Origin of the sequence: Lactobacillus taiwanensis DSM 21401 (genome assembly GCF_001436695.1) — a bacterium.
GTDB classification, from domain to species: domain Bacteria; phylum Bacillota; class Bacilli; order Lactobacillales; family Lactobacillaceae; genus Lactobacillus; species Lactobacillus taiwanensis.
In genome coordinates this window covers 24,211-81,881 of the sequence record NZ_AYZG01000051.1, presented here as the reverse complement: position 1 = coordinate 81,881, position 57,671 = coordinate 24,211, and the positions used below count along the sequence as shown (strand labels likewise).

Below are 57,671 nucleotides of genomic sequence, written 5' to 3'. Positions count from 1 at the left end.
TCCAAAGCATTTCATGATTATGCTTTAAAGCTTTTTGAGTAAGGTTCATTGATCCATTAAAGATAATAAAATCAGTTTTGTTTTCAACAATAAAGTATTTACTATGAAATAATTCATCTTTAGTAAATTTTAATTGCAAAGTTTGATTCTCAATTCGATCCAAAAAGTCAGCACTTACAGAAAGAAGTTCTTTAACTTTATTTGATACATTAAAAAGCTGATCTAAATTTTTACCAGTTTTTTGGTCTTCCATTCCTAAAATTAGATCAATTTGCTTAAAGCGTGGCATTAACTCTTTTTCAATTATCTTAAAACTACCAACAAAACTAACACCCTTAAAAGAGTCAAAGCCTTCAACCAGATTAAAAAAATCAGGTTGATTTAGCATTACCTTGTTCTTTAAATCATAAATAGTTAACATTTGTCCCTCCAATCGCACTATCGTACATATGTTCGTAATATTTTGATAAAATTATATCATAAACAAATTAAAAAAATAAGCTACAGAAAAATTTTTCTTAGCTTATTAATGCTATTTAAATTAAATGATTTTCTTTATACCATCGAATAAAATCTGAAAAGAAAGGTAGCGTAAAACTTACATATCCACGCTCTGGAGCATAGATTAATTGATCATCTAATAAACGTGCTCGATATACAGAAATATAATTTTTACTTTTCTTTAGCTCATCAACAATATAAGAAATTGGCACTATTGAACTCGGATATTGCGCCATTATATCTAGAAACTTTCGATCAGTACTTGAAATCTCAGTATATAATTTTTCATATGCATTTTGATACAAATCGGATTTAGATAAATCAATTACTTCGTTAGCAACTTGATTATTAATATCATCTTTACTTTCCTCCCAAGCATAATAACCTATTGTCTGAAATGCATAAGCATATCCTTTTACACCCTCAATTAGTCTTTTCATAACTAACGGAGAAATTGTCTTGTTTCCTCTCTTAAATGCCATTGTAAAATTATCTTCAACTGACATTTTATCAAGTGGCTTTAAATATATACGATTACTTCTCAGTAAAAAAGTTAATGTCTTTTCATGCTGTAAATCGGAAATTCTACTGGGAAGACCAGTCATAATTAATGAAATATCTAAATCATCCCCAATTAAAGTTTGATAAACTGAGGCAAAAGCTCTAACATCATCGCTTACTTCAATTTCGTCAATACCAACTAAAATAGAAATTCCTCTTTTTTTCAGCTTTACTAAAATATGTTTTAGAACGTCGCTATAATTTATTATTCCAATGTCTTCAACGGATTTAAAACTCATTCCATTACCAAATAAATTTATCCCTTGAATTGATTTTAAAACTTCTTTCCAATCAATACCTGAAATTTGTTGCAAACTGCTCAATAATTGAAAAAGCAGATTTCCTTGACCCAAGTTTAACCGAACAAAATAATGATTTTTCTCTTTTTCATAATTTCTTTGGACATTTAAAAGAAAAACTGTCTTTCCACTACCTCTAACTCCATAAACTAATGATGTCTGATACTTTGCATCACCTAGATTTAAATGAAAAATATAATTATTCATAATCGTCTGTTGATCTAGGACCATTGGCGGAATTCTTCCAAAACTTGGCATAAATGGATTTTTTAAAACTTCATTTTCTTGAACCATCAATCTCACCTCAGTCAATTAATAAGTATAAAATACAGATTTTATACTTATTTTATACTTATTTTATACTTAAGCAAATGATTTTATGCTTTTTTTATACTAGTTTTATACTTTACGGCAAATAAAAAAAGCAGGTTCATACAAGAATCTGCTTTAGTCTTACTAATTACTTATCAAACTTATCCAATCTAGTTTGACTTTGTGCGAATTTTCTTTCTTTTTCAATCCTAGTTAATAAATCTATTCGCTGATCTAATTCATCTTGCTCATAATCAGCCACTAATTCAATAAATGACTCATAATTATCCTCAATTTGTGCTTGTTTTAAAGCTTCCATATAAGCATTCGACTAATCTTATCTGGTTGAATATTAATTATCAAATAACCATGCTTTACTAATTCAAAATTCATTAAAAGTCGTGCAGTTCGACCATTTCCATCTCTAAAGGGATGAATAGTAACAAACTTTAAATGAAGCATAGCAGCTACTTTCACTGGGTGCTCTTTTCCTTCTACTTCTTGATACCACTGAATTAGCTTTTGCATGTCATTAGGAATATCACTTGGATCCGCATAATGTACTTCTGGTGCGCCATTAGGCCATACCTTAATTTGACGATACTGACCAGCCTCTGCTCGTTTAGTAGGATTATCAGAATAAGTTACAAGGCGATTAATATCACGAATAGTAATTTCGTCAAGAGGCAATTTTCCAATCGCTAATTCTTGAACATAATCGTAAGCTCTACTCAAATCAAGTGCTGCCAAATGATCTGCAAGCGGTTTTCCATGTGCTGTTAAACCAGTTTCTAATAAAGCAGCAGTTTCATACTTGGATAAAGAACTTCCTTTTATCACGAAGATCAGTTAATTTAGTATAAATTTGCATTCTATCACCTTAACTCTAAATTAATTGATAATATCTAACATAATTAATAATAAAACAAAACCTAGAAAAAATGATGATACATTATCCTTTTTCAGTAAATAAAATCATCAATTATTCTTGCCTAAAACTTTTGATTCTATAGCATCATCTTTCCAAATAAAGTTCGCGTAATTTATTTTCTAATTCAGGAGTCACATTTAGAACATCCCTTAAATAAGTTTCGAGATCTCCATATTCTTTTTCAATAGTTAAAAGAATTGTATCAAAAAGTGAATCAGATGCTGAACTTAAAATTCTCATGTTAGCTCTAAAAGTTAAACTTTTACCAGCTTCTTGAAATTTCTTATCTCTGACTGCGCGATATTCAGTCAAAATCTCATTTGACGCCAGATAATCCTGTCGTATTAATTCTAAGTCAACGCCTAAAATATATAAAACAAATAAGGCAACAAATCCGGTCCGATCTTTTCCCTCGGTGCAATGAAAAATAACTGCTCCTTCGTCAGTTTCAGACAATATTTTCAATACTTGACGAACAGTTTCTTGATCATGTATTTCAATAACATGATCTCTATAATGATCACACATCATTTTAAATGCAGCATACGGATTCTCATTATATAATTTTGCTTCTTGTTTTAAGTTGTTTTCTCCTCCTAATGTCCCTTCTTCACTAGAAAGTGGTAGAGAAATATTTTGAACGCCGTCAATTTGAGGATCAGGATGAGAAATGCTTTCTGCTTTTGAACGTAGGTCAATAATTTTAACCACACCGTAATCTTTTAGAAATTGCCTGTCTTCTGGCGACATTTTACTAAGATCGCCAGTTCTAAGTAAACGATGCATCTGGATTTTACGATTACTAAAACCAGTTAATCTCCCTAGTTCACGCGGATTAATGGCTGTTGTGATTGGTAATAGATTTGAGTACATATTGTTCCTCTGCTATTTGTTATGCTTTAAAACTGCTAGCCAAATTAAATAGCCTATTAAAATGATTAAACCAAATACTCCCCAGATAATTAAAGTAATATTTCTCATTTCAGGTGTTTGTACTACACCTGCACCGTCAATTTTTCTAACACAAAGAAATATACTAATCACTATAAATAAGATCAATACAATACTGCCACTAATTTTCCATGCTTTCATTTAGCATTACCTCTCAGAAATTCTAACAAAATATCAAAATTGCCATTAATAATCCCGATAATAAAAATATACCCAAAGTAACAGGCACACTTAATTTCTTCGAAAAAGCGTGATAAGCCAATATTAATAATAATGATTCTAAAATAAGTCGAATGATACTAGCATGTATTTTTAAAGGAAAAACTATAACTACAATTGGAATAATAACTGCTGCGGATAAATACCATTCTTTTGGAATTTTCTTAAACCAATCTTGGAATAAAAAATATACGACAGCTGCTAAATAAGGGAAAAATGCATTTACATCTACTTCCATAAAAATCTTCTCCTTAAAAATAAACTTTATAATCTATATATGTCTCTTAAAAGACTCAAAAGCCTGCAAAGCCAACTTTAATCGTGGAATATACCCCAGCCAGTCATAATCATTTCTACCTTTGTTATATTGAAAATTAAATGGCAGAAATGAAACTTCATTATAATTAACTATTATTTGGCTGTCTTTACAAATTAATGGCCATTCTGTATCCGTTAATATTTCTGTAGAATTTTCGGCGATTACTTTTCCAACGTTACTATCAAACGCGCAGCAACCTGCTAATAAATCAACATTATCAATTTTGAAAATTGTTGCAGCAACTTTATTAGTAATTCTTTCTGTTTCAATCCAAGTATCAGGATATGATTCAATATCTTGACTATTTCTTCCTATAATTCGATATTCATTCTTTAAATTTAATGTTGAAATAAAATTTTTAAATTCAGAATTTCGATTTAATAGTGCAACAATTACTTTATCAAAATCACAATAAAAATAATTATCTTTTTCACTAACGTTTTTTAATGCAAATTTCAAAACTTTTCTTCTAGCATCTGCTGCTCCATTTGGGAAAATTGTAAGATAATGAAAAGACTTCTTACTAAGGCTACCTTGGATTTTGGATGATGTTACATTACTTATTGTTAAGTAAACCTCATCAAAAATTGTTTGCACTTTATCACAAACATATTCTAAATTTTTTAAAGACACATCAGGATGGTGAACTGTTGATAATAAAATCTTTTTCATTTAGCATTACGCATCACTTTCAATTACCTTCTCAACAGCCGGTGCAATCAAATCTTCTTCCAATTCCATATCAACTGGCTTATACTCCATATCGATACATTCGTCCCAATATTCAATATGTTTCTTATCAATATAGCTTTCTGATTCTTCAACAGCATTTCCGCCTTCGCCTTGAACTGAATACCAGTAAAAATATGTATATCCATCTGGATTTTTTTCTTTGAACACACTCTCAATATACATCTTTTCCCCAGCCATTGTGGCTACAGTATCAGCATGATGTTCATTCAAAAAGTCCATCCACTCTTGAGCTTTAGCTTCTTTCCCTTTTTTAATTCTAAAACGAGTAAGTTCTATCTTAGTCATCAGTACTTATCTTCTTTCCATGCACATATTTTCGTTTTGCATTAATCGCCATTTTCTTAACAATGTCTTCACCAAGATCATTCCCAAGCATTTCAGAAATTCCTAATAGAAAAATGGCCACATCAGCAAGCTCTTCATTGATATTTTCTTGGTCCTCTTTAAGCCAAGCTTGAAACAGTTCATTTACTTCGCCGTACAACAAAAGAAGTTCAAATTTAACATCATTAGTATTAAAATTATGTTTTTTCTTATTTTCAATAACGGCTTTTTGTAATTGTTTAGTATCAATAATCATTTTAATTTACTTCATCTCCATCGTATCCTGTGAAAATTCTATTGGATACTCATTAGACCACTTTTCAACCACAGTTTTTACTACTTTAAAACCATATTTTTCATACAATATTTTGGCTGCCAAGTTATCAGTAAACACGTCTAATTTTATTGGTCTTTCTAATTGCTTTAAAGCAAACTCCATTAGCTTCTTTCCGACTCCATGCTTTTGAAAAGTTGGATCTACATATAAAAACGATAGTTCATGTGGTCGCAACCCAACGAATCCGACTATTTTTTCTTCTTTAGTGGCCACATAAATTTTGCATTTTAACAAATATCCTAAATATGGGGCATTCCCCAATTGGATAAACACTTGCTCCATATTAGCTGTCTTTAATTCCTGCAGTCGTGCCCTATCCATCACATGACACAATTGATCGAAATCAGAATTTTCATACTTTCTAATACACATTAGATATTAAAAGTCACTCCTAGCAAAATAAGCAGTACAATTGCCCACACGAATCCTACAATCAAACCCAAAATCCAAGCCAGCCACTTTTTCATCTTTTGACTAAATAACATTGTGGCCAAAACAAACACTGCACTTTCAGAGATAATTACTGGATAAGTAACCCAAGATTTTAAATTAAAAATTGGCAAAAGGAAACTAATAATTGTTGAAATAATAACTATAATGATCGGTACTCTTATAGAAGTATTTTCATTAAGTGAAACTACAAAGCCAATAATAATTGCAATAAATAAAGGTGAGGTATTAATAAACGATATTACATTTTCTTGCATTTACACTTCCTCCAAATTCTTTTATTAAAATAATATCTAATACTATTTTAATTTTCAACAAAATATGCTATATTATTTTCATCAAAGAAGAAACGACTAAATGAGTCACTTTGATGGGGTCTAGAAAGGTATATTTATGTCATTAAAGTTTGCTAACAAAAAGAAGCTAGCACTTTATGCCCTTTTGGCCTGCATAAGTGCTTGTGGTAATGTCGTCATCGCTTATGTCACGAAGATAATGCTTAACAGTGCTCAATATCATCGTGGCTCCTTAAGTCAATTAATTCTTATTGCTGCGTTAGGAGCAATTTCACTAATCATTATTATGTTTCTCAATTTTGCTTATAGATATTTACGCTCTGATATTACGCGAGATATCAACTTGAAGTTAAAAGAGAAAACTATCACTTATTTAATTGCTCAGCAAAATGATTCACAAAAAGACGGTCTAAATTTAATGACTAATGACCTTAAGCAAATCGAATCACTGAAAATTACGAATGAATTAATGATTATTTCTGAGATTGCTGCCTTTGTAATTTCGATTTTTGTTGGTCTAATCAATTCTTGGCTTCTAACTATCATTTTCGTTATTGCTACAATTATTCCTAGTTTTATTCAAAAATTTTTCATTAAGGATATTCAAAATAAATCTGCTATCTGGGAAAAGCAAAACGCCGAATATACTCAAGCCACAGTTGATGCAATTAATGGATCAAAAACAGCCATGCTGTATGACGCACAGATTCCTGTTATTTCTTATGTCATTAAGCAGGCGAAACAAATGGAAAATGCATTAAGAGCCTTAAACTACACTCAAGGAGCAATTTCTACGCTAATTATTACTATTGCTGATATCTTTAGCTTTATTATTCCATTCTTAGTTGGAGCAATGCTAATGTTTAACGGTCAAATTGGAGCTGGTACTTTAGTTATGATTGTTCAACTATCGAATGATTTCATTAATCCAATTACAATGATTTTTGACCAGCTTAATCAAATTTGTTCGACTAAACCGATTTGGGATAAAGTTAAACAGGCAATGAATTTCAAAGAATCTAATGCCACTTCTAAACCATCTCTCACGTTCAATGAATTAGAAGTTAAAGATTTAACCTACTCAATAAACAATAAAAAAGTTCTAAATAATGTTAACTTCAAAGTTAAGGCTGGAGAAAAAGTCCTATTAATGGCTCCCAGCGGCTTTGGTAAAACTACTCTCTTAAAACTTTTAGCAGGCCAGCTGACGCCGAGTGCTGGTTCCATTGTTATCGATCAAAATAATTTAACAGGCAATTGGCTAAAGTCTCATGATTACTTTGGCTATATTAATCAAAAGCCGTTCATGTTTGATCGCAGTCTTTTATTTAATTTAACCCTAGGTAAAAAATATTCAGAAGCTGAATTACAAAATGCAATTAAATTAGCTGGCTTGTACGAACTTGTTAATGAAAAAGGTCTCAATTACCAAATTGGTCAAAATGGTAATAATCTTTCTGGTGGTCAAATTCAAAGAGTCGAAATTGCTCGCGCTATTTTAGCTAGACGTCAAATTTTATTAGCGGATGAAGCAACGAGCGCTTTGGACATTGACTTATCATTACAGATTCATCAAACTCTACTGAAAAATCCTGATTTTGCAGTAATTGAAGTTGCTCACAAAATCTCTGATCAAGAAAAAGCAATGTTTGATCGAATTATTAAATTTAATAACTAATATATACAAAAGGACGTTGACTAAATTCAAGTCAATGCCCTTTTTGTCTTATTAGATGTTACCTAATAACAGCTCAGCTAAATTTTGATTATTTGATTAAACAGACCTTTATTTTCTTGATGCAATTGATGACTTACGAAAATAACCGTAGCATCTTTTAATTCATCTGGAATATCAGCTGCTTTTGTTAAATAGACATTCAAAACTAGGTCAATTTGCAGCTGATAATACTTCTTTTGTCTCGAATTCGGTAATTGATCGATATCCCTTTTGATTGTCAAAAGTTTTTGCTTATCTTTCTTTTCATACGCATCCCCTATTTCTTTCATAAAATCTCTCTTTTCCTGAGAACTAGAAAAATGAGCAAAGAAAGTTGAGCTATCAATATGATGTTTATTCCGAATAGCAATCAATTCATCTGCACTTATTTTGATGAATGTTTCGTTCAAACTTTGAATAATAAGAAGTTGAAACAATGCCAGCTGCCATCTCTGTTTGCGTTAAACCAAGTGATTGTCTTGTTTGTTTTAACAACTCGCCAATAGTCATTCCATACCCACCTTGTCTTCTATTTTTCTACAATTATAATCGATTTTTATCCACTTCAATAATTTCTATCTGAAAAATATTTAAAAAAACTATTTCATTTTACTAAAAATATTGGGATAATATAAGTCAAAATTAATGAAAGGAGTTAAAGTATCATGTTAATGCGAATTTTACTAATTGTTTTAGTGATTTTACTTTTTGTTCTATTGGCTTTAAGTTTTCATATTGTTCCGCAAAATTACGAGGGCTTAGTTAAAACTCTAGGTAAGTACTCACGCACTGTAAAGGCAGGCTTTGTGATGATTTTCCCTGGAGTTCAGAGAATTAGAAAAGTGTCGTTAGCTCTGCAGCCTTTAGAAATTTCTAAATACCGAATTATTACTAAAGATAACGCGGAAATTACTACCAGCTTAACTTTAAACTATCTTGTTACAGATTCTTACAAATACTCCTACAACAACACGGATTCTGTTGAATCAATGGTGCAATTAATTCGCGGTCACCTTCGTGACATTATTGGTCGAATGGAATTAAATGAAACTTTAGGTTCAACTAGTCAGATTAACGCGCAACTTGCGGAAGCAATTGGCGATTTGACTGATATTTACGGCATTCGCGTTGTTCGTGTCAATGTTGATGAATTGCTTCCTAGTCCAGAAATTCAAAAGGCAATGGATAAGCAATTAACGGCCGACCGTGAAAAGACTGCTGCTATTGCACGTGCTGAAGGTGAAGCTAGAAATATCGAATTAACGACTAAGGCAAAAAATGATGCCTTAGTTGCTACAGCCAAGGCAAATGCGGAAGCAATTAAAACTCAAGCTGATGCGGATGCCTACCGAATTAAGAAATTACAAGAATCACTTGATAACGCTGGCGAAGGCTACTTTAGAAATCAAAGTCTTGATAGCTTCAACCAACTTGCTCAAGGTCCCAACAATTTGATTGTTGTTGACAAAGATGAAATTAGTGATCTAGGAAAAATTCCGACCGCTAAAAAATCTGGGATCAAAGCAAAAATAAAGATTGAAAAATCAAAGACTTCTAACTTTTTAAGCTAGGAGCCTTTTGCTTTTCTAAGAAAGGATCAACTAATGGAAATCAACCGCAAAGAATTAAGAAAAACTGCTCGCAAACAGCTAAAAGGCAACTGGCTGTGGGTAATTGGATTATTAATTATTCCTGGTATTATTAACTTACTTCTCGAATACGTAACTAACTATATTTGGACTGGTAGTTTTAATACTGATAATCTTTTTCTTGTCTCATGGTGGCGAGGCTTAGGATGGAGCATATTTACTATCATTACCGGTTTAATTGCTACGATGATTGCTTGGGGAGTTCAGTATGCAACATTAGCTTTTAGAGATACAGGTGAAAAGCCCAATATTTTTAAAGCAATGTTTTCTAGTTTTACTAATGGCTATTTTTCTAAAACATTTCTTACCAGCTTGCTAACTACCCTATTTACTTTTTTCTGGGGTCTTTTATTAATAATTCCTGGTATCATTAAAAGATTTTCTTACGCAATGGCACCTTACATTATGAAGGATATGATTGATTCAAAATACGAAATGACTGCAACAGAAGCGATAAGTGAATCACGCAAGGTTATGAAAGGCAATAAAACTACCTTATTCATCATTTGGTTAACTTTTAATATTTGGTATTTTATTACTGGTTTAGCGGGAATAATTATCGCTTTTCTTTCTCTAAAACCATTTAGTAAACCTATGTTAGCTGATATTGCTTTTCAAGCATTGTTTGCATTTTTAATTGCAATCATTCTAATCGCTATCATCAACTTTTTACTCTCTCTTTACCTTCAACCATACTATCGTCAAACTGTTGCTAACTTTTATCGCACCTTAGTAGGCGATAAATATCTTAAGAAAGAGGAAAACTAAATAAGATATCAGAAAAATACGATCTAAGACTCACTGCCCTAGATCGTATTTTTAGGAATACGGATAATAATGCTCTGATTTTGATTGAAATTCTTTTACACTCTTAATTTTATTTTGATTATCAAACTCAACAAGTGATACTCCATCGAATTCACTTATTTTATCATGATAATTGCATTTAAAATACCATTCTACAATTGCTGCATTTCTTATAATTAATATTTTTTTGATTGGCCATTTAAGAACTTTTTCCTCTTTATTCCAATCACGAAACCAAGTTAAAATTTCTCTTTTATTTCTATAAATTGGGCCATAGCACTCACTATACGTTGCATTCTCAGCAAATAAGTTCTTACATAAATTTATATCTTTTTTAAGCCCACTACAGAAATATTGCCCAATTACATCTTCTTTTGTCATTAAACAGCTGTCCATTTCTTATTGTGAAAATGAGTAAATAAATTCTTATTTTCTCTTAAAAGTTGCACAATCCCCTGCTTATCTATTAATTCTATTTGACTATCCTTTAAAAACTGTATAATTGTAGCAAGCTTTTGATAGTCGATATTCCCTAAAGACAATGTGTATTTCTGTCCATCTTTTGTATCAAGATATAAGTTAAGGTAATCTGGATTAAAGTCAACAGGACTTATTCTGATATTCTTTTTATAGATAATTTCTGCATTTTCAATATTAGGCAACTTTATCATTTGCTCGTCTTTTTTATGCAAACCCAACAGTTGCATCAATTTAATAGCATCATTATTGCTATAAGAAGTAATCTTTACTTCTTCCTTATTAATTCTCCAATAGGAATTAAAGCATGTCGGCAAAGTAATAAAAATTCCTAGTATCAAAACAATTAGAAATACCCACCAAGGCAAATAACCAAAGCCAGTAACAAATAATGAAAGTATAACAATTGTAGTTGCTCCGATTAAAACATGGCTAATTTTTACCGGTTTACCAATAATTATTTCATTTGCATTTTTCATCTCAATCGCCTTCTTCTGTCATCATCTATATTATAGAGCGCTTTCAAAAAATACTACTATAATAAATAATCAAGGAGTCCATTATGGAAAAAGTTAGTTTAACCCAATTTACAGAAAACTCGTTAAAAGAAGTTTGGCAACAAGGTTTTTCAGTCAATCAACCTGCATGGACCAAATTTAATGAACCGTACTTTAATGATTATCAAAAATTTACAGATTTTAAATCATTCAAAGAAAGTCCTATCGCTAAATTTTTATTAAGCGAAGAATGTCGCTGTATTACAGTAAACAATCAACCAATTGGTATGGTTTCAAAAGATTGGATTGATAAACAAACACGCTGGCTTGAAATCGGAATTGTGATCTATGACTCAAGCAAATGGAGTGGCGGATATGGCACAACTGCACTACAAATTTGGATTAATCACATTTTTCAAAATACTAATAAATTGGAACATATCGGATTAACAACCTGGTCTGGTAATCCTTCGATGATGCACGTTGCAGAAAAGCTTGGCTTTCAAAAGGAAGCTCAAATTAGAAAAGTACGATATTACAATGGAAAATATTATGATTCCATGAAATATGGAATATTAAGGGATGAGTGGAAAAATGTCTGTAAAAATTAAAAAGATTAAAAATAATCAATACATTGTTCGTTGCGATGAACAAGATATAGGCACTATTACTACCTACCATAACGAATTTCATAATAAGTATCTTTACCTAAAATTTAACCTGACTAAATATCCTCCTTACTTCCCGTTTAATGAAATTAAACAAGCCGAAGGTCAATCCCTTCAAGTAATGACTGATTCGACTAATGCAGATTTAGTCAATTTATTGCTTAGAAATGACTTTAAATGTAAACGTCATTGTTATACTCCAAAAGTAACTAAAAACGATTTGAGGATAAAACTAAACTCTACCTATTCTCTTTATCCCTTTGATATTAACAATAAAAACTATGGAAAACTTTGTCATTTACTATATAAATATTATCAAGCAACGCATCAAGCCGTCTCTCCGTTAACTGTTTCTGAGGATACTTTTGTTAAAGAAATTCCTACCAAAACTGGCTACTATAGTAGAAATGAAGAAGGTACAATTGAAAATTTCGTTTTTACTGAGAAAAACGAAATAGCTTATATCTGTTCGTTTAATGAAAAATTCTGTGATCCATTCATTCAAGCTAGTTTAAGCAAATTGTTCAATAAGTATTCCTCCATTTTCTTTGAAGCAGACGATACAGATTGGGTAGCAAGTAGAGTACTTAATTGTTTTAACGTTGATAAAGAAATTAGTTTTAATACTTATATTTATGAATAACTCACTATGCCAGAGTTTTGAACTTATAATAAAAATAATGTAACTTAAAAATTTTTGGAAAGAATTAAATATGAAACTCGGTCTTATTCAAGCTAGTTCTCAAAAAGAAAAGAACAAAACTTTAGAACATTATTTAAATGAAGCAATTAATTCAAACGATGAATTAATTAATTTCGGTATTTATCCAAATAGCAAGATTGAGTTATCCTATGTTTCAAGTTTCACTAGCAATTGCTTTATTAATTAACAGTCGTTCTTTAGACTGCGTCGTTACTGGCTGTATATCATGTCAAGGAATGATGCTAGACTGCAATCCTTTCCCTAATATCCAATGTGGCTATCTTCCTACCCCGCAAGATGCTTTTCTGTTTAGCCATATTAACAATGGCAATGTCACTTCTTTTCCCTACTGCATGGCCTTCAAAATAATCTAGTTTCTTGCCAATCAATTCTAAAAATCGATGATATTGAGCGTCAATTTCAGCTACTACTTCATCTAAGTTAGTAAAATCTGATTTGCCATTAGTAATATCAGTATGCATCCCGAAATCAATAATTGATGAGCAAATCCTTATCATAACCCTTAACCAGAATCACCATTACCGTATCATCAAGTTTATTCTGCTTAAGCACATTATCGTCAACTGAAATCAATTTTTCTCCTTGATGAACATAATCACCTTGATTTATACAAGAAGTAAACCTTTTCCTTTTAAGTCAACAGTATCAATCCCAATATGAATTAAAATTTCCTGTCCTTCCCTATTTCTCAATCCTATGGCATGTTTGGTAGTAAGCAATGACATGACTTTTGCATCAGCTGGTGCATAAACATCAAAAGTTGAGCTTTGCACATTTGGTACAAATACCAACCCATCACCCATCATTTTTTTAGCAAAAACTGGGTCTTTTACTTTCTCTAATTCAATTAACTTTCCAGAAATCGGAGCAACAACATTTATCTTCTCTTTTTTCTTAAACAAACTAAACATTTTTAACCTTTCTAGTTTGCTCAGCCACAAAAAAACTCCTTGAAGCATCACAAACAAACCTAGAAATATCTCTATTTCTATTTATCGTTTGCAGTAATGCCTCAAAGAGTTACAATCCACGTTACAATTTGATATACAATTTGCATTTTTATAATAAAATAATTTTTTCTTTTGTAAAGTGGTTTCAGTAAAAATATTCTCCCACTTTAATAGCTTTACTATAATCCACTTCTTTTAACTTCTTCCCCCAATTAGGTCGATTCGTATTCATATCCATTACTTCGCGTAATCCCGGTGTTAATACTTGACTTTCTTCTTCCTGAGCCGACATCTTTTTATAATCTTATCGTCTTCGCCAGCCACTACTTTTGCTGAGAAGCTAGCATCAATTATCTGAGCTTTTCCAGCAGTAACTAAATCAGTATAGTTCAATGCATCTTCTGCATCGGCTTGATTCATTACATTCCCTACAATAATTAATTTGGTATCTTGTCCCATTACTGGTCTAACTAATTGGGCAAATGTTTTATTCGAATCTTTTGGTTTAGACTTATAATCTGGCAATGATAAATGAATATAATCAAAATCAAATTTATTTGTTAACTCATCAATTAACTTAGTAGCCTCATGCCAAGTATAACCAACGTTATCTGGATTAATTTCTTCTGGACTAATTCGATAGCCAATAATGAAATTATCAAATACATACTTTTTAACTACCCCAAATACTGCGTTAGCAACTGCCATTGGAAAGGCATCTGCCTCTCCCCACTTATCTTTATGTTGAACCATACGGTTACTAATTACAGCACCATGTTTAAAAGTCACTTTATCTGATAATTTCTTCATTTTCTTGTCCATTTTTCTTACTTTTTATTAGTTTGAAATTTTAATTATAGTTCATCTTTTCACTAACGTAAAGTAAGAAAAATTAATTAAAACTTAAGTAAGCGAACTATGTTTTCCATTGTGCGACTTACATTAACAGGACCATCTTCCAAGGCCTCTTCAAGGCTGCAAGCACCGGGAAGAATACCGAATATTGCAGTAAAACCTTCACTATATAAACTATCAATTCCTTTACCAAGATAGCCAGCTAAAGAAATTACTGGTTTATGATATTTTTTACCTAATTTTGCTACACCATATGGAGTTTTTCCAAATTTTGTTTGAAAATCAGTCCCACCTTCTCCGGTAAAAACATAATCTGCAGTTTTAATCTTCTCATCTAATTGCGTTACTTGAATTGCAATCTCAACGCCTTGATGCATTTCACAAGTAGTAAAAGCCATTAATCCTGCACCCAAACCACCGGCAGCACCTGCTCCTGACTTTTGCGCAATATCTTTGTTTAAATCTCTTTTAATTATTTGTGCATACTTATTTAAATTACTTTCAAGTTGTTTAACCATTTCTGGACTAGCGCCCTTTTGCGGTCCAAAGACATTTGAGGCTCCTTCTGGACCGATCAATGGGTTAGTTACATCACTCGCTATAATAATTTTTACATTCTTTAAACGCGGATCTAAGTTAGAAACATCAATTTTTACTAACTTATCTAGATTTCCTCCGCCCCAAGGAATTTCTTGATTATTTTGATTTAATAAATGTGCACCAAGAGCCTGCGCCATGCCACTTCCACCATCATTAGTACTACTGCCGCCTAAACCAATGATAATTTCTTTAACTTGATTATCAAGTGCATCTTTAATTAATTCACCAGTCCCATAAGTAGTAGTAATTAATGGATTACGCTTGTCTTTAGGCACGATTTCTAAACCACTAGCTTTAGCCATTTCGATGACCGCAGTTTTTCCATCTCCTAATAAACCATAATAAGCCTTTACCTTGTTTCCTAATGGTCCAGTAACTTCTACGACAATCTTTTTTCCACTAGTTGCATCTACTAAGGAATCGACTGTTCCTTCACCGCCATCAGCCATTGGTACCTTAATTATTTCTGCATCTTCTTCTACTTTTCTAATTCCAATTTCCATGGCATCACATACTTCTTTAGCAGTCATACTTTCTTTAAAAGAATCCGGAGCTAATACATACTTAGTCATTTCTATTTCTTACCTATTTCAAAATAAATCCACATAAGATAGTTGCGACAATTGTCATTGTTAATCCTACAAGGAGAAAGTTAAAAAGTAAATATCATAACACAAGCATTCTAAAATTCAATCAATAATTTCAGAATGCTTTTTACCTATTCAAAATTTAAAACATCATCAACGGGATATCGAACTGATTTCAATTCTTCTACACTAGTGTCTGGCTTGCCAATTGCAATTCCCATCACCGGAACATATTGTTCTGGATCAAGTCCCATCACACTAGCAGCTTTTTTAGCATCGTAACCTGCCATGGCATTGGTTTCATAGCCATGTGCTCTAGCAACTAGCATCAATTGCATTGCAGCAAGTGAAGAATCAACCATGGCATCAGCAGTAAGCATTGTCTTATCAGCATGTTCATACAATGGTAAGAAAGTATTGTAAACTTCATCTAATTCTTCCTTAGAAATTCTTTTTTCTTCATACATATGGTCCCATAATGCACGATACTTTTTAAATGCTAAAGTATTGCCAAAAATTTGAATAATTGCACTTGAAGTATCAATTTTAGGATTATTGAATGGCATGTAAAATTCATGCAATTTCTTCTTTCCCTCATCAGTATCAACCACTACAAATTGCCAAGCTTGCAAATTACATGCAGATGGCGCAGTAATTGTTTCTTTAATCATTTCTCTAAGTTCTTCGCGAGGAATTTTTATATCCTTATGAAAGTGTCGAACTGAGTGGCGATTAAGCAATACATCCCCAAAATTATTATTTTCAAATTGAGTCATCAAATTTACCTCCTATATATTAGCGCTTACATATATTATCATAGACTAAAACTACGCGTGGTGCTAGTTAAATCTCTCTAGACAATGAGCTAAATTATATGCAAGTATGGCAATTTCTAGGCGAACTTAAAATCCTGTTAGACTACAAGCTCGATTATTTTCAGCATTATAATATGTTAAAAGTGAAAAATCACTTTCAACTGTTCTACGAATAGCCATTAATAGACGATTACTATGCTTCTTGGTCTCTGCCATATTCTTACGATAAGGCGTCCAAAGTATGTAGCCCATTTCTTTTAGCTGATTATGTAATCTTTTTATCTAAGTAGCCTTCATCTGCAAGGAGATAACGATTGCCTGGATGGGCGTCCTCATTAACTCAACTGTTTCTTTAGCATCATGCACGGAAGCTTTAGTAACTACATAATCAAGAATGTAATCATCGCCACTGACAATTGCGTGTACTTTGAAGCCATAATAGTAAATCTTCTTAGTAGCTTTATACCCAATTGAACTTTTTATAACTAAAACGATTTAACTAGCACTATGCGTACTAAAGTTACTGATCTCCTCATAAAATATGCAAACTTTGCCCTTCGCAAACAAAACTGTGAAGAAATTCAAGAACAAATCTACAGCCGTTCTGCTCAAATTGGAGAATATTTCAGCTTAAGTATGCAAGGGCTTAATGAAATCAGAGCTTTAATTAAGAAACTTCCAAGTCATAATTTTCTTAATCTGGATTAATTGTTACTGGTAGTCCAAACGATGCCATTGTTAATCCTGAAACCTACATTAACCTGCACAATCTTCAACTTGATCCGGATGAAAAAATTATCTTTCCTAGCTTTTATGAAATTGCTCCATCTGGAAACGTGGCTACTTTTTCGCGTGGTAGATCAGATATTACAGGGGTGATTTTAGCACGAGACTTCAATGCCGAATTGTACGAAAATTTTATCGATGTAGATGCTATCTTTTCAGCTAATCCAGCAATAGTTTCTAATCCAGATCAAATGCAGTGGATTGCTGATTATGCCATTACAATGGTAGTTGGTGAAGGAATGCAGGATAAGCTAACTCTTTGTGCAAGCATTCTTTACCCACTAGGTCAAAAGAACATTTCAATTCAAATGATTAACCAAGGTGCATTCCAGATTTCGATCATGATCGGAACTAAAAGACAAGATGCTGAAGAAGTAATTCGAACTATTTATCAAACATTTTTTAATTAAACTATAGTATCAAAAAAGAGCGATGATTCACTTCATCGCTCTTTTCATTAGGTCTCTTATTACCAAATAGTAATTCTGTCTTCTGGATCAAGCCACATACCATCTTCTGGAGTTACATTATAAGCTGCATAAAATTCATCTTGATTCTGTGCTGGAATATTAACTCTAGTTGGTTGCGGTGCATGTACATCGGATTGTACCTCAGCCTTAATTGATTCCGGACGTTGCTTCTGCATCCAGCTCTTAGCATAAGTTTCAAAGAGATCTTTCATCTCTCCGCCTTCTGCCTTATTAGCAGCAATTGCACAAGAAAGTCCACTTAAGTCAGCAATATTTTCAGAAACAACCTGCTTACCATTCAACTTAACTGGACCATATTGTAAGCCATCGAAGATATTAGCAACTGCCTTAGTACGCTTGTTAAATTCCGCAAAGTCTTTCTTCGTCCACCAATTTTTCATGTTACCTTTTTCATCGAATTGAGCACCGTTATTGTCAAAAGCATGAGAAACTTCATGACCAATTGTTGCACCAATTCCACCATAGTTAGCTGCCCGAGATTGTTTTGCATCATAAAATGGAGCTTGCAAGATTCCTGCTGGGAAGGTTAAGTCATTCTTATAAGGATCGTAGCAAGCGTTGTTCAAGTTGCCTGGCATTTCCCAAATACTTTTATCAGGCTTTTTGTTTAATCTTTGAAGAATATCTTTAATTCTTTCTTGATTAATCAAAACATGGTTTTCATATAAACTCTTATTTGGATCGACAACTAGATTATCAAATAGAGCTCTGTTCTTTTCAGGATAACCAACCTTTAACTTTAAAGCTTTTAATTTGATAATAGCTTGTTTCTTAGTATCTTCTGAAAGCCAAGAATTATTTTGAATTCTTTGTTCATAAACTTTAAGCATCTTTTTAATCATACTAATTACGTCAGCCTTGGCTTCATCTCCGAGATAGGTCTTACCATAGTAAATACCAATTACTTCATCAAAAGCCGCATTAGCTAGCCGATATGCATGCTTAGCTTGAAATGGTAATTCTGGGACACCATAAACTGCTTGTCTAAACGGAAAGGCAGCTTCTCTAAAATCTTGAGATAAGTAGGTTGCACTTTTATTGATAAATTTAATAATCATCCAGCTCTTAAATTCATCAAATTCGCTCTCACTCAAGAAATCATTAATATGATTAAAGTAACGTGGTTCTGCAACAATTACCTTTTCAGGCATTTCAGGCAAAAGCTGCTTTAAAAATGAATTGATATCAAACTGATCAAATTTTGCTCCAAAGTCAGACAAACTAGCTGGATTATACATTGCCACTTCATCAGCCCATTCTTCTGTTGACTTCAAAATCCTAGAAAGTTTTTTATCAAATTCAATACCATTCTTAGCCCAAGTTTTAGCTTGTTCTTCACTTATTCCAGCCATAGTAAGCAAGTTTATAGTTTGTTTTTCTAAGACAGAAAGTAACTTTTCAGCATCAGAGATTTGATAAGCGGTAGTATCTGGCAAGAAAAGCTGTGGACCAGTTGCATATAAGGCATTATGATCTGTATCTTTCATATCCTCAGATACATAGATATCAAATGGTAATTCGTAACCACTTGATATTAATTGAGCTGCTTTTTGATTAAATTCTTCAAAATCTTTCAAAGAAGTTAGTCTGTTTAGATCTTTCTTAATAGGCTCAGCTTGATCCTTATTTCTCTTATCAAAATCAGCTGCTAACTTGTAATAATTGATCGCTTTATCGAAGTTTGTTACATCAGGAAGAGACTTTTTGCCACTAGCAAAATCTTCAAAGTCCTTCATAAGCTTGTCTTCAATTCGCATGTCTAAAATTAAATTAATTCCAGTTGAAGTTCTGTCGGCTGGAATTTTTGCTTTTGAAAGCCATTCTGAATTAACTGCTAAATATAAATTATCTTGCGGTCTTGTATTAACATCTGGCTTAGTTAAATCACCTGCACCACCGCGAACGCTGAAGTATCTTCTCATAATTATTTACCCCATTTCTTTAATTAGGTAAATGATATCATTATTAAAGATATTAAGCTAATTTTTATTTTCTTGCTTCTAAGAGTTTTAAATCAAAAAAGTAACAAGAAAGAATCTTGCTACCGTTTATTTGTTTATAACTCATTTATTAAATTAACTTACCACTAACATCTCGTTTAAGGTGGGTAGTATATGTAGGATCTTTAAAATTAGCAGTTTCTTCTTGTACCCAAACTAAAATTTTTTTGGCAATCTCATCAGTCATTACAAAAGAGTCATCAATTTGTTCTTTAGAAATTCCATCAATATGAACTCCTGCGTTAATTACTAAGTTACCTGGCAATTTCTTCTCAATCTTTTCAGCTAAACGTTGAGCTAAAAAGATATCTTTATGTAATCTACCATCATGAGAAGCAAATTTAACCACGGTCTCTTCTTTCGTTTTTTGATCAAAGGTAACGACTCCACCAATATGAGGAATATTGCCACCAGTCAAATTTACTAATAAATCTTGATTGTTCAATAAGCAATCTGCCTTTAGCTGAAAACTCTTAGCGACTGTAAGCGTCTTTTTCAAGTCTATTCACCATCCCAACGTTTGGCAAAATCAGCTTCAATATCTAAACTATCCAAAACTTTCATCGTCTGATGATCAATGATGTCTTGAATAGTTTTTGGATGATCATAAAAAGAAGGAATTGGTGGAATAATGTGAACACCCAATTTAGCTAGCTTAGTAAGATTTTCCAGATGAATTGGGGATAGCGGCGTTTCTCTTGGAACTAAAATTAATTTACGCTGCTCCTTAAGCATGACACTTGCAGCACGCATAATTAAATCTTCATCAAAACCAATGCTAATTCCAGCTACAGTCTTCATACTAGCTGGTGCGATAACCATTCCGTCAACTCTAAAAGATCCACTAGCAATTGCAGCACCTAAATTTTGATTGTCATATACAAAATCTGCTAAATTTTCTACTTCAGCTACAGAATAATCAGTTTCAAGTTTAATATTTTCTTTGGCCCAATTACTCATTACTAAATGCGTTTCAATGTTAGTTACCTTACTTAATTTTTCTAGTAAATCAATCCCGTAAATACTACCTGAAGCACCTGAAATTCCAACTATTATCTTTTTCAAAACTAATCAACCCTATTTCAAATACTTTTCCCAATCAGGGATTTCTTTAAACTTGGCACGGATAAATTGATCCTTCATATCAAACGGTACTGTTCCATCAACAATAGTCTTTGAACTCATTCCCTTAACACGAATTGATTTTGGATCATATTGTGGACGCTCACTTGGATCAAGCGGATGATTACGCATCCCTGGAATGCAGACAAAATCTTGATCTGCTTGAAAGCGTGTATTCATAGTCCAAACCACATCATTCATATCAAAGATATCAACGTCTTCATCAACTAACCAAACTGTCTTCAATTCCTTAAATGCACCAAAGGCCAAAATTGCAGCTTGTCTTTGAATTCCTTCATCTGCTGGATTACCCTTATGAATTTGCATAATAGTCATTAACTTACCACCACCTGCTGGAGGATTATAAACATTAACGACTTTACCGGGAATAGCCTTATCAACTAATTCTAAAATTGAAGCTTCTGTCGGAATACCAGCCATTGAAACATGTTCTTCACTAGGTCCAATAACAGATTGCATGATTGGATTATCTTTTCGATGAGTAACTGCAGTAATTTTTACTACATTTACAGCAGGATTAGCTGGACCATTATAGCCAGGAAATTCTGGCATCGCAAAACCAGAATCAGTATTAATATCTTCCTTGATTGTTTCATTAGGCATAATGTAGCCTTCAAGAACATATTCACTTCTAGCTAAAGCTGATTCATCAACTGAAACACCATCAACTAATTGAACTGGTTCTTGTCTTAAAGCTCCAGCAACGTCTAACTCATCATAACCTAATGGAGTTGTAGGTGGTTCAAAAGTTGCTCCAATTGTAACTGCTGGATCAAGACCAATGCTAATTGTAATTGGCATAGGCTTATTCAATTTTTCAAATTCTTTTTGAAAATGTCCGATATGACGACCGCCTGGCATTATATACATTCCAAGTGTATCTTTATCTTCTAATACCATCCGGTGAATAGTCACATCAGTCATCGTCTTATCAGGATTAGATCCCTTAACTAAACCACAAGTAATGTATGGACCAGCATCGTATTCGGTATTAGTTGGAGCTGGAACTAATTTTCTAATATCAAAATCAGGATCACTAGCTAAATGAACAACTTCTTGAGCAGGAGCATCTTTTTTATCAACTTTAATCGGATGAACTGGGTTTTCAACTGCATCTTTTAAAAAACGCCCCAGTGTCTTATAGTCATGATGTAAAATTCGACCATCACGCTTTCGGCTTGCCATCAATCCAATTAATACTCGAGTATTAGGGAAGCCCTTTAAATTATTAAACATCATCGCTGGACCTTCTTTAGTCGGTCTTTCGACAGTACCACCTGCTCCAATGTAGCGATAAACTCCAGAGATTTCTGCATCTGGATCAATTTCAATATCTGTTTCATGATAATCTGCTGGATTATCTTTAATCTCACGCAATACTTTTCTTAAATCCCAAGGATCTTTAGGTAAATCAGTCATATTAAATTCTCCTATTTATATAGTCTTTTCTTACATCATACGAGCTAAATAAAGAAATTATCAATTCAATCTTTTAAATCAATTATTCCGATTTGGCATCTCAAACTGCTTTAAATAATTCCAAAAGTCATTTTCAATTTTAGTGGGAAGTTATTGATCCGGTTTTCAAGCCCAACTTCTTTTAAGACAACTTCCGCATCAAGCGGATTAGCTACAAGCTCATTTGCCAGCTCCACATTTTCTTTAGCTGTTAGGTTGGGTACCAAGTTATAGAATTGAAAAACAAAACCAATTTCGTTTCTCCGATATTTGGTTAATTTCTTGGCAGAAGATGTAGCAATATTATTGCCATTAACAACGACTTTCCCATCTGTTGTACTTTCCATCCCTCCTAAAATATTCAATAAAGTAGGCTTATCTGCTCCAGATGAACCTAAGATAATTACTAATTCACCCTGCTCAATATCGAAGCTAAGGTTTTTATTTGCCCAGACCTTAGTTGCACCTGTTCCATATTTTTTAGCAATTTCTCAATTCAATAAAAGCCAATTTATTCATCCCCTATTTCTAGTATTTCCTATAACTATATTGTATGAAAAATTGACTAATTATATGTACAAAAAGTACTTATATACTAAAAAACCACTTTGAACACGCAAAGTAGTTTTTCTGTAAATATTTACTTCCCTCTTTAATCGAAAGAGTTGCCATTTCAGTATGATGAGCTTCAATAAAGTCTCGAACCCAGTTTGGATTTATTTTGGAATAATCACGTAATGCCCAACTAATTACCTTATTGATAAAAAATTCTGAACTGCCTAAATTATTTTTTAAAATCTTATCTAATAATTCAACATTCATTTTATCTTTACGCAAAAGTTGATGCTCGATCGCTATCCTTCTAACCGTATTAAATTGTCTATCCGATCATCTCTTAAACCAAGTTTTCCAATCCGTTTAATTAAACTATCAATTGTATCCCACCATTACTTAGATTTTACATAATAAAAAATATGGTCAATGTATTCAAAAGTAAGATATTTTTCAAGTGCAATTAAATAATCACAAACAAAATATTGAGCTTCACGATGTTCATCTTTCCATGCTTGATTAAGCAAGTCCCAATCAATCTTTTTATTATTCTTTTCTCGTTTAATGAAATCATGATAACTTTGCCTGCGTTCTGGTGTTTTTAAGCCATAAAACTTAAACTTATTTCTTATATAGCTTTCCATTTGCTTAGCTATCTCTGGATCACTTTGTCTTATTAATTCCTATTTTAACTCTTAATATTTATGTATTTCTTTCACTTCAGTTCCCTTACTTGTTAAAATAATTCTAGTAACTAGAGAGTGTGATAACCATGAAAATTTTAATTGTCATCGATGATTATTTCAATAAAAGTAACGGTATGTCAATTTCTACTCAACGCTTTGTTAAACAATTTTCAAAAATGGGACAAGACGTACGTGTGCTTGCCTCTATTGCTGGTGGAGAACCAGACTACCCCCTTTCAGTAATGACTATTCCGATCTTTAAAGACATAATTGCTAAAGAAGGATTTCATTTTGCAAAACCGGAAAAAGCAATAATTAAAAAAGCTGTTAAATGGGCAGATTTAGTTCACTTGGAAGATCCCTTTCCTGTCTGCTCATACGCAGGCAAAATTGCTAAAGAGCTGAAAAAGCCAATTACTGGAACTTTTCATCTTTATCCCGAGAACTTAACTGCCTCTGTACCTATCTTAGATCATCATAGTATCAATTCTACTTTCATGAAGATTTTTCGTGATACAACTTTTAACTACTGCAATTATTTACAATGTCCAACCACCAAGGTTAAACAAAGGCTACAAAAATATAGTTTTAGGTCTAAGTTAGTTGTTATTTCAAACGGAATTAGCAATTATTACTTAGAGGATAATCAAAGAAATCTTAAGTCGAATTCCTTTACGCTTCTTTCAGTTGGGCGTTTTTCTAATGAAAAAGATCAAAAGACTCTAATTAAAGCTATTTCACTTAGTAAATATAAAGATAAAATTCATCTTATTTTAGCCGGTAAAGGTCCACTCAAGTCTGAATATATCGACCTCTGTCATAAACTAAACGTCAACGCTCATCTTGCTTTTTATAATAGAGATGAACTAAAACATATAATGAATCAATCAAGTATTGTTGTTCATTGTGCAAATGTCGAAGTTGAAGGGATGGCTTGCATGGAAGCTTTCGCTACTGGTTGTGTACCAGTAATTGCGGAAAGTCCGCTTTCTTCAACTAGCGTTTATGCTTTAAGTCCAAAAAATCGTTTTCCAGCTGGCAATAGCCAAATTTTAGCAAAGAGAATTGATTACTGGATTACTCATCCTCAAGAATTAAAGACAATGAGTGCGAACTATCAAAACTATGCCCAATCTCTTTCGATTGAAAACTCAGCTAGAAAGGTTTTAACAATGTTTGAAAAAGCTCAAAAAAATTATGTTTCAAACTAATATTCAAACATAAAAATCTGTGATATCCTTATGTTAAATCTTTCACAAAAAAGGAGGAATCATTTTAATGTCTATCAAGAAGTTAGAAAATAGCAGTGATCATGCAATGGTTGCTGAAGAAGTTAAAATTTTGACCAACCTACTTAACGAAAGTACGCGTCAATTAAGTGGGGATGTAATTTTTAATAAAATTCAAGACTTAATCAAAATTTCTGCTCAAAAAGATTACGATACCCTTGAAAAGCGAATTGCTAACTTAACAAATCAAGAAATGATTGTTGTTGCTCGTTATTTCGCAACTTTACCTTTATTAGTAAATATTTCTGAAGATGTAGAATTAGCTAGCCAGGTTAACTTACTCAATAATACTGATCAGGATTATCTTGGTAAGCTTGAAGATACTATCGACTTAGTTGCTCAAAAAGAAAATGCTAGTGAAATACTGAAACATGTTAATGTTGTTCCAGTTTTAACCGCGCACCCTACTCAAGTGCAAAGAAAGACTGTTCTTGAACTAACTGATCAAATCCACAACTTATTGCGTAGCTACCGTGAAGTTAAGAATGGAACAATTAATCAAGCTGAATGGACTGAAAAACTCCGTGCTTACATTGAAATTTTAATGCAGACAGATATTATTCGTAGTCACAAACTACAAGTATCTAACGAAATTACCAATGTTTTAGTCTACTATCCTAAAGCTTTGATTCCTGCAATTACTAAGTTTACTGCCCGCTACCAAGAATTAGCTGAGAAACATAACTTAGATCTCAAAGGTGCAACTCCAATCACGATGGGGATGTGGATCGGCGGTGACCGTGACGGTAATCCTTATGTAACAGCTGATACCTTAAAATTAAGTGCAAGTTTACAAAGCCAGGTAATTTTTGAATATTATATTAAAAAGCTCAATAAACTTTACCGTACTATTTCAATGTCCACATCTTACATGAAGACTTCCCCGGCTGTTGAAAGACTTTCAGAGCTTTCAAATGATGACTCACCATTTAGAACAAATGAACCTTATCGTCGTGCCTTCTACTATATCGAAAGTAGATTACTTCACACTGAATATCAACTTTTGGGTACAGCTGATAAGAATAGCTTCGTTAAAAAGCGCGACTTAGAGAATTTAGATAAGATCCCTGTTTATAATGATCCTCAAGATTTTAAAGCAGATTTAGTTACGATTAAAGAATCACTTGAACAAGACCATGACCAAGCAGTTATTAGAAGCTTCTTCACTGAGCTTTTAGAAGCAATTGATATTTTTGGTTTCCATTTGGCAACAATTGACATGCGTCAAGACTCTAGTGTAAATGAAGCATGTGTTGCCGAATTACTCAAGAGTGCTGGAATTTGTGACAATTATAGTGAATTGCCAGAAAAAGACAAGATTAAGGTCTTACTTAACGAACTAAATAATGATCCACGTAATTTGCACGCTAATAATAAGCCTAAATCTGAATTACTTCAAAAAGAATTGAAGATCTACAAGACTGCACGTCAACTTAAAGATCGTATTGGTGAAGATGTTATTAAGCAGCATATTATTTCTCATACTGAAAGTGTATCTGATCTCTTAGAGCAAGCAATTATGCTTAAAGAATATGATCTTTTAGATAACCAAGGAGCCCGTATTCAAGTAGTTCCATTATTTGAAACAGTTGAAGACTTGGAAAACTCTCGTGAAATCATGAAAGAGTTTTTGAACTTAGATATTGTTAAAAAATGGCTCGCTTCTCAAAATGATTATCAAGAAATCATGCTTGGTTATTCTGACTCTAACAAAGATGGTGGCTACTTAGCTTCTTGCTGGAACCTTTATAAAGCTCAAAAAGACTTAACTGCTATGGGTAAAAAATTAGGTTTTAACATTACTTTTATGCACGGACGCGGCGGAACCGTTGGTCGAGGGGGCGGTCCTTCATATGAAGCTATTACTGCTCAACCTTTCGGCTCAATCAATGACCGAATTAGAATGACTGAACAAGGTGAAATTATTCAAAATAAATATGGTAATCGGGATACTGCTTACTACAACTTAGAAATGCTCGCTTCAGCAACAATCGATCGAATTGTTTCTAAACAAATCGTAAGCGAAGACGACATTGGCGAATTCCGTGCTTCAATGGACAAGATTGTACTTGATAGCAATAAAGTTTACCGCAAATTAGTTTTTGAAACGCCTGCTTTTCTTGACTACTTCTTGCAAGCTACCCCAATTAAGCAAATTTCCAACTTGAATATTGGCTCTCGCCCAGCTGCAAGAAAGAAAATCACTGACTTCTCTGGCTTAAGAGCTATTCCTTGGGTATTCTCCTGGTCACAAAGTAGAATTATGTTCCCAGGTTGGTATGGAGTTGGATCTGCCTTTAAGCACTTTATCGATGCTGATTCTCACAACTTAGATACTTTACAAAAGATGTATCAGGGCTGGCCATTCTTCCATTCTCTACTTTCTAACGTAGATATGGTTTTATCAAAGTCTAACATGAATATTGCTAAGCAATATGCGGACTTATGTGAAGATGAAGACACTAAAAAAGTCTTTGACACTATCTACCAAGAATGGAAACTTACTAAAGAAGTTATCCTTCAAATTGAGGGTAATCAGGAGCTGTTGGCTGATAATCCAAGCCTTCAAATGAGCTTGAATTACCGGATGCCATACTTTAACATTCTTAACTACATTCAAGTTGAAATGATCAAACGTGATCGGGTCGACGATATTGCTGGCGTTTACGAAAGCATTTTACCAATTACCATTAATGGTGTAACTTCTGGTTTACGTAATTCGGGATAATTTTAATTTTTAAGGACAAAATATGAAAAAAGCACTATTAATTATTGACTACACCAATGACTTTATTGCAGATAATGGTTCTCTTACCTGTGGAAAACCGGCTCAAGCTTTGGAAGATTATTTAATCGAATTAGCAAATAAATTTTATGATAATGGAGACTATGTAATTTTTCCAACTGATGGACATACCGGTGATACATTTAGTCCGGAATATAAGCTCTTCCCACCACATAATATTGTTGGTACACCAGGACAAGAGTTATACGGTAAGTTAAAAGATTGGTATGAAGCTCACAAGTCTAGTGACCGAGTATATAAATTTAACAAAAATCGCTATTCTTCTTTCCAAAATACTAATCTCGATAATTACTTACGTGAACGTAAAATTAACGATTTATGGCTAACTGGGGTATGTACAGACATTTGTGTTCTTCATACGGCTATGGCTGCCTATAATTTAAACTATGATTTAACTATTCCAAGTAAAGGTGTTACTACCTTTACTGAACATGGTCAGGAATGGGCCTTGGATCATTTTAAAAATTCCTTAGGCGCAAAAGTAATAGAATAATAGGGCAAAAAAACTGTATCATCTGATTTTTCAGAATGATACAGTTTTTTTCTACTTTAATTTAATTAACTCAATACTATCAATACCATCGATTTCTTCAACATTAACTGCTACTTGTTCGCTCAAGGCTGTTGGAATGTTCTTTCCAACAAAATCTGCCTTAATTGGTAATTCCCGATGTCCTCGATCCACCAAAACCGCAACTGCAATTGACTTTGGGCGTCCAGTTGCAATCAAAGCATCCATCGCAGCCCGAATAGTTCTTCCGGTATAAAGAACATCATCTACTAATACAACATGTTTATTAGTAATATTTAAATTTTCTGGTTCTAAGTTTGAAATCTTTTCTTGATTAATATCAACTCTACGATCATCTCGATAAGAGGTTATATCTAGTTCACCTACTGGCACAATCTTCTTCTCAATTTCTTCAAGTCGGTCTCCAATTCTACGTGCTAAATAACCCCCACGAGTTTTGATTCCAACTAAAACCAGATCCTCTACTCCCTTATATCTCTCAATAATTTCATATGTAATCCTCACAATAGCTCGTTGCATTGCAGGCTTATCCCAAATTTCTTTTACCATTGTCTCTTTTCCTCAATCAGGGATTATTTCTACTATTTTAAAGCGTCTGTTGCAAATGATCTGTTTTCAAGAGATGTTAAGAGTGCGTCAGCTGTATCAAGAGCTGTTAGTAATGGAACATTCTGTTGAATAGCCATTTGTCTGATAATAAAACCATCAGAATTCTTTTCAATATCATGACCCATGGTATTAATCACTAAGTCAATTCTTCCCTCTCTTAATTCATTTAAGATATTGTCATCTGCATTTTCGTTTTCATGAACTTTAGTTACAAGATCAACATGTAACCCATTATTCTTTAAGAAGTCCGCTGTCCCTTTTGTTGCAAAAATTCGATAGCCAATTCTAGCAAAACGCTTAGCGATTGGTAAAATCTTCTCTTTATCTCTATCTTCAATTGTCAATAAAACATTTCCATTTTCAGGTAGCTGCATTTTAGCTCCGGCAAAAGCCTTATACAGAGCCTTAGCAAAAGTATGGTCGCTTCCCATTACTTCACCAGTTGACTTCATCTCTGGCCCAAGATATGAGTCTACATCAGCCAACTTGCTAAAACTAAAGACTGGTGCCTTAACACTAATCATTTCTGGTTCAGGTGCAAGTCCATCACTATAGCCCTGCTGAGCTAGACTTTCTCCCATAATTACTTTAGTTGCAACTTGCGCCATTTCAATTCCAGTTATTTTACTCAAAAATGGTACTGTTCTACTTGCACGAGGGTTTACTTCAATTACATAAACTTCGCCATTTCTTATAATAAACTGAATATTCATAATTCCAACACAGTTAAGAGTAAGTGCCAATTTTCGAGTAACATCCATAATTTTCTCTTTGACGTCATCAGTAAATGTTTGTGGAGGATATACAGCCATTGAGTCACCTGAGTGAACACCAGCATGCTCAATATGCTCCATAATTCCTGGCAAAAGGACATCTTTGCCATCGCAAATTGCATCAACATCGCATTCACGACCATCTAAATAATCATCAACTAAAATTGGGTGATCAGCCGCAATATCTACATGATCATGCAAATATTCCTCAAGTTCCCTCTTGCTATAAACAATTTCCATTGCCTTTCCGCCAAGCACATAACTTGGACGAACCAAGACCGGATATCCTAACTCTTCAGCTGCTTTAATAACTCCCTCATGTGTTGTTGCTGTTAAGCCCTTGGGTTGATTTAATTTAAGTTTCTTAATGATTTGATCGAATAGTTCACGATCTTCTGCACGGTTAAGATCTTTAACACTAGTTCCCAAGATTTTAATTCCATGATCTTGTAATCCAGCAGCTAAATTAATTGAAGTTTGTCCTCCAAACTGAACAATTACACCTTCGGGCTTTTCCAAATCACAAACATTCAATACATCTTCTAAGGTTAATGGTTCAAAATATAATTTATCAGAAATTGAAAAGTCCGTTGAAACAGTTTCTGGGTTTGAATTAATAACAATTGCTTCATAGCCCATCTTTTGAAGTGCTTTTACGCAGTGAACAGTTGCATAATCAAACTCGACACCCTGTCCAATTCTAATTGGACCAGAACCAATAACAATTACTGATTTTTTACCAGACTTATGTGATTCATTTTCACCATCATAAGTTGAGTAAAAGTATGGCGTCTTTGATTCAAACTCTGCTGCGCAAGTATCAACCATCTTGTAGACTGGAATGATCCCATTATTTTTGCGCATGTCTCTAATCTGATCAATACTTTCATTCCATAAAGTAGCAATGGCTGTATCACTAAAACCATATTTCTTAGCTAAACGTAAAGTTTCAAGATTATCCTTATTTTCTTGGATATTTTGCTCCATCTCTACCATGTAACTAACAATATCTAAGAAATAAAAGTTAATCTTGGTTAATTCATGGACATCTTCAAGACTATAACCTCTGCGAAAGGCTTCTGCTAAATAAAAGAGTCGATCATCTTGCGCTTTAACTAGTTTTTGCTCTATCTCTTCATCACTTGCATGATGAGCAGCTTCAGAATAGAGATCTTTTTCGTCAATTTCAAGGGACCTTACCGCCTTTTGCATTGCCTCTTCAGCTGTTCGACCAATTGCCATTACTTCACCAGTAGCCTTCATTTGGGTACTTAAAGTGCGGTCGGCCTTAGAAAACTTATCAAATGGCCAGCGAGGAATTTTGCAGACAACATAATCTAAAGCTGGTTCAAATTCAGCATACGTTGTTCCAGTTACCGGATTTTTAATCTCATCTAAGGTCATACCAATTGCAATTTTTGCGGCCATTTTTGCAATTGGATAACCTGTTGCTTTTGAAGCCAACGCACTTGATCGCGAAACTCGTGGATTCACCTCAATGACATCATAGTCAAAACTATTAGGATCTAAGGCTAGTTGAACATTACAGCCTCCTTCAATCTTAAGAGCTCTAATTAAACGTAAAGAGCAATCACGAAGCATTTGGTATTCTTTATCACTTAAGGTTTGACTAGGTGAAAAAACAATTGAGTCACCAGTGTGAATTCCAACTGGATCAAAATTTTCCATACAACACACAATCATTGCATTATCATCATGATCACGCATTACTTCGAATTCAATTTCTTTATAGCCCGCAATTGATTTTTCGATTAAACATTCAGTAACAGGTGACAGTTCTAATCCATTCTTGGCAATCTGTGCTAACTCTTCATGATTATTACAAATACCACCACCAGTTCCGCCCATCGTAAAGGCCGGACGAACAATAATTGGATAGCCAATTTTATCACCGAACTCTAAGGCTTCTTCAACAGTATTAACAGTTGTTGATGGTGGAACGGGCTCACCCAATTTTTTACATAGCTCTTTAAACTTCTCTCTATCTTCTGCTTGTTCAATCGAAGAAAGTCTTGTTCCTAATAACTCAATATTTAACTCATCTAAAATTCCTGTTTTAGCTAATGAAAGAGCCATATTTAATCCAACTTGCCCACCAAGCGTTGGTAAAATTGCATCCGGATATTCTTGTCTAATGATTCTTGAGATTGATTCTACTGTTAGGGGTTCAATATAAATCTTATCTGCAATAGTAGTGTCAGTCATGATCGTAGCTGGGTTTGAATTAACTAATACTACTTCATAGCCTTCTTCGCGAAGAGCTAAGCAAGCCTGAGTTCCTGAATAATCAAATTCTGCAGCTTGGCCAATAATAATTGGACCAGAACCAATTACCATAATCTTATGAATATCTGTTCTCTTAGGCATGACGCTCTTCTTCCTTTCTTTGGTCAATCATTGACATAAAATCATCAAACAATGAGTCTTCATCATGAGGTCCTGGGGTTGCATCAGGGTGAAATTGGACTGAAAAGGCAGGATATTTTTTATGACGTAATCCTTCAACTGTACTATCATTTACTTCAACATGAGTAATCATCAAATTTCCTTTATTAATAGATTTAGGATCTACCGCATAACCGTGATTTTGTGAAGTAAAACCAATATTGCCAGTAGCAATTTCTCTTACAGGATGATTAAAGCCGCGGTGTCCAAACTTCATTTTGTAGGTACTAGCCCCATTTGCGAGTGCAAAGACTTGATGGCCCATACAAATTCCAAATAGCGGAACATGTTTTTCAACTTCTTGGACCATTTTTGCAGCCATAAGCATTTCTTCTGGATTTCCAGGTCCATTTGATAAAAGCACACCATCTGGATTAAGATTTAAAATTTCTTCGGCTGTTGCAGTGTAAGGTAAGACAATACAGTTACAGTCTCTCTCTGCTAATTCTCGTAAAATACTGTGCTTAATACCAAAGTCAACAACAACTATATTTCTTTTTGAGCCAGGTACTGGATAAGAGTTCTTCGTTGAAACACGGTTGATTACACCTTGGGTAATGTTTCTTTGCTTTAATTCTTGAGAAATACTTACTGCATTTTCCTTTGAATCAGTAATTCTTCCTTTTAGGGTACCGTGAATTCTTAATTTCTTAACCAATTCACGAGTATCGATTCCCTGCAAGCCAGGGATCTTCAATTGTTTTAAAAATTTTGGCAAGGTTGTTTGCATACGCCAATTGTCTGGGTGACGTGCTACTTGGTGACAAATAACGCCCTTAATTTGTGGCTCAAGTGATTCATAATCTGCTAAAGTAATTCCATAATTTCCAATTAAAGGATTAGTAAAAACCAAAATCTGATCGGCATAACTTTGATCCGTAATTGCTTCTTGATAGCCCGTCATCCCTGTTGTAAAAACAACCTCACCACTACTTTCACAATCAGCGCCAAAATCCTCGCCTTCATAAATACTACCATCTTCTAAAATTAAATAGCGTTTCATTTTGTTCCCCTTTGATATACAACTTTACCATCAACAAACGTCATCACTGTCTCTCCATATACCTTATGACCAGTAAATGGTGTATTTACTCCTTTAGACTTAAACTCTTCTTCTTTAATCTCTTTTTGATGCTCAATATCAAAAATCGCAATATCTGCATTCTCACCAGGTGCAAGAAGACCTGCGCTTTTTATGCCAAATACTGCAGCTGGCTTCTCAGTAAGAAGGGATAGTAATTGTTCAAGCGTGAAAACTTTTTCTTCTTTTACAAATCTAGTATAAAGAGTACTAAATGCTGTCTCACTTCCCGTAATTCCAAAAGCGGCTTCTCGCATACTACCTTCTTTTTCCGCTTTAGCATGGGGAGCATGATCAGTAGCAATTAAATCAATTGTTCCATCTAGCATCCCAACTAAAAGAGCTGCTTGATCTTCTTTACTTCTTAGTGGTGGATTCATCTTAAAGTAAGGATCGTCTTCTGGAATATCGCTATCTGTCAATAAAATATGGTGTGGTGCAACCTCACACGTTACCTTAATCCCTAGTGCTTTTGCTAAACGAACTAATTCTACACTGGTTTTTGTCGAAACATGACAAATATGGTAATGAACCCCTGTTTTTTGTGCTAAAAGGAGATCACGAGCAATTTGTGTAGTCTCAGCAAGTTCTGTAACTGGTGGTAAGTCTAATTTTTCAGCTGCTACTCCTTCATTAACAATTCCTTTATTAAAAAGTGAGTCATCTTGGGCATGTGCTGCAATAATTAAGTTGTTTTCTTTCGCCTTTTGCATGGCTAGATACATTGTCTGCGCACTTTGAACTCCATGTCCGTCATTACTTAATGCAAATGCGCCTGCTTTCTTAAGTGCCGCATAGTCAGGAATAATATCAGTTGTTTCATCATTAGTAATAGGGCCATACTGGAGAATATGGACTAATCCCTTTTTTTGATTTTCTCTAACCATCTTCTCCATTAATTCAGCTGTATTAGGAACAGGAGTTACATTAGGCATGGCACCAACTGTTGTAAAACCTCCACGTGCTGCCGCTTGGCTACCAGTTTTGATATCTTCTTTATAGGTTTGACCAGGATCACGATAGTGAACATGAACATCTACTAAGCCTGGGCTAACTATCATCCCGCTAGCATCAATTGTTTCTTCCCCTTCTAGGCCAGTTCCAATAGCCTTAATTTTTTGACCATCGATTAAAACATCAGCTTTGATTAGGTGGCCATTTTGGTACACAGTTCCATTTTTAATTACAGTAGTCATTACTTGTGTCCTCCTAATTTTCTTCCTCGTAAGACTGCTTCAATCATTGCCATTCTCATAAACACACCATTTTGCATTTGACGAGTAAACATACACTTGTCACTTTCCACCAAATTTGCACTTAATTCAACATCGTGGTTAATTGGGCCTGGGTGCATAATAATTGCATTTGGCTTTAATGCTTGATAGCGCCCCTTATTAATTCCGTATTTTTCATGATATGCTTTTGCATCAAAATTCTTTTCATTAGGATCATCACTGTGTCTTTCATGTTGAACTCTTAACAGCATCATCACATCCATCTCAGGAATCAGCTTATCGAGCTCTTCATACTTACCAAACCTATCAAATTCATTTGAGTACCAATATTCAGGTCCTGAAAAGTAAACTTCAGCTCCTAACCGATGGAGTAATTCCATATTACTTTTAGCAACCCGGGAATTAGTAATATCACCAACAATAGCTACCTTTAGACCTTTAAATTGTTTAAAATGTTCATGAATTGTCATCATGTCTAACAAGCACTGACTTGGATGTTGCCCACTACCATCCCCAGCATTAATTATTCCAATATCTAAATGTTGATGGGAGTGCGGATAAATTAAATTTTGATAGTATTCATTTTGTGAATGACGAATCACTTCAATATCCACTCCCACAGCTTCCATAATCAGGGATGTATCGTATAATGTCTCTCCCTTATTAACCGAAGAATGAGCAGGATCAAATGGAATTACAGTTAAACCTAATTTTCTTTCAGCCATTTCAAAACTAGTATGTGTTCTACTTGAATCCTCAAAGAACATATTAGTAATATAAACGGGCTCTGTTAGATTAGGTGTAGCCCCACCATTTTTAAAATATTCTGCTTGATTAATTAAAGTTTCAACTTCTTCAACACTCAGATTTTCTACACTAACAAAATTTGGTAAACTAACAAGATTTAAATTTTCCATTTTTTATTCTTTCTAAAGCAAAAAGGCCTGAAGCATTTAATTGCTCCAGGCCTATTTTTCATATTCTTGTATACGAAAAATATAGCAACCCTTCTGGCCCTCTCTGGAGTCAATTAAATGGTTGACTATTAAATTAATATTTCTTAATTATTTTGATAGAGTTTTCAGTTCAACCGAATCCTTGCCATCTTTTTCTACCATGTTAACAGCAACTTGTTCATCAGTTGAAGTCGGAATATTTTTACCAACGAAATCAGCACGAATTGGTAATTCACGGTGACCGCGATCTACCAAAACTGCAACTTTAATTGAACTAGGACGTCCATCATCCATCAAAGCATCCATCGCTGCTCTAATTGTTCGACCAGTATAAATTACATCGTCAATTAAAATTACTTTCTTATCGGTAATATCAACGTCAATTTGGTTAGAATTGACTACTGGATCTTGTTTCAATGAAGCATCATGACGATCATCACGATAAAGAGTAATATCTAGCTCATCGATTGGAACATCAACATTTTCTAATTTTTGAATTCGGTCATGGATTCTCTTAGCTAAATAAACTCCTCTTGTCTTAATTCCAATTAAAACAAGATTATCAGTACCCTTATTTTGCTCAATAATTTCATAAGTAATTCGAGTTAATGCACGCTTCATTGCTAGTGCATCCCAAATTTGCTTTGCCATTTTTAACCTCCTGATTTCACCCATGAAAAAAGCTCTTAGTCAAAGAGACTAGGAGCTTATAGTAAAGTCATACTTAATTTAAGCCTGCCTTGCTAGCCTCACGGGACTAATTTTAAAGGACATTCATTGCTTTAAAATTACTGTAAATTATCTTCTTTGTCAAGCAATTTAATTAAATTCAGCTTGATTAACAAGGTCATTAATATCTTCAATACCTAGTTTTTCTAACTCGTTTGGCAATTCATCAGCAATATGTTTTGATGCAATACTGTCTTTAAAATGAGCTGTCCCAACAGCAACCGCATTAGCACCAGCAAGCATAAATTTAACTACATCTTGGGCTGAATTAATTCCACCCATCCCAATAATTGGTAAACTTGTACTTTGACGGACTTGGTGAATCATTCTAAGCGCAATTGGTTTAACAGCTTCTCCAGAAAGTCCGCCAACGTTGTGACCTAAAACAGGTTTTCTAGTTTCAATATCAATATCCATTCCTAAAAGAGTGTTAATTAGGGATAAACCATCTGCACCGCCCTTTTCAGCGGCTTTAGCAATTTGTGTAATATCAGTAACATTTGGAGTTAGTTTCACATAAATGGGAACATTAGTTACTGTCTTAATTTTCGTAGTTAACGATTCAACGATATCTGGATGAACGCCAAAACTCATTCCGCCTTCGTTTACGTTGGGACAAGAAACATTAATTTCTAAAGCATTAACTAAACCTGACTCAGATAATTTTTTTGCTACTTCAACATAACCTACCTCATCCTCGCCACCAACACTAGCCATGATGGGTAAGTCAGGATACTTCTTACGCAAGGGTATCAATTTATCAGCAATTACCGCATCAACTCCAGGATTTGTTAATCCAACTGAGTTTAAAACTCCAGTATCTAAAACAGCTATTTGCGGTTGAGGATTACCAGTTGTTGCACGAGGAGTCGCGGTCTTAATAACCATTGCTCCTAAATCATTTAAATCAAACTTCTTGGCTGCTGGAACATCTCCAAAACCAAAAGTGCCACTTGCTGGCATAACTGGATTTTTTAAATCTAAACCAGGTAATTTTACATGCGTATTAATCATATTTTCCTCCAAAACGAATGCTCACTGACATTCAATTATTTTTCAAAAATTGATTGTACACGCTTTTTTATTTTTTTCAAAGTTAAAAATTTTATTTGTAATTCTTTACTGAAGGTGCTAAACTTCATTTTGATTAAACTTTAAACGGTACAGAGAGACCGCAAGTTAGAATTATTGGCTTAAATTATCTGGAAAAGTCTATACCTAGTGTCTCTCTGCGCTTGGTATAGACTTTTTTGATGGAGGAAAAATGACAAGACCAGTTATCGTTGCCTTAGATTTAGACAATGAAAAGAAATTAAATGAACTCTTACCTAAGTTAGGTAAACCAGAAAATGTTTTCATTAAAATTGGAATGGAACTTTTTTTCAATGAAGGTCCTGCAATTGTTAAAGAACTATCTAAACAAGGCTATCGTATTTTTTTAGACCTAAAAATGAATGATATTCCTAACACCGTCTATAATGGCGCCAAAGCCTTAGCTAGTTTAGGAATCACTTATACCACTATACATGCTCTTGGTGGCAGTCAGATGATTACAGCAGCAAAAGAAGGTTTAATTGCTGGCACTCCTATTGGTAAAAATGTCCCTAAGTTACTAGCTGTTACAGAATTAACCTCAATTTCCGATGAAATTCTGCATGAAGAACAAAATTGTAATCTATCAATGGAGCAGCAAGTTTTAAGTCTAACTGAAACTGCTAAAAAGGCTGGCGCTGATGGAGTGATTTGTTCACCGCTGGAAGTTAAGAGCTTGCGTCAAAATGTTGGTGACAACTTTTTATATGTAACTCCTGGCATTCGCCCAGCAGGAAATGCCAAAGATGATCAATCTAGAGTAGCTACACCAGCCCAAGCAAAAGAATGGGGTTCAACTGCCATTGTTGTAGGACGTCCCATTACCCGCGCAACTAATCCAGAAGCAGCATATGAAGCAATTAAGAAGGAGTTCAACTAGAATGCATAAAAATCAAATTATCAGCCAATTAATTCAAAAAAAAATTATTACTATTTCACCTGATAAGCCATTTACATACGCAAGCGGTATGCTTTCACCAATTTATACCGATTTGCGCTTAACTGTTTCCTATCCTGAATTACGTGATATGATCGCTAGTGACTTAGCAAATTTAATTGCTAAAAAATTTCCTGAAGCAACAATTATTGGCGGTGTTGCAACTGCAGGAATTCCACATGCTGCTTTAGTTGCTGAAAAATTGCATCTACCAATGATTTACGTTAGACCAAAACCCAAAGATCATGGAAAAGGTCGTCAAATTGAAGGACGTTTTTCAGAAAATGACAAAATCGTTTTAATCGATGACTTAATTACTACCGGTGGATCAGTCCTTAATGCAGTTAAGGCCACAGAAAAAGACGGTGGACATGTTGCTGGTGTTTCTTCAATTTTCACATATTACTTACCAGACGCTAAAGAAAACTTCAAGAAAGCTAACGTAAAATATGCCCCACTCCTTTCTTATCCAGAATTACTGAAAAAAGAGAATGAATCCGGTCATATTTCCAGTAAACAATACAATATTTTAAAGACCTGGCATGAAGATCCATGGGCTTGGAGTAAGAAATTCAATAATTAATTAACAATAAAGTAAACAGACATAATTGTTTAAATATGACAATTATGTCTGTTTTTGGTTAATTATTAATATTTTTTACAAACTCACTAGCCTTCTCACCAGCAATTCTTCCTGAATTCCAAGCAAATGTGTTGCTCAAACCTTTAATAGTCAGATATAAAGAATCAAATAAGCCCGAGGCATTGCTCCCTACTACATAAATCCTAGGAATAATATCTCTATTATTAGTTAAAGCTTCAAAGTTCTCGGTAACTAAGCCACCACCAACAGTTCCTAAAGTTGTTGAATTAGCTCTAATTGCATAAAATGGCCCATTTTGCACTTTTATACTCATAAATTTAGGTTTCTTATAAAAATCCGTATTTTTACCTTTTTCAACTAATTTATTATATCGAGCTACCTCACTATTTAAGGTCTCAGGATTGACTTTCATTTTTACGACAAGTTCTTTTTAAGGTTATTACCTTATTATAGAAAAGTTCTGAAAGTTGACTTTTTATATTGTATAAACACAGAGTTAAGTCTAGACTTAACTCTGAAAGGGCTTAAAATCATGTATACTCAAGAATTAAATACATTCATTACAGTAGCTGAATTGGGAAGTTTTTCTGCAGCCGCCCGAAAATTATATATTTAAAAATCAGCTATTGCTCAACAAATAAACATATTAGAAAAAACAGACTGTATTCTTTTTATGAGAAACTCGCACGGCGTAGATTTAACCGAAGCTAGTAAAATTTTTTATTCAAGCTAAGAAAATACAGGATCTCTTTTCTGAAACCAATCAAATTATGAGAAATTATAATAACACAATAACAATAATTTTTATTTAAAAAAAGTCGCAACTTCTCCACTTTTAATTGGTTTTCCACCAAAAAATAAATTAGTTACAAAGGGAAACATTAATATTAATGATTTAAATAATCAGACTCTTTTACTTATCAAAAAGAATATTTCCAGCAAAACACCTAAAATCGAGCATTATCTTCAAGATCACTGTAAAAATATCAATATTCAAACCTATACCATCTATAATCGTGCCACAGTTAATGAAACATTATTGAATAATAAACTTCTTTTAGTTCCTCAACCTCTTGCTGATCTCCGTAAACCATTTATTCTAAAAAAGTAAATTGGGATTTTACTATAGACGTTGGTTTCTTTTATCGAATTAATGTCAACAAACTTACCTATGATTTTATAAATTCAATTCATTCTTAAAAAAGTTGCGCCACTAAAGTTAATTCATCGTTTTATTCAGCATGTGTTAGACTTAAGAAGAACACGAGAGTTTTCTTTTTTATTAACATTTTGTTAACAAAAAATACAACTTTTATTTCTATAATAAAAATAATTAAGCAGAGAGGATGGATGAAATATGGATACAAATAATATTTTGTCTTATATAAAATGGCGTGGCGATATTTCCCTTTCTGTACGACCATTTGACGAAGTAGATGCACTAGTGATGGCCACATTTTCATATATTCATCTTGACGGTATTGTTCCTGATTCTAATAAAGAAATATCAATTAAAGAAGCAGCTAAGAAATATTTTAATTCATCTAATCCAAACTTAGATCATTATAAATATCAGAATCTTCTGAAACTAATGGCTGATTCAGTTCGGTTCAGGGATGCTAAACTTTCTTATTTTACAGATATTTTAACTGATCGAATTCAATTTTCTGCCATTAAAATTAGTCTTGATAACGGCACTAATTTTATTTCTTTTCGCGGAACTGATGACTCATTAGTGGGCTGGAAAGAAGACTTCGAAATTAGTTTCAGGACTACAGGCGCACAAGAATATGCCTTAAAGTATCTAACTAATATTTTAAAAACAACTAAGAAAGTTTACAGCTTAGCTGGCCATTCCAAAGGCGGGAATCTTGCCGAATATGCAGCTGTTAATTTACCTGATAATTTAAAAAAACAAATTAAAACCATCTATACTTTTGACAGCCCAGGTCTAAGTACGCAGGTTGATGGAGTAACCGACAAACTAAAACGTTATGTTCCAGAATTTAGTATTGTAGGCAGACTTTTTGAACCAGAAAATATTGCTCCAACCATACTAGTTAGTGATCGGCCTAAGCTCGCACAGCACGATCCTATGAGTTGGGAAGTATCAGGTTCTCACTTTATCACTCGTACACACCAAAATCCTACTTCAAAAATCTATAATCAAATCATCAATCAATGGATAGGTGAAGCAAATTTACAAGAGCGAGAAGCTCTTACTAACGATTTATTTAATGCTTTTGCAGCCAGCGGTGCAACCAAAATTACTGAACTTAATAAAAATGGATTCGGAGGATTTGGAGCAATTCTTTTTTCACTCACCGATTCATCTAGAAGAACTAAATTTGTTCTAGGAAGCTTATGGGAAACAATTTGGCACAGCATTAAAGCAACTCATTTAGAAAAACTCTTTATAACTCCTAATTCTATTATTGGATGGGTTTTAATTATTCTAGGAATTGTGGATCTAATGATTCCCGATTATGCTTACCGCGCTTTTGGTGTACTAGTCGCTATCTTCTGTGTCGGCTGGAGCGGATACCATATTGTTGAAGCGGCTAATTCTAATTTGCAAGCTAAGCCTAAGCGCTTTTTCATTATTACGTATCTAATAGTATTTGGTTTAGCTATTGCGATTATTTCCAACAATCGTTTGCTTACTTTCTTAGCTCACTATGTTTTAGGAATCTTTTTAATTGGCTTTGCTTATGTACGATTACGTAGTGTAATAGTTAAAAATAAGAAAAATGGTATTTTCAGAAATATCGTTGATACCATTGAAAGTTTAATTGCTTTTGCCGCTGGAATTATTGTAATTGTAAACCCAGATTATTTTAGTCGACAAACAGTTATTATTTTAGGTATTTTATTAATTGTCTACGGGCTCTTCCAATTAATAATGGAACTGTTTAAACAGAGAAAACTAAAGATGCCACCGAAGCATCGCTAATAATATAAAAAACAGGATTGATCAGATTTAAGATCAATCCCGTTTTTTTATATTTGTATTATCTAAATATACTTTTCGATTATCTTTGCTACTCCATCATGATCACAATCTTCTGTTATGACTTGAGCAACTTGTTTTACAGCTGGAACAGCGTTTCCCATTGCTACGCCAACTCCAGCATATTTAATCATACTTAAATCATTCTCTTCATCACCTATAGCCATTAAGTTTTCACTAGTTAAATTTAATTTCTGACAAAGAAATCTTAACGCACTTCCTTTAGAAACTCCCTTAGGATTAGCTTCATAATAAAATGGTGCTGTTTTCGTAAAAGCAATTTGATTATCTAAATGTGCAAACGGCGTGTGATCAGCAATCTTATGATCTAACAATTCTTGTTCATCAACATACATACATTTTACTATTTTTATTTTCTTCATTTCAGCTGGTGTACGATAAGAAATACCCAGGTTGACCAAATTTGCTTCATATAAAGTATAATCGCCAATATCTCGATTAGCAGTATAAATTCTATCAGGAGTAGAAGCATGAAAATGTAGCCCTAACTTAAGAGAAATTGCTTCTAAATCTACATAGTCATCATAAGTTAAAGTCTTTTCAAGTAAAATATTTTCAGAAGTGGTTTCTACTACTCCACCACCAAAGCAAATTACATATTGATCCTTTTGGTTGGCTAAGTTTAATTCATTTAAAAGCGGCTTTATACCACTTAAAGGACGTCCTGTAGCAATTACAACTTTTATTCCTGCACTTTGCGCTCTTAAAATGGTATCCTTTACTTTTTTAGTCGATTCCTTTTTAGAATTCAGTAAAGTTCCATCAACATCAATTGCAATCATTTTTATTTTACACATGTCTTTAGCCTCAATAATGTCAATCATCAAAATTTTTCTTTATCTTTTTCATTATACAAAATTATTGCCCTAGGACTACCACTTAAGTATAATTAAGAAAATCTTTCTAGGAGGAATAAAAATGGCAGATCAACTTTTAGTAACTACTACAGAAAATATCCCTAATCAAAAATATGAAATCATCGGTGAGGTATTCGGTGTTACCACGCAATCAAAAAATGCAATTCGTAATTTTGGAGCTGGTTTAAAAAGCATTGTTGGTGGAGAAATCAAAGCTTATACTTCAATGTTAACTGAATCAAGAGATAAAGCTATTAACCGCCTTCGTCAAAACGCAAAAGAAATGGGAGCTGACGCTGTAGTCATGATGCGCTTTGACTCAGGATCAATTGCAGGTGACATGCAGTCAGTAGTAGCATATGGAACTGCAGTAAAATTTATCGACTAATTTAAAAGGACTGGTCATACTTGACCGGTCCTCTTTTACTTTCTTAAGCCTTTTGGATAAAAATTCTTCAAAATTTGATCATTTCCAATTTTTCCAAAGCTAAAAATATGATTTCGATAAGCTACTAAAACAAAGCCACGTAGTTTACTGTCTACCTTAATGGTTTCACCATGTAAATACCGTTCATAATTTGCCTTATCCTCAAAATTAATTAGTTGTCTCTGCTCTTTTTGTCCCAAAACCTCTGCTAATTGATGACTTGGCTCAAAACGTTTCTTTTTAAGTAAGCCTAATTCCACTCCATTATTTAAAATATGTAAGTCATTTAAAATTTCTGGATCAAGCGCTGGAACAAAAACATGGCCATTACTCTGTAAAACTTCTTTTTGCCAATTTTCTAAACCAGTTGGTAAAACAAAATTAGTTATTACCTTTTCTACAGTCGCAATTTCTTCTTTATTTAAACGTGTAACTGTAGTCTTTTTTTGCCGCTTTTTCTTCCTTTTCTCAGTTTTAGACTCATTATTACTATTTTTCTCAGTGTTTCTTAAACGTGCTACAAATTGTCCTTCACCAACTCCATTTTGAAACCATAGGCGTACAGTTTCTTTTAGATCAGGTAGATTAGAACCAGTCCAGTCTGGTCTTCCCGAAGACATCCCTTTAAATAATTTAAGTGGTTCAACCTTTAAATTATAATTTTCTACCAGCCAAGCAACAATTTCTTCATCTTCTTCAGGCGAATAAGTACAAGTAGAATAAACTATTTCACCACCTGGCTTTAACATCTTCATTGCTTCAGCTAAAATTTCTTTTTGTCGAGTTTGACAAGTTATAACATACTCTTGAGACCAATATTGCATTGCGTCTGGATCTTTTCTAAACATTCCTTCACCAGAACATGGCGCATCAATTAAAATCTTATCAAAAAAAGCTGGTAATTTTTTAGCTAAACGATCAGGACTTTCATTTGTAACAACTACATTAGTTGCACCCCAACGTTCAAGATTTTCTCTTAAATCTTTTGCCCTACTTCTAGAAATTTCATTAGCTACTAAAACTCCTTCATTTCTAAGTGCACTTGCTAGAGCAGTTGATTTTCCACCTGGAGCCGCACATAAATCAAGCACTATATCGCCAGGTTTTACATCAAGGGCAACTGCAGGATACATTGCAGACGGATCCTGAGAATAAACATAACCACCCGTCCATTCACTATCCCGTCCTGAAACTCCGCCATAGTAACCATCACTGGTAAACTCAATTGGTTCTTTAAGGCTATATTGAACATCTTGATAATTATATTTTAAAGGATTTAGACGAAAGCCCTTCTTACTTTGCTTATCAATTGCTTCAAAAAAATTATTACTTTCCTCCCCTAATAACTTTTGATATTTTTCAATAAATTCAGCTGGTAGTGTCATTATTTTCCCTTCTTAATTTTTATTAAAAATAGCATTAATACATAAGTCAAAATCTGCATTACAAAAATAATTGAAAATAAGATATAAAGCTGGCTGTGATTTGAATAAAATTTCCAAGTTTGTAAGCCTAACGTAGTCACCAAAACTATTAGACCATCTGCTAAAAAGAAACGTAATCCGGAATCTGCTAATAAATGCGTCCAAATCTTACCTGGCACAAACTTTAAATTTACCGGGTTTTCAGCTAATATCGCCGCTAGTGCAGCAACTATAAGGGCAACTACTGCACAAAAAATAGCCCCAATTAACTTTTTAGTTGGACTAATACCATGTTGCTTATTATAAGTCTTGCTAAAATCAACAACCTGCATCTTACCACCTAAATAATGGTGCAAGGAATTAGCTTCATTTCTATTTAGTCCATCAACTACTACTTTATAGTTAAGAATAGATTCTTTAGCAGTAGGTTGATTAATTCCCGTTGATAAATAATAGACTGCTTGTCCATTTTGACTCTCATTATTCTTTTTTAACTCACCGATGATAGTGACGTAATCATTATTTTCTTTGAGATAATGATTATTTTGGAGAATTACTACTCGACTTTTCGTATCAGCAGAAATAACAGCAAACGGAATTGAACCAGTAAAATCACTTTTAGTAAAGTAGCGTGAACTACCCTTGGCTAAAGGTTGACTTTTCAAATTATAGTTAGCCCAAATTAATACTCGATCAGGAATATAATCAGATTCAAAATGGATTTGCACCTTATCACGGAAATACTTTTCATTAACATGGGTCAATAGCTGTTTAATATTGTGTTTCTTTTTAGGGTTAAAAACATAATAAGTACTTGATAAACCGTTATTGTTTAAAACTTGATCAGCCCTTTGAGATTGATGACGTGACAAAATCAAGCCTAATCCCAAAAAAGTTAAAAAAGAAATTATTAAAAGAATAATCCGTTTTATTTTCATTATTTTACCTTAAACACCGTTTCATTTATGAAATCAAAACTACGAAAGCTACGATTAATTTTTGGATTTATAGTAATTTCTGCCTCTTGCCAAAAGGATGCAGAGTTAGTTGCTCCGTCTTTTTCACCAATAAAAAGTAATGCAGGCTTTGTATTTAAATTGCGATAAAAATCCAAAACAGCTAGATCATCATCACCAAAATTTGGTGCCCACGAGCATAAAATTAAATCTACCTCAGGATGCGCCTTAATTGCTTCTAGAGCATCCAAATTTTCTGTTTTAAAGATTGGATTCTCTCCTGTAGTTGAACTTTTAGCCCAAGTAAACGAATCACTTGCTATTGCTTTTACTCCAACTTCACTTAAGGCCTTTGACCAATACGCATTTCCAGCCATAATTTCTAAGCTTGACTTAATGTTATATTCCTCTTTAATGAGCCTTGCAGTTTCTAAATTGGGCAAAGACCATATTCCATACTCTCTTGAAAGAAAGCTACGAAAATTATTAAGCAAATTATTGGCTTCCTGTGCTTTCACATTGTCACCAATGTTCTCTATCATTATATCTAAGCTATCAGGTAAAAAGCCAAGTTCATCTGGAGATTTTGATAAAATTTTTCCCCTTTCTACACTAGCAATTATCTGATTAATTGTGGTAACTTGTCTATGAAGAGGTAAATAATTTAATTCTTTATCTAATTTATTAAGTTTAGTTTGATAATTTTTCATTTTATATTTTCCTTATGAAATGATTTTACCATGCAAAGCTAATAAAAACAGGTATAATAAAAGTAATGCAGAATTAAGGAAGCAATAATTATGTCAAAACATAAAACTGAAAAACCTGAGTCCTTCGGGCATTGGCTCCTGCAAGTATTTATTTTAGCAATTATTATTTTCGGATTATACCTTATAGTATTTCGATTTTTTCTTGCTAATGAAACAATCAGTGGTCCGTCAATGCAGCCAACCTTTGAAAACAACGATCGAGTCATCGCGGTAAGGCATACAAAGTTATCACGTGGTGATATTGTAATTTTCAAGGCTCCCGATGAACCAGGTGCTCTTTACATTAAAAGAATTATTGGAGTGCCTGGTGACAGCATTAAATCAAAAAATGATGTAATGTATATTAATGGGAAGCCAATCAGGGAACCTTATCTAACTCAATATAAGAAAAAGCTCTCTAAAGGTCAGCTTTACACAAATAATTTTAGCCTTGAACAACTTTATCATGTGAAAAAAGTTCCTAAAGATTGCTACTTTGTAATGGGGAATCACCGGAATGTCTCTAAAGATTCTAGAATGATTGGTTTTATCAATAAAAAAGATATTATTGGCGAAGTTAAATTACGTTACTTCCCGTTTAATCAAGTAAACTGGTTTTAATTAGTATTTTAGAAAGTGTGAAATAAATGAGTCCTGAAGAATTATCTGATGCAATTATTGAATTTGAAGTAAAGAATAATGTTAATGACACTGCTCTAGCCTTTTCAAGTCACTTATCTGTTGAAAAACTCCACGCTATGAAAACTGGTGAAGCTAAATACACTATGGAAGAAGCGGAACAAGTTTTAGATTATATTCAAGCTAACTCATAATTATAAAATTAAATATGATATTAAATAAAAAAGAATAAGACTTTGAAGTTTTAAAATATTCAAAGCCTTATTCTTTTTTATTATATTTTTGCCTCATGGTACTTATTTAATAAAACGATATTAATCGCAATTAAGATCAAATCTACGATAAAAATTGCAAGCATAGTTAAGTAATTAGAACTTAAATTAGATTTCACCTCGAGTGCATCCCTACTCAAGGTCGTTAAAAACATTCCATTCTGTAAAAATCCAGTAAGTGAGTTCAAAACAAACCAATAAACGTTTATTAAAACTATCAAGCCGACACAAGTCAATGCGACAACTACTAAAAAGTAAACCATCTTACTAATTTTTTCTGGTAAAAAGTCACTGACTACTTTTCCAGTAAAATTAACTGAACTAATAGCAACATAGATAAAAATTGCAATTAAAATTAGCAATATAACACTGCAAGCTAGATCAGTTAGATGAGCTTCTTGCCATAGTTTTCCTTCACCAATTGATCCAAAATTCTTAAATGTTGTCTTCCAAAATTCATTTGTAGTAATGACCGGCAATCCTGCTATAGCAATCATACCTATTTGTAAAACAACTAAATATAATCCATCAACAATTGCTGAGAACAAATTGGCAAATAGCAATGTACTTTCTTTTATCGGGACTAAGCGCCAAGTTTGAGAAGCATATATCTCTTCATTTTTTCTACTTGAAAGAACAAGATATGCTAGATCAAAGAAAGGTGTAATACTGATAAAAGCAACCATCATATAGGCCTTACTCTCACCTTCAAAAACTGAATAAAATAGTGCCCAGAAGCCAAATAAAATTCCAGTAATTACCTGTAAAAAAGCCAAGCGGCGAACTAATCTAGCCTTATTTTGCGTTAACTCTTTAAAAATTGACGAAAATGTTACCATACTAGTTTCCTACTTTCCCTCGTGAAAGTCCTTTAGTAGCCAAATATTAATTGAGCCTAAAATGATATCAATCAAGGCCATCACTAGATTACTTTCCGCAAAAGCAAGCAAACCATTATCTGTATCACCCCAACGTAATTGGTTCAATAAGCCACCTAAGTTGTTTGTCAGAACAATAAAGATAAAAATTAAGATAATCATAATTACAAAATGCACTAGCTTACTATGCTTATCGGGAAGAAAGTCCGTAATTGTTCTACTTGAAAGATTTAGTGTGGTAATAATGCTATAAACTAAAATAGCAAATAGTAAAAATGCTAAGAATGCGCTCAATATTTCTCCAATTGGAAATGAATCTGAAACTTTTTGCCAGAAGTGTGTTTCTTTCCCAAATGCCTGATTTATTTGCCAGATATTAGTTCTAATATCTTTACTCAAGAAAGCAGGCAAAAAAGTAACAATTCCCATTCCAATTTGGATTAAAACTAAGTAGAGTCCATTAACAATTGCTGATAAAATATTAGCCAAATAAAATTTGCTTGAAGAAATTGGTACTAAACGCCAAGTTTGAGAACTATATTCTTTCTCATTTTGCCACGCAGAAAGTATAACATACGCTATATCTGTAAAAGGAGTAAACGTAGCCACCATTACAAACCATGCAACTGGCTTATCAGTATTTGAAAATGCACCACCATTTGAAAAGAATGCCCAAAGCGCGAATACTGATCCAGCTACTAGTTGCAATAGAGCTAATAAATATACACTACGACGCTTCTTTTTGCCCATTTGATTAAATAATGCTTTAAAAGTAGTCATTTTTATTCAGCTCCTTCATCTGCATATAAACTTTCATAGTATTCTTCAATGCTATGTCCTTTTGCTCTAATATCATCTGCTGATAGATGACTAGCGATCTTTTTATCTTTAACAGTTACTACTTCATCCAAGATCGTCGTAATTTCATTTACAAAGTGATCAGAAATAATAATTGTGCTATCAGCACTTTTCCAAAGCAAAATGGAATTAATAATCCTTTTTCTTGACATTGGGTCAATTCCAGAGAAAGGCTCATCAAGTAAATATAGCTTAGCTTCTCGGCTCAATGTTAAAGCAATTTCTAACTTTTCACGCATTCCGCGAGAAAGTTGTCCCAATTTCATATCATTACTTAGCTTCATAAAAGAACGTAATTGTTCAAACTTACTACTATCAAAATCAACAAACAATTTTTGATAAAATTCTTCTATTTCTCCAACTTTTGTCGAATCGCTTAATCCTTTTAAATTGTCAGTCATTGCAATATTGGCCTTACGGTAAACTTCACTTCCATCACCATTAAGAAGCACTTTTCCTTGATAATGCTTGGCAATAGCCACGATTATTCTCATTAATGTCGTCTTACCTGCACCATTTTCACCAAGAAGAGCAATAATCTTACCAGATTCAACATCTAAATTTACATCTTTAAGAATAGTTCTTAAATTCTTTTTGTACGTCAATCCTTTTACTTCAAGTAGCTTATTCATTTTAATCCCCCTTCTCCTCTTCAATGAACTTTTTAAGCTCTTCAAGCGTTTTTTCAGGCGTAAGACCCAATTGCGCGGTACTTTCTAAAAATTCGCTCATTGTGTCTTTAATTAACTCCCTACGCTTTTGTAAAATTAATTCTGTATCTGTAGTAACAAATGATCCTAGCCCGCGTCTAACCTCAAGAATTCCCTCTGTATTCATCTGATTCAAAGCTCGTTGAACCGTGTTTACATTAACAGTTAGGTCAACTGCTAATTGACGCACTGAAGGGACTTTTTCTCCTGGTTTTATTTTTCCTAAGGCAATTTGTCGATAAAGATACTTTTCAATTTGTACATAGATTGGAATATTATCTTGAAATTGCACTCTTTACACCCTCTTTACTAGTGTATGATTTATCTATAACACTAATATAATACCAATATATATTTTCAAATGCAAATGCTTATTATGTTTCACAATTTTTAAATTGGATTTTTTAATAAAAAAATAGTAGATGAAATACTAAAGCATCAAGTATTTCATCTACTATTTAGCAAATTAATAATATCAGTGCAAAACAATTTTTAATTTTTAATTAATTTAATAATATTGATATAAAAGCATTCAATTGTCCTCAAAGAAAACCAGAAATCATTAAATTTAATCAAAAATAGTTAAAAAATGTTTCACCAACTATTTATTTCTTGTTTCTTTCAACATTCAATTGATTAATCTTACGTAAAACATCCACAGCTTTCCACATGCTTTCGAGGACCGTATATTCATATCTTCCGTGCATATTTTCTTCACCAGCAAAAAGATTTGGACAAGGTAAGCCCATATAAGTCAATTGTGAGCCATCTGTACCACCACGAACTGGATCTTCATTAACAGTAAGCCCTTCAGCTTTATATGCATCCCGTGCTAGGTCAACAATCTCCATGTGCTTTTCTAGTTCATCAGCCATGTTGTAGTATTGATCCCACATCTTTAGCTTAATTCTCTCAGTGCAAAATTCGTCATTCATTTTCTTAACGATATCTTTAACTAGATTCTTTCTTCTCTCAAGACCATCACGTTCAAAATCACGAATAATGTAGTCCATATGAGCGGAATCTACAGTTCCGTCAAAATTCATTAAATGAAAGAATCCTTCACGTCCGTCAGTATGTTCTGGACGATCATGTTCAGGCAATTGATTATGAAAATCAATTCCTACTTGAATTGCGTTAATCATTTGTCCTTTAGCGACCGCTGGGTGAACATTAACACCTTGAATGTCTAAACCAAATTGAGCTGCAGAAAAAGTTCCCCAGTCAAGTTTACCTGGTGCTTCTCCATCTACTGTGTAAGCAAAATCTGCTCCAAATTCTTCAACATCAAAATGCTCTGCTCCTGTTCCGATTTCTTCGTCTGGAGTAAAGGCTAACTTGATTTCACCGTGCTTTTCTTCAGGATGCTCCATTAAATACTCGGCAAAAGTCATTAATTCGGAAATACCACACTTGTCATCTCCGCCAAGCAATGTATCACCTGATGCAGAAATTATAGTTTGACCTTTATAATTCTTTAAATGTGGAAAAACTTCAGGATCTAAGTAAAATTCACTATTACCCAATTGAATCTTAGACTTACCATCATAATTTTCTGTAATTTGAGGCTTTACGTCAACCGAATTAAAATCTGCTGTATCACAGTGAGCTAGCAGTCCAAACGTTGGCACTTCATAATCAATATTTGAAGGAATAGTCGCAATGACGCAACCACTCTTTTGATTATAGTGAACATCTTTAAGACCCAATTCTTCTAGATCCTTCATAATTACATTTTTTTGAAAGTTCTCTTCTCTTTCAGTTGATGGAAAACGGTCTGAATGTTCATCAGATCTTGAATTTACCTTAACGTATTTTAAAAATCTTGGTAATAAAGTTGGATATTCTGTCATTTTAATCTCCCCTAAAATAAATCTTGAAATGGATTAGTAGATACTTCTGATATTACTACAGGCACATTCCAATTATAGTCCTTATTCCACTTTTCAAGACGCTCACCTACTTTATATTTAAAGAGCTTCTCAGTATAGTGACCTGGATCAACTACTGTTAAACCTGCAGAGATCATATCATGCCCAACGTGATAATATATATCACCAGTAATAAATGCATCGACACCATCTACCAAGGCCTGGCGCCAAAATTTTCCACCATCACCACAAATAAATGCTACCGTAGAAATCATTTTGTCATTATCAGCAGTAATTAATCTTGCCATTGGGATTTGCATTTTATCTTTTACATAGTAAGCAAATTCTTTGGCAGTCATTGATTTAGGTAATTTTCCTTTTCGACCAATTGCGATTCCATCAGCATCTAAAGCAAAGGGTTCAAGATCTCTTAACTCTAATTCTTCTGCTTGCCAATCAGCTGAGCCATTTTGAGCTTTATCAGAATTAGTGTGAATTGAATACACAGTAACACCGTTAGCAATTAATTTGCCATACATTGCATTTTGCGGATCCGCAAAATCAAGATTTTTGGCTGGTCTAAACATTACGGGGTGGTGACTAATGATTAAATCAACGCCATTCTCAATCGCTTCATCAACTACTTGTGGACGTACATCCAAAGTTGTCATTACTTTTGTAACATCTGCATCCATTGAGCCAATTTGCATCCCTACAGGATCGCCTTCAGAAGCAATCTCTTCTGGAAAATCTTCTCTTAAGCGTTTTACAATATCTGCTACTTTCGTCATTTTAATACTTCCTCAATCATTTCAATTAAGGCATTTATCTTATCAATCTTTTCTTGATCTTTATTTTTAGCCTTATTTAAATTAGCCTTTAAATTTTTATAGTATCTAAGTTGATTAGTCCATTTCTTAATAAAAATAGAATTCTTTTCTTTTAATAAAAATGGACCAAAGGCTAATTCCTGCTCAGATAAATCAAGCTTATCTCTCTTAATTTCTGCCTTAATTATTTCATAAATATGGCCAGCCACCTCAATAATTTGCTCAGCTACAATTTCATATTGATGATCCATCAACCACTTTCTTACTAATGGTTCGCCAATATTAGCTTCCAAAATTAAGGTTGGATACTTTTTACCTTCTTGATAAGCCGTTTCTAAAAGATTAGTCATCAGCTTTCCGCCCATTCCTGCAATTACTACGGTATCAATTCGATCTTCAGCCTTTAAAGTCTCTAAGCCTGATCCTAATCTTGTTTCAATTTTCTCTTCTAAACCTGCTTGTTCAATATCTTGTTTTGCATTATTCAAAGGACCTGCAGCAACGTCGCTTGCAATCGCAAAATCTATTTTTCCTTCTTTTACTAATGCAATTGGCAAATATGCATGATCGGTACCAATATCAGCCAATCGGCTTTCAGGATCTACCATTTTACCAATTTGAGCTAGTCTTTCTTCTAACACACTCTCACCTCTTATTAAAAATTTTAGCATAGATAGCTTAAAACTTACTTGAAAATATTTTTAACAAAAAAAGCAACAGAAGATCAATTAAACTTCTGTTGCTTTAAAATCAATTTATTTATTCATAATAATATCAGATGGCTTAACATCATCACCAAAGTAAGGCTTCAATTCTTGGTTGTAGTCATTTACAAAGAATCCATCCTTATTAAGTTTATTGATGTGCTTATTAGTCCAATCGAGAAGTGACTTGTTACCCTTCTTAACTGCAGGAGCGATGTATGAATTGGGACCTAAATGCTTAATTCCAACAGTATACTTAGGATTGTTCTTTGCCCAAGCATACAAGTATGAATTATCGTCTGCTAAAGCGGCAGCACGACCATTCTTCATTACATTATTCGGAAAAACTCTAAATATAGTCTAAATATCATTTTCACAAGTCGACTCTTAGAAGTTCTTAAAACGCCAAATAAAGCTCCGAGCGCTAATCCAATTATCTAGGTAAGTATATTAAATTTATATCTACTACCATAGATCTTCTTTATACTCAAAAAGCCTTGCGGCAATATTAGTCTCTATAATAAGTCTTATTACCAAGATATATTTACATCATTTTATCAACAGAATTTTTCGTTATATGTAAAAAGAGAACATATCACTCAAGTCTTGGAGTGTATGTTCTCTTTTGTGAAGAATATAAATATTAATGAAAATAAAAAGTTATTTAATAGATTAGTTATTTAATACTATTTGCCATAGTTTTCTACAGCATCTTTTGCTAAGTGGTCTGCCTCTTCGTTATATTTAACGTTAGTATGAGCAGATACTTTATGAAAGACAAGTTTCATATACTTACTTGTTTCTTTAATTAGATTATAATAGCTCGTCTTAACGTCTTTTTTCTCAACAGCTTTGGAATCATCAATGTTGTAGCCATAAGCCCAGCCAACTAGACCTGCATAATCAAAGTAGATGTCTAAACGTTTAAAGCCTTTACTGCGTGCCCACTTGATCCCCTCTTCAATAGCTTTAATTTCACCTGCAACATTTCTCATCCCCTTAGGATCACAAGTATCATTTTTAGGTTCTTTATGATCCTTAGAAATCTCAATCCAGCCAGCGCCAGCGATATTTTTATTGATATCTTCCATGTAACTACCATCTGTTGCAATAATAGCTTCATCATCAGTTAAGGAAGAAATACGGTTTTCTATTTCCTTATTAACTGCTTCGTTATCGTTTGGATCAATGTCGTTCTTTTCAACATAGCCTTGATTAATAAAGTCTTCGGCTTCATTTTCTGTATTAAAGCCCTTATAAATAAGACTAGTTTTCCCTTGAATTTTAGATTTTACTTCAGTATTCCAATCACCAGAATATATATTGGTTTCACCTGTATTTACGTCAACAGTTGCATAAAATCTTTTACTCATATTATTTAATGACCTCTCTTATAAGAAAAGAAATAGTTTGATTGCTTACCAACGATCATCGCGTTTAATCGGTACATATCTTATGACTGTTTTTACCTTTTCCTTTTTTGGTTTAAATTCAGAGCCAGAATCATCAAAAAGAATTCCACAAATCATAACGAATAAACCAGCAACTAACCAAAAAGCAATGTAGCACAACAACTTAAATGTGCACCAAACAAATGCGAAGAACTTACCTTTCTTTGTTCGAGCATTTCTAAAACAATCATACATACTAATTACGTCTTCTCTTCTTATCTAAAACTAATGAACCTAAACCAATTGAACTTAATGATAAACCTGCAAGTGCTGCAAATAAACTTAGCTTATCGTTTGCACCAGTTTGTGGTAATGCATGTTTAGTATTCTTAGTTGAAACAGCAGGTTTTACAGTAGCTGCCTTAGCAGTGTGTTGGCTAATTGTCTTAGTGCCATAAACAACATTGTCTAAAGCCTTATTGATTTGAGCGTCAAAGGCTTTACGTGCAGCTAATTTAGCAGCTTGTGCGTGAACTTGCTTGTTGTGTTCGATAATTTGAGTATTTGAAGCAATTCTGTTATTAAATGACTTAATAGTCTCTTGTGACTTAGCAATTGATTGGTTTAAGTCTTTAACTTTGTTTGCTAACTTGTCAGCTTCCTTCTTAGCAGCTTCGTATTCTTGACTAGCCTTGTCGTAATCTCCTTGAGCAACACGGACTGCTTCTTCCTTATCAGCCAATTCTTTATCAGACTTAGCAATACTATCAATCAAGTCTTTATGAGTGTTTACGTAGTTATCGTAGTCAGCTTGTGCTTTTTCTAGGTTAGCTTTAGCAGTAGCTTGGGATGCTTTAGCGTCTGATAATTGAGCAGTTAAGTCAGCTAATTGTGCTTTAACAGTGTCTAATTCTTGATTGATCTTAGCTAATTTAGCTTTATTTTGGTTGAGAACTTTCTCAGCTTCATCCTTAGCCTTAGTAGCTGATTGAAGCTCATTATTAGCTTGCTCTAATTGTGACTTAGCATTGTTGTAGTCGTTAAGTACAGTAGCATGTGTTTGTTCGTAATCAGCTAAAGCTTTAACAGTGTTATCTTTTGCTTGAATTAATGCTGGTTGTGCAGCCTTTAATTCGTCAACATGCTTAGACACTTGACCAATTTGACCTTGAACAGTACCTTGTTCAGTCTTAGCATTAGCTAATTTAGCAGATAGATCAGTAATAGTCTTTGTTAAATCGTTTACTCTAGTTTGTGATTTAACAATATGATCATTTAATGACCTAATTTGATTATCTAAATCAGTCTTTTGACCTTGCAAAGTATTTACTTCATTCTGAGCAGCCGCATAAACTTGTCCAGCTTGAGAGCTATCGGAATTATCAGTAGGAATTACATCTTTGACATTGAACTTGTTATAATCAATTGGGTGTGATAATGGATTTCCAGGAATTGTATTATCGATAATACTTTCCAAATTAATTCCAAGATCCCCACTAATTCCACCTAATTCTTCATGAGGTGCATTTGCCATGATAGCAAAGCCAAAATATGTTGGGTCTTCTTCATTATGATTTTTATAATTTGTATTATCCAATAATCCCATACTTACAACAAGTGATGCATGTTCCCATTCACCTTGTTCATAATTAAACATCCATTTGGTGACAGCATTATATATATTTTGCTTTAAATCATCCATGTTTTTAATGCTAAATGATCCAAAACGACCATCAAGATCACTGTCATAATAGGTGCCATAGAAACCAGCTTCTCCCCCCATGCCAGGTTCTACGCCGTTTTCAACTAATGCTTTATCAATTGCTTTCATATCATGACCTGGGTGGCTTCCATCAACATTACCATTAGCAAAATTATCTGCTGGATGATCTGCTTCATAATACTTAGATACGTCATTAGCATATTTTAATGATCCTACTGTAAGTTTCACAGGCTTTTTGCCCATTTGTGTACGAATTTGGTTGACTAAATTAATACCAAATTTATTAGCTTCTAGTCGATCTTCATAGGTTAAATGCATCATGTCAATTTTGTGTTCTTTATCTTTTGCATTATGTTCGAAGTGATTCATTGCTCGTTCTTGCTTTGATAAATCACCTAATTCTTTAACCATTTCAGCATCATTTTCAGGGGTCCATTGTACATAATTTGGATCATGATTATCATTCCACTTGTGAAATGCTTTATTGAATTCAGGCGTGATAATAATCTTAGTTTGGTTTTCACTTTGTGAATCTAATGCACTCTTTGCTTGATCACGTTTAGCGATAGCACTAGTTAACTTGCCATTCACATCGCTATTTTGCTTAGTCACATCATTTAACTTAGCTTGACTTTGGTTCATGTCAGTCTTAATATTAGCTAGATCTTTATTAGCGTTGTCCAATTGACCTTGAGTATTATTAACAGTCTTAGCTAAATCATCATTCTTAGTTTGCAAGTCAGCTAATTGCTTTTGACTTTGAGCCAAATCAGTTTCATTTTGCTTTAAATCCTGAGCTGCTTTTTCTGCTGCTGACTTCTTAGCATTATATTCATTTTGAATAGGTGCATAATCCTTTTGTACTGCATCAAAGTGATTTTGAGCTTGAGCTGAATCAGCTTGAGCCTTATTTAATTGCTCATTAACATTATTTAATGTTTCAGTATTGGTCTTAATTTCGCTTTCTGTGTTAGTTCTTTGACCAAGCAAATCAGTTTGCTTATTTTGCGCATTTTGAACTTGACCAGTTAAATCATTAACTTTTTGATCTAATTTCTTTTCAGCGTCTTGAGCAGTATGTACCGCATTTTCAGTAGTAGTATCATATTGAGCGTACAAATCCTTATTTTGAGCTTCAGTTTGAGTCAATTCTTGTTTAGCATTGTCTAACTTAGTTTGAGCGTTTGAAACTGCATTTTCTTTAGCTGGCAAAGTATTTTGAACTTCAGTTTTAGCTGATTCTGCTTGAGTCTTAGCTGCTTGATCTTGTTTTAATTGATCTTGCGTCTTTTGAACAGTTGCAGTATCTTGCTTAATTTGACCTTGTGCAGTCTTATCTTGAGCAACAGCTTGTTTTTCTTGCGTTGCGTTATTTAAGTCTAGCTTGCTATTAGCATTAACTTGTTTGACCTCAGCAGCCTTAACATTTGTGGTCTTAACACCAGCTACAGTTCCAGCAGCCAGCACAGCTGCGGATACATACATCAATTTATCTTTGTTCTTCATTAATACGTCCTCCACTTTATA

General features: G+C 33.5%; 60 protein-coding genes and 8 pseudogenes (1 of these 68 running past the window's edge). 17 read left to right on the top strand and 51 right to left on the bottom strand.

The window, feature by feature from the left end; all coding sequences use genetic code 11:
- The 12 genes from FD18_RS06665 to FD18_RS06615 form a co-directional block, all read right to left on the bottom strand.
- A protein-coding gene (locus tag FD18_RS06665; protein ID WP_057719166.1) for a phospholipase D family protein crosses the window boundary here: on the bottom strand, positions 1–421 show its 5' portion. 1,775 nt of this gene lie to the left of the window's left edge; only the first 421 of its 2,196 coding nucleotides appear in the window; it begins with the start codon at positions 419–421; its stop codon lies off the left edge, out of view.
- Positions 422–536: 115 nt separating this feature from the next.
- On the bottom strand, positions 537–1,655 hold the full coding sequence (locus FD18_RS06660) for a hypothetical protein (RefSeq protein WP_057719165.1): 1,119 nt from the start codon (positions 1,653–1,655) through the stop codon (positions 537–539).
- A 166-nt stretch (positions 1,656–1,821) separates the two neighbouring features.
- Positions 1,822–1,992 carry a hypothetical protein gene (locus FD18_RS10185; protein WP_003648894.1) on the bottom strand — a complete coding sequence of 57 codons (171 nt, stop codon included), beginning with the start codon at positions 1,990–1,992 and terminating at the stop codon, positions 1,822–1,824.
- Positions 1,980–2,513 carry a Fic family protein gene (locus FD18_RS06655; protein ID WP_235499900.1) on the bottom strand — a complete coding sequence of 178 codons (534 nt, stop codon included), beginning with the start codon at positions 2,511–2,513 and terminating at the stop codon, positions 1,980–1,982. Before FD18_RS06655 ends, FD18_RS10185 begins: the two co-directional genes overlap by 13 nt.
- Before the next feature lie 175 nt (positions 2,514–2,688).
- Positions 2,689–3,477, bottom strand: coding sequence for a tyrosine-protein phosphatase (locus FD18_RS06650; RefSeq protein ID WP_057719164.1), 789 nt, complete (start codon positions 3,475–3,477; stop codon positions 2,689–2,691).
- A gap of 12 nt (positions 3,478–3,489) precedes the next feature.
- Positions 3,490–3,696 (bottom strand): DUF3923 family protein, encoded by a 207-nt coding sequence (locus FD18_RS06645; protein WP_057719163.1) that lies wholly within the window; start codon positions 3,694–3,696, stop codon positions 3,490–3,492.
- A 22-nt stretch (positions 3,697–3,718) separates the two neighbouring features.
- Complete coding sequence (locus FD18_RS06640) at positions 3,719–4,012, bottom strand: hypothetical protein (RefSeq protein WP_057719162.1); 294 nt, start codon at positions 4,010–4,012, stop codon at positions 3,719–3,721.
- 33 nt (positions 4,013–4,045) lie between these two features.
- Positions 4,046–4,765, bottom strand: a complete 720-nt coding sequence (locus FD18_RS06635; protein ID WP_057719161.1) for a hypothetical protein — start codon at positions 4,763–4,765, stop codon at positions 4,046–4,048.
- Between the two features lie 6 nt (positions 4,766–4,771).
- Complete coding sequence (locus tag FD18_RS06630; RefSeq protein ID WP_057719160.1) at positions 4,772–5,131, bottom strand: DUF6176 family protein; 360 nt, start codon at positions 5,129–5,131, stop codon at positions 4,772–4,774.
- A complete protein-coding gene (locus FD18_RS06625) occupies positions 5,124–5,426 on the bottom strand; it encodes a MazG-like family protein (RefSeq protein ID WP_057719159.1) in 303 nt (100 codons plus the stop codon). The genes FD18_RS06630 and FD18_RS06625 overlap by 8 nt, the downstream gene beginning before the upstream one ends.
- A 6-nt stretch (positions 5,427–5,432) precedes the next feature.
- On the bottom strand, positions 5,433–5,879 hold the full coding sequence (locus FD18_RS06620; RefSeq protein ID WP_057719158.1) for a GNAT family N-acetyltransferase: 447 nt from the start codon (positions 5,877–5,879) through the stop codon (positions 5,433–5,435).
- The gene (locus FD18_RS06615; RefSeq protein WP_057719157.1) at positions 5,879–6,214 is read right to left on the bottom strand and encodes a hypothetical protein; all 336 of its coding nucleotides are present in this window, start codon (positions 6,212–6,214) and stop codon (positions 5,879–5,881) included. Before FD18_RS06615 ends, FD18_RS06620 begins: the two co-directional genes overlap by 1 nt.
- A gap of 136 nt (positions 6,215–6,350) precedes the next feature.
- Between FD18_RS06615 and FD18_RS06610 the strand changes: the two genes are divergently transcribed.
- Positions 6,351–7,931: an ATP-binding cassette domain-containing protein gene (locus tag FD18_RS06610; protein ID WP_057719156.1), complete on the top strand. Its 1,581-nt coding sequence runs from the start codon at positions 6,351–6,353 to the stop codon at positions 7,929–7,931.
- A 77-nt stretch (positions 7,932–8,008) separates the two neighbouring features.
- Here FD18_RS06610 and FD18_RS10180 read toward each other — a convergent pair whose 3' ends face one another.
- Together FD18_RS10180 and FD18_RS10175 are read right to left on the bottom strand one after the other, a co-directional pair.
- Positions 8,009–8,260, bottom strand: a complete 252-nt coding sequence (locus FD18_RS10180) for a hypothetical protein (RefSeq protein WP_235499899.1) — start codon at positions 8,258–8,260, stop codon at positions 8,009–8,011.
- A gap of 85 nt (positions 8,261–8,345) precedes the next feature.
- Complete coding sequence (locus tag FD18_RS10175) at positions 8,346–8,480, bottom strand: helix-turn-helix domain-containing protein (protein WP_235499898.1); 135 nt, start codon at positions 8,478–8,480, stop codon at positions 8,346–8,348.
- A 155-nt stretch (positions 8,481–8,635) separates the two neighbouring features.
- Here FD18_RS10175 and FD18_RS06600 point away from each other — a divergent pair.
- Both FD18_RS06600 and FD18_RS06595 read left to right on the top strand, forming a co-directional pair.
- Positions 8,636–9,510 (top strand): annotated as a pseudogene (locus FD18_RS06600) (SPFH domain-containing protein).
- 64 nt (positions 9,511–9,574) lie between these two features.
- Positions 9,575–10,387 (top strand): DUF975 family protein, encoded by an 813-nt coding sequence (locus tag FD18_RS06595; protein WP_057719155.1) that lies wholly within the window; start codon positions 9,575–9,577, stop codon positions 10,385–10,387.
- 51 nt (positions 10,388–10,438) lie between these two features.
- Here FD18_RS06595 and FD18_RS06590 read toward each other — a convergent pair whose 3' ends face one another.
- A complete protein-coding gene (locus FD18_RS06590; protein WP_057719154.1) occupies positions 10,439–10,807 on the bottom strand; it encodes a nuclear transport factor 2 family protein in 369 nt (122 codons plus the stop codon).
- Positions 10,807–11,382: a hypothetical protein gene (locus FD18_RS06585; RefSeq protein ID WP_057719153.1), complete on the bottom strand. Its 576-nt coding sequence runs from the start codon at positions 11,380–11,382 to the stop codon at positions 10,807–10,809. Before FD18_RS06585 ends, FD18_RS06590 begins: the two co-directional genes overlap by 1 nt.
- Positions 11,383–11,465: 83 nt before the next feature.
- On the opposite strand from FD18_RS06585, the gene FD18_RS06580 reads away from it, so the two are divergent.
- The 4 genes from FD18_RS06580 (at position 11,466) to FD18_RS10165 (ending at position 13,145) form a co-directional block, all read left to right on the top strand.
- Positions 11,466–12,011 (top strand): GNAT family N-acetyltransferase, encoded by a 546-nt coding sequence (locus tag FD18_RS06580; protein ID WP_057719152.1) that lies wholly within the window; start codon positions 11,466–11,468, stop codon positions 12,009–12,011.
- Positions 11,995–12,711, top strand: a complete 717-nt coding sequence (locus tag FD18_RS06575) for a GNAT family acetyltransferase (protein WP_235499897.1) — start codon at positions 11,995–11,997, stop codon at positions 12,709–12,711. The genes FD18_RS06580 and FD18_RS06575 overlap by 17 nt, the downstream gene beginning before the upstream one ends.
- Positions 12,712–12,781: 70 nt before the next feature.
- Entirely contained in the window at positions 12,782–12,958 is a 177-nt protein-coding gene (locus FD18_RS10170; protein WP_235499896.1) for an RpiB/LacA/LacB family sugar-phosphate isomerase, read from the top strand.
- The gene (locus FD18_RS10165) at positions 12,921–13,145 is read left to right on the top strand and encodes an RpiB/LacA/LacB family sugar-phosphate isomerase (RefSeq protein ID WP_235499895.1); all 225 of its coding nucleotides are present in this window, start codon (positions 12,921–12,923) and stop codon (positions 13,143–13,145) included. The genes FD18_RS10170 and FD18_RS10165 overlap by 38 nt, the downstream gene beginning before the upstream one ends.
- A 115-nt stretch (positions 13,146–13,260) precedes the next feature.
- Here the strand turns inward: FD18_RS10165 and FD18_RS06565 are convergent.
- The 5 genes and pseudogenes from FD18_RS06565 to FD18_RS09420 all read right to left on the bottom strand — a co-directional run.
- A pseudogene (locus tag FD18_RS06565) lies at positions 13,261–13,703 on the bottom strand (PTS sugar transporter subunit IIA).
- Positions 13,704–14,000: 297 nt separating this feature from the next.
- Positions 14,001–14,552: an oxidoreductase gene (locus FD18_RS06560; protein WP_235499894.1), complete on the bottom strand. Its 552-nt coding sequence runs from the start codon at positions 14,550–14,552 to the stop codon at positions 14,001–14,003.
- An 86-nt stretch (positions 14,553–14,638) separates the two neighbouring features.
- Positions 14,639–15,769 (bottom strand): glycerate kinase family protein, encoded by a 1,131-nt coding sequence (locus tag FD18_RS06555; protein WP_057719148.1) that lies wholly within the window; start codon positions 15,767–15,769, stop codon positions 14,639–14,641.
- A 146-nt stretch (positions 15,770–15,915) separates the two neighbouring features.
- Entirely contained in the window at positions 15,916–16,560 is a 645-nt protein-coding gene (locus FD18_RS06550) for a nitroreductase family protein (protein ID WP_057719147.1), read from the bottom strand.
- A gap of 63 nt (positions 16,561–16,623) precedes the next feature.
- Positions 16,624–17,076, bottom strand: a pseudogene (locus FD18_RS09420) (IS982 family transposase); the annotation flags it as partial.
- Between the two features lie 36 nt (positions 17,077–17,112).
- Between FD18_RS09420 and FD18_RS09415 the strand changes: the two are divergent.
- Positions 17,113–17,795: pseudogene (locus FD18_RS09415) on the top strand (ACT domain-containing protein); the annotation flags it as partial.
- A gap of 59 nt (positions 17,796–17,854) precedes the next feature.
- Here FD18_RS09415 and FD18_RS06535 read toward each other — a convergent pair.
- The 6 genes and pseudogenes from FD18_RS06535 to FD18_RS06510 all read right to left on the bottom strand — a co-directional run bounded on the left by FD18_RS06535 (position 17,855) and on the right by FD18_RS06510 (position 23,706).
- Positions 17,855–19,798 carry a M13 family metallopeptidase gene (locus FD18_RS06535; RefSeq protein ID WP_057719144.1) on the bottom strand — a complete coding sequence of 648 codons (1,944 nt, stop codon included), beginning with the start codon at positions 19,796–19,798 and terminating at the stop codon, positions 17,855–17,857.
- A 148-nt stretch (positions 19,799–19,946) separates the two neighbouring features.
- Positions 19,947–20,375: a prenylated flavin chaperone LpdD gene (gene lpdD / locus FD18_RS06530; protein ID WP_057719143.1), complete on the bottom strand. Its 429-nt coding sequence runs from the start codon at positions 20,373–20,375 to the stop codon at positions 19,947–19,949.
- A 2-nt stretch (positions 20,376–20,377) separates the two neighbouring features.
- Complete coding sequence (locus tag FD18_RS06525) at positions 20,378–20,941, bottom strand: UbiX family flavin prenyltransferase (RefSeq protein WP_057719142.1); 564 nt, start codon at positions 20,939–20,941, stop codon at positions 20,378–20,380.
- 12 nt (positions 20,942–20,953) lie between these two features.
- The gene (locus FD18_RS06520; RefSeq protein WP_057719141.1) at positions 20,954–22,438 is read right to left on the bottom strand and encodes a UbiD family decarboxylase; all 1,485 of its coding nucleotides are present in this window, start codon (positions 22,436–22,438) and stop codon (positions 20,954–20,956) included.
- 134 nt (positions 22,439–22,572) lie between these two features.
- Positions 22,573–22,987: pseudogene (locus FD18_RS06515) on the bottom strand (ABC transporter ATP-binding protein); the annotation flags it as partial.
- Between the two features lie 78 nt (positions 22,988–23,065).
- A pseudogene (locus tag FD18_RS06510) lies at positions 23,066–23,706 on the bottom strand (DNA alkylation repair protein).
- A gap of 95 nt (positions 23,707–23,801) precedes the next feature.
- Between FD18_RS06510 and FD18_RS06505 the strand changes: the two are divergent.
- The 3 genes from FD18_RS06505 (at position 23,802) to FD18_RS06495 (ending at position 28,303) form a co-directional block, all read left to right on the top strand.
- Positions 23,802–24,926 (top strand): glycosyltransferase, encoded by a 1,125-nt coding sequence (locus FD18_RS06505; RefSeq protein WP_057719140.1) that lies wholly within the window; start codon positions 23,802–23,804, stop codon positions 24,924–24,926.
- Between the two features lie 67 nt (positions 24,927–24,993).
- Positions 24,994–27,732, top strand: coding sequence for a phosphoenolpyruvate carboxylase (ppc, locus tag FD18_RS06500; protein WP_057719139.1), 2,739 nt, complete (start codon positions 24,994–24,996; stop codon positions 27,730–27,732).
- A gap of 22 nt (positions 27,733–27,754) precedes the next feature.
- Positions 27,755–28,303 (top strand): cysteine hydrolase family protein, encoded by a 549-nt coding sequence (locus FD18_RS06495; RefSeq protein ID WP_057719138.1) that lies wholly within the window; start codon positions 27,755–27,757, stop codon positions 28,301–28,303.
- Between the two features lie 51 nt (positions 28,304–28,354).
- Here FD18_RS06495 and pyrR (FD18_RS06490) read toward each other — a convergent pair whose 3' ends face one another.
- The 7 genes from pyrR (FD18_RS06490) to FD18_RS06460 all read right to left on the bottom strand — a co-directional run bounded on the left by pyrR (FD18_RS06490) (position 28,355) and on the right by FD18_RS06460 (position 37,205).
- Positions 28,355–28,891, bottom strand: coding sequence for a bifunctional pyr operon transcriptional regulator/uracil phosphoribosyltransferase PyrR (pyrR, locus tag FD18_RS06490; RefSeq protein WP_057719137.1), 537 nt, complete (start codon positions 28,889–28,891; stop codon positions 28,355–28,357).
- A gap of 32 nt (positions 28,892–28,923) precedes the next feature.
- The gene (carB, locus tag FD18_RS06485; RefSeq protein WP_057719136.1) at positions 28,924–32,112 is read right to left on the bottom strand and encodes a carbamoyl-phosphate synthase large subunit; all 3,189 of its coding nucleotides are present in this window, start codon (positions 32,110–32,112) and stop codon (positions 28,924–28,926) included.
- Positions 32,105–33,193, bottom strand: coding sequence for a carbamoyl phosphate synthase small subunit (locus FD18_RS06480; RefSeq protein ID WP_057719135.1), 1,089 nt, complete (start codon positions 33,191–33,193; stop codon positions 32,105–32,107). Before FD18_RS06480 ends, carB begins: the two co-directional genes overlap by 8 nt.
- Positions 33,190–34,467, bottom strand: coding sequence for a dihydroorotase (locus tag FD18_RS06475; RefSeq protein ID WP_057719134.1), 1,278 nt, complete (start codon positions 34,465–34,467; stop codon positions 33,190–33,192). The genes FD18_RS06480 and FD18_RS06475 overlap by 4 nt, the downstream gene beginning before the upstream one ends.
- A complete protein-coding gene (locus tag FD18_RS06470; RefSeq protein WP_057719133.1) occupies positions 34,467–35,423 on the bottom strand; it encodes an aspartate carbamoyltransferase catalytic subunit in 957 nt (318 codons plus the stop codon). Before FD18_RS06470 ends, FD18_RS06475 begins: the two co-directional genes overlap by 1 nt.
- A gap of 147 nt (positions 35,424–35,570) precedes the next feature.
- The gene (gene pyrR / locus FD18_RS06465) at positions 35,571–36,113 is read right to left on the bottom strand and encodes a bifunctional pyr operon transcriptional regulator/uracil phosphoribosyltransferase PyrR (RefSeq protein WP_057719132.1); all 543 of its coding nucleotides are present in this window, start codon (positions 36,111–36,113) and stop codon (positions 35,571–35,573) included.
- A gap of 168 nt (positions 36,114–36,281) precedes the next feature.
- On the bottom strand, positions 36,282–37,205 hold the full coding sequence (locus FD18_RS06460) for a dihydroorotate dehydrogenase (RefSeq protein ID WP_057719131.1): 924 nt from the start codon (positions 37,203–37,205) through the stop codon (positions 36,282–36,284).
- 250 nt (positions 37,206–37,455) lie between these two features.
- Between FD18_RS06460 and pyrF the strand changes: the two genes are divergently transcribed.
- Both pyrF and pyrE read left to right on the top strand, forming a co-directional pair.
- Positions 37,456–38,163 carry an orotidine-5'-phosphate decarboxylase gene (gene pyrF / locus FD18_RS06455; RefSeq protein ID WP_057719130.1) on the top strand — a complete coding sequence of 236 codons (708 nt, stop codon included), beginning with the start codon at positions 37,456–37,458 and terminating at the stop codon, positions 38,161–38,163.
- A 1-nt stretch (position 38,164) separates the two neighbouring features.
- A complete protein-coding gene (gene pyrE, locus FD18_RS06450) occupies positions 38,165–38,803 on the top strand; it encodes an orotate phosphoribosyltransferase (protein WP_057719129.1) in 639 nt (212 codons plus the stop codon).
- A 58-nt stretch (positions 38,804–38,861) separates the two neighbouring features.
- On the opposite strand, the gene FD18_RS06445 is transcribed toward pyrE, so the two are convergent.
- The gene (locus tag FD18_RS06445) at positions 38,862–39,236 is read right to left on the bottom strand and encodes an FAD-binding protein (RefSeq protein ID WP_057719128.1); all 375 of its coding nucleotides are present in this window, start codon (positions 39,234–39,236) and stop codon (positions 38,862–38,864) included.
- 945 nt (positions 39,237–40,181) lie between these two features.
- Here FD18_RS06445 and FD18_RS06440 point away from each other — a divergent pair.
- Positions 40,182–41,777, top strand: a complete 1,596-nt coding sequence (locus FD18_RS06440) for an Mbeg1-like protein (protein WP_057719127.1) — start codon at positions 40,182–40,184, stop codon at positions 41,775–41,777.
- 62 nt (positions 41,778–41,839) lie between these two features.
- Here the strand turns inward: FD18_RS06440 and FD18_RS06435 are convergent, their stop codons facing one another.
- On the bottom strand, positions 41,840–42,652 hold the full coding sequence (locus FD18_RS06435; protein WP_057719608.1) for a Cof-type HAD-IIB family hydrolase: 813 nt from the start codon (positions 42,650–42,652) through the stop codon (positions 41,840–41,842).
- 121 nt (positions 42,653–42,773) lie between these two features.
- Between FD18_RS06435 and FD18_RS06430 the strand changes: the two genes are divergently transcribed.
- Complete coding sequence (locus FD18_RS06430) at positions 42,774–43,100, top strand: heavy metal-binding domain-containing protein (RefSeq protein WP_057719126.1); 327 nt, start codon at positions 42,774–42,776, stop codon at positions 43,098–43,100.
- A gap of 35 nt (positions 43,101–43,135) precedes the next feature.
- Here FD18_RS06430 and FD18_RS06425 read toward each other — a convergent pair whose 3' ends face one another.
- From FD18_RS06425 to FD18_RS06415, 3 genes are read right to left on the bottom strand one after another with little or no spacing between them, the layout of a single operon-like run.
- Positions 43,136–44,524, bottom strand: coding sequence for an RsmB/NOP family class I SAM-dependent RNA methyltransferase (locus tag FD18_RS06425; RefSeq protein ID WP_057719125.1), 1,389 nt, complete (start codon positions 44,522–44,524; stop codon positions 43,136–43,138).
- The gene (locus FD18_RS06420; RefSeq protein ID WP_057719124.1) at positions 44,524–45,501 is read right to left on the bottom strand and encodes a hypothetical protein; all 978 of its coding nucleotides are present in this window, start codon (positions 45,499–45,501) and stop codon (positions 44,524–44,526) included. Before FD18_RS06420 ends, FD18_RS06425 begins: the two co-directional genes overlap by 1 nt.
- Positions 45,501–46,229 (bottom strand): hypothetical protein, encoded by a 729-nt coding sequence (locus tag FD18_RS06415; protein WP_057719123.1) that lies wholly within the window; start codon positions 46,227–46,229, stop codon positions 45,501–45,503. The genes FD18_RS06420 and FD18_RS06415 overlap by 1 nt, the downstream gene beginning before the upstream one ends.
- A 90-nt stretch (positions 46,230–46,319) precedes the next feature.
- On the opposite strand from FD18_RS06415, the gene lepB reads away from it, so the two are divergent.
- Positions 46,320–46,889 carry a signal peptidase I gene (lepB, locus tag FD18_RS06410; RefSeq protein ID WP_057719122.1) on the top strand — a complete coding sequence of 190 codons (570 nt, stop codon included), beginning with the start codon at positions 46,320–46,322 and terminating at the stop codon, positions 46,887–46,889.
- 26 nt (positions 46,890–46,915) lie between these two features.
- The gene (locus FD18_RS06405; protein WP_003648964.1) at positions 46,916–47,101 is read left to right on the top strand and encodes an LBP_cg2779 family protein; all 186 of its coding nucleotides are present in this window, start codon (positions 46,916–46,918) and stop codon (positions 47,099–47,101) included.
- A gap of 80 nt (positions 47,102–47,181) precedes the next feature.
- Here FD18_RS06405 and FD18_RS06400 read toward each other — a convergent pair whose 3' ends face one another.
- The 12 genes and pseudogenes from FD18_RS06400 to FD18_RS09405 form a co-directional block, all read right to left on the bottom strand.
- Positions 47,182–48,018, bottom strand: a complete 837-nt coding sequence (locus tag FD18_RS06400) for a hypothetical protein (RefSeq protein ID WP_057719121.1) — start codon at positions 48,016–48,018, stop codon at positions 47,182–47,184.
- 9 nt (positions 48,019–48,027) lie between these two features.
- Complete coding sequence (locus FD18_RS06395) at positions 48,028–48,837, bottom strand: hypothetical protein (RefSeq protein WP_057719120.1); 810 nt, start codon at positions 48,835–48,837, stop codon at positions 48,028–48,030.
- Positions 48,838–48,839: 2 nt separating this feature from the next.
- Complete coding sequence (locus FD18_RS06390; protein ID WP_057719119.1) at positions 48,840–49,547, bottom strand: ATP-binding cassette domain-containing protein; 708 nt, start codon at positions 49,545–49,547, stop codon at positions 48,840–48,842.
- A gap of 1 nt (position 49,548) precedes the next feature.
- A complete protein-coding gene (locus FD18_RS06385; RefSeq protein ID WP_057719118.1) occupies positions 49,549–49,917 on the bottom strand; it encodes a GntR family transcriptional regulator in 369 nt (122 codons plus the stop codon).
- Between the two features lie 313 nt (positions 49,918–50,230).
- Complete coding sequence (gene pepT / locus FD18_RS06380; RefSeq protein WP_057719117.1) at positions 50,231–51,478, bottom strand: peptidase T; 1,248 nt, start codon at positions 51,476–51,478, stop codon at positions 50,231–50,233.
- 11 nt (positions 51,479–51,489) lie between these two features.
- The gene (locus FD18_RS06375) at positions 51,490–52,287 is read right to left on the bottom strand and encodes a Nif3-like dinuclear metal center hexameric protein (protein ID WP_057719116.1); all 798 of its coding nucleotides are present in this window, start codon (positions 52,285–52,287) and stop codon (positions 51,490–51,492) included.
- Positions 52,284–52,997: a tRNA (adenine(22)-N(1))-methyltransferase gene (locus FD18_RS06370; RefSeq protein WP_057719115.1), complete on the bottom strand. Its 714-nt coding sequence runs from the start codon at positions 52,995–52,997 to the stop codon at positions 52,284–52,286. Before FD18_RS06370 ends, FD18_RS06375 begins: the two co-directional genes overlap by 4 nt.
- Before the next feature lie 84 nt (positions 52,998–53,081).
- Positions 53,082–53,366, bottom strand: a pseudogene (locus tag FD18_RS06365) (ABC transporter substrate-binding protein); the annotation flags it as partial.
- Positions 53,363–53,467: pseudogene (locus FD18_RS10430) on the bottom strand (amino acid ABC transporter permease); the annotation flags it as partial. The pseudogenes FD18_RS06365 and FD18_RS10430, both read right to left, overlap by 4 nt.
- Before the next feature lie 249 nt (positions 53,468–53,716).
- On the bottom strand, positions 53,717–54,403 hold the full coding sequence (locus tag FD18_RS06360) for a ribonuclease H1 domain-containing protein (protein WP_057719113.1): 687 nt from the start codon (positions 54,401–54,403) through the stop codon (positions 53,717–53,719).
- Positions 54,404–54,448: 45 nt separating this feature from the next.
- Positions 54,449–54,676, bottom strand: coding sequence for a hypothetical protein (locus FD18_RS06355; RefSeq protein ID WP_057719112.1), 228 nt, complete (start codon positions 54,674–54,676; stop codon positions 54,449–54,451).
- 1 nt (position 54,677) lies between these two features.
- A complete protein-coding gene (locus tag FD18_RS09405) occupies positions 54,678–57,650 on the bottom strand; it encodes an SEC10/PgrA surface exclusion domain-containing protein (protein WP_083486763.1) in 2,973 nt (990 codons plus the stop codon).
- Positions 57,651–57,671: the final 21 nt, after the last annotated feature.

Coding starts and splice junctions, on each gene's coding strand:
- FD18_RS06660 (WP_057719165.1), bottom strand. CDS start 1,655: ATGGTTCAAGAAAATGAAGTTTTAAAAAATCCATTTATGCCAAGTTTT.
- FD18_RS10185 (WP_003648894.1), bottom strand. CDS start 1,992: ATGGAAGCTTTAAAACAAGCACAAATTGAGGATAATTATGAGTCATTT.
- FD18_RS06650 (WP_057719164.1), bottom strand. CDS start 3,477: ATGTACTCAAATCTATTACCAATCACAACAGCCATTAATCCGCGTGAA.
- FD18_RS06645 (WP_057719163.1), bottom strand. CDS start 3,696: ATGAAAGCATGGAAAATTAGTGGCAGTATTGTATTGATCTTATTTATA.
- FD18_RS06640 (WP_057719162.1), bottom strand. CDS start 4,012: ATGGAAGTAGATGTAAATGCATTTTTCCCTTATTTAGCAGCTGTCGTA.
- FD18_RS06635 (WP_057719161.1), bottom strand. CDS start 4,765: ATGAAAAAGATTTTATTATCAACAGTTCACCATCCTGATGTGTCTTTA.
- FD18_RS06630 (WP_057719160.1), bottom strand. CDS start 5,131: ATGACTAAGATAGAACTTACTCGTTTTAGAATTAAAAAAGGGAAAGAA.
- FD18_RS06625 (WP_057719159.1), bottom strand. CDS start 5,426: ATGATTATTGATACTAAACAATTACAAAAAGCCGTTATTGAAAATAAG.
- FD18_RS06620 (WP_057719158.1), bottom strand. CDS start 5,879: ATGTGTATTAGAAAGTATGAAAATTCTGATTTCGATCAATTGTGTCAT.
- FD18_RS06615 (WP_057719157.1), bottom strand. CDS start 6,214: ATGCAAGAAAATGTAATATCGTTTATTAATACCTCACCTTTATTTATT.
- FD18_RS06610 (WP_057719156.1), top strand. CDS start 6,351: ATGTCATTAAAGTTTGCTAACAAAAAGAAGCTAGCACTTTATGCCCTT.
- FD18_RS10180 (WP_235499899.1), bottom strand. CDS start 8,260: ATGAAAGAAATAGGGGATGCGTATGAAAAGAAAGATAAGCAAAAACTT.
- FD18_RS10175 (WP_235499898.1), bottom strand. CDS start 8,480: ATGACTATTGGCGAGTTGTTAAAACAAACAAGACAATCACTTGGTTTA.
- FD18_RS06595 (WP_057719155.1), top strand. CDS start 9,575: ATGGAAATCAACCGCAAAGAATTAAGAAAAACTGCTCGCAAACAGCTA.
- FD18_RS06590 (WP_057719154.1), bottom strand. CDS start 10,807: ATGACAAAAGAAGATGTAATTGGGCAATATTTCTGTAGTGGGCTTAAA.
- FD18_RS06585 (WP_057719153.1), bottom strand. CDS start 11,382: ATGAAAAATGCAAATGAAATAATTATTGGTAAACCGGTAAAAATTAGC.
- FD18_RS06580 (WP_057719152.1), top strand. CDS start 11,466: ATGGAAAAAGTTAGTTTAACCCAATTTACAGAAAACTCGTTAAAAGAA.
- FD18_RS06575 (WP_235499897.1), top strand. CDS start 11,995: ATGTCTGTAAAAATTAAAAAGATTAAAAATAATCAATACATTGTTCGT.
- FD18_RS10170 (WP_235499896.1), top strand. CDS start 12,782: ATGAAACTCGGTCTTATTCAAGCTAGTTCTCAAAAAGAAAAGAACAAA.
- FD18_RS10165 (WP_235499895.1), top strand. CDS start 12,921: ATGTTTCAAGTTTCACTAGCAATTGCTTTATTAATTAACAGTCGTTCT.
- FD18_RS06560 (WP_235499894.1), bottom strand. CDS start 14,552: ATGAAGAAATTATCAGATAAAGTGACTTTTAAACATGGTGCTGTAATT.
- FD18_RS06555 (WP_057719148.1), bottom strand. CDS start 15,769: ATGACTAAGTATGTATTAGCTCCGGATTCTTTTAAAGAAAGTATGACT.
- FD18_RS06550 (WP_057719147.1), bottom strand. CDS start 16,560: ATGACTCAATTTGAAAATAATAATTTTGGGGATGTATTGCTTAATCGC.
- FD18_RS06535 (WP_057719144.1), bottom strand. CDS start 19,798: ATGAGAAGATACTTCAGCGTTCGCGGTGGTGCAGGTGATTTAACTAAG.
- FD18_RS06520 (WP_057719141.1), bottom strand. CDS start 22,438: ATGACTGATTTACCTAAAGATCCTTGGGATTTAAGAAAAGTATTGCGT.
- FD18_RS06505 (WP_057719140.1), top strand. CDS start 23,802: ATGAAAATTTTAATTGTCATCGATGATTATTTCAATAAAAGTAACGGT.
- ppc (WP_057719139.1), top strand. CDS start 24,994: ATGTCTATCAAGAAGTTAGAAAATAGCAGTGATCATGCAATGGTTGCT.
- FD18_RS06495 (WP_057719138.1), top strand. CDS start 27,755: ATGAAAAAAGCACTATTAATTATTGACTACACCAATGACTTTATTGCA.
- pyrR (WP_057719137.1), bottom strand. CDS start 28,891: ATGGTAAAAGAAATTTGGGATAAGCCTGCAATGCAACGAGCTATTGTG.
- carB (WP_057719136.1), bottom strand. CDS start 32,112: ATGCCTAAGAGAACAGATATTCATAAGATTATGGTAATTGGTTCTGGT.
- FD18_RS06480 (WP_057719135.1), bottom strand. CDS start 33,193: ATGAAACGCTATTTAATTTTAGAAGATGGTAGTATTTATGAAGGCGAG.
- FD18_RS06475 (WP_057719134.1), bottom strand. CDS start 34,467: ATGACTACTGTAATTAAAAATGGAACTGTGTACCAAAATGGCCACCTA.
- FD18_RS06470 (WP_057719133.1), bottom strand. CDS start 35,423: ATGGAAAATTTAAATCTTGTTAGTTTACCAAATTTTGTTAGTGTAGAA.
- pyrR (WP_057719132.1), bottom strand. CDS start 36,113: ATGGCAAAGCAAATTTGGGATGCACTAGCAATGAAGCGTGCATTAACT.
- FD18_RS06460 (WP_057719131.1), bottom strand. CDS start 37,205: ATGATTAATACGCATGTAAAATTACCTGGTTTAGATTTAAAAAATCCA.
- pyrF (WP_057719130.1), top strand. CDS start 37,456: ATGACAAGACCAGTTATCGTTGCCTTAGATTTAGACAATGAAAAGAAA.
- pyrE (WP_057719129.1), top strand. CDS start 38,165: ATGCATAAAAATCAAATTATCAGCCAATTAATTCAAAAAAAAATTATT.
- FD18_RS06445 (WP_057719128.1), bottom strand. CDS start 39,236: ATGAAAGTCAATCCTGAGACCTTAAATAGTGAGGTAGCTCGATATAAT.
- FD18_RS06440 (WP_057719127.1), top strand. CDS start 40,182: ATGGATACAAATAATATTTTGTCTTATATAAAATGGCGTGGCGATATT.
- FD18_RS06435 (WP_057719608.1), bottom strand. CDS start 42,652: ATGTGTAAAATAAAAATGATTGCAATTGATGTTGATGGAACTTTACTG.
- FD18_RS06430 (WP_057719126.1), top strand. CDS start 42,774: ATGGCAGATCAACTTTTAGTAACTACTACAGAAAATATCCCTAATCAA.
- FD18_RS06425 (WP_057719125.1), bottom strand. CDS start 44,524: ATGACACTACCAGCTGAATTTATTGAAAAATATCAAAAGTTATTAGGG.
- FD18_RS06420 (WP_057719124.1), bottom strand. CDS start 45,501: ATGAAAATAAAACGGATTATTCTTTTAATAATTTCTTTTTTAACTTTT.
- FD18_RS06415 (WP_057719123.1), bottom strand. CDS start 46,229: ATGAAAAATTATCAAACTAAACTTAATAAATTAGATAAAGAATTAAAT.
- lepB (WP_057719122.1), top strand. CDS start 46,320: ATGTCAAAACATAAAACTGAAAAACCTGAGTCCTTCGGGCATTGGCTC.
- FD18_RS06405 (WP_003648964.1), top strand. CDS start 46,916: ATGAGTCCTGAAGAATTATCTGATGCAATTATTGAATTTGAAGTAAAG.
- FD18_RS06400 (WP_057719121.1), bottom strand. CDS start 48,018: ATGGTAACATTTTCGTCAATTTTTAAAGAGTTAACGCAAAATAAGGCT.
- FD18_RS06395 (WP_057719120.1), bottom strand. CDS start 48,837: ATGACTACTTTTAAAGCATTATTTAATCAAATGGGCAAAAAGAAGCGT.
- FD18_RS06390 (WP_057719119.1), bottom strand. CDS start 49,547: ATGAATAAGCTACTTGAAGTAAAAGGATTGACGTACAAAAAGAATTTA.
- pepT (WP_057719117.1), bottom strand. CDS start 51,478: ATGACAGAATATCCAACTTTATTACCAAGATTTTTAAAATACGTTAAG.
- FD18_RS06375 (WP_057719116.1), bottom strand. CDS start 52,287: ATGACGAAAGTAGCAGATATTGTAAAACGCTTAAGAGAAGATTTTCCA.
- FD18_RS06370 (WP_057719115.1), bottom strand. CDS start 52,997: ATGCTAAAATTTTTAATAAGAGGTGAGAGTGTGTTAGAAGAAAGACTA.
- FD18_RS06360 (WP_057719113.1), bottom strand. CDS start 54,403: ATGAGTAAAAGATTTTATGCAACTGTTGACGTAAATACAGGTGAAACC.
- FD18_RS06355 (WP_057719112.1), bottom strand. CDS start 54,676: ATGTATGATTGTTTTAGAAATGCTCGAACAAAGAAAGGTAAGTTCTTC.
- FD18_RS09405 (WP_083486763.1), bottom strand. CDS start 57,650: ATGAAGAACAAAGATAAATTGATGTATGTATCCGCAGCTGTGCTGGCT.